55 protein-coding genes and 6 tRNA genes are annotated in these 57,586 nt (G+C 32.2%); 7 read left to right on the forward strand and 54 right to left on the reverse strand.

Annotated features, from left to right (window positions below):
* Nucleotides 1-71: 71 nt before the first annotated feature.
* From QJ521_RS03870 to QJ521_RS03880, 3 genes are all read right to left on the reverse strand, one after another.
* A complete protein-coding gene (locus QJ521_RS03870; RefSeq protein WP_347568077.1) occupies nt 72-524 on the reverse strand; it encodes a phosphatidylglycerophosphatase A family protein in 453 nt (150 codons plus the stop codon).
* A gap of 142 nt (nt 525-666) precedes the next feature.
* Nucleotides 667-1,767 carry a Ca2+-dependent phosphoinositide-specific phospholipase C gene (locus tag QJ521_RS03875; protein ID WP_282839116.1) on the reverse strand — a complete coding sequence of 367 codons (1,101 nt, stop codon included), beginning with the start codon at nt 1,765-1,767 and terminating at the stop codon, nt 667-669.
* A gap of 36 nt (nt 1,768-1,803) precedes the next feature.
* The gene (locus tag QJ521_RS03880) at nt 1,804-2,658 is read right to left on the reverse strand and encodes an SDR family NAD(P)-dependent oxidoreductase (protein ID WP_282839117.1); all 855 of its coding nucleotides are present in this window, start codon (nt 2,656-2,658) and stop codon (nt 1,804-1,806) included.
* A 125-nt stretch (nt 2,659-2,783) separates the two neighbouring features.
* Between QJ521_RS03880 and QJ521_RS03885 the strand changes: the two genes are divergently transcribed.
* Both QJ521_RS03885 and QJ521_RS03890 read left to right on the forward strand, forming a co-directional pair.
* On the forward strand, nt 2,784-3,671 hold the full coding sequence (locus QJ521_RS03885; RefSeq protein WP_282839118.1) for an ABC transporter ATP-binding protein: 888 nt from the start codon (nt 2,784-2,786) through the stop codon (nt 3,669-3,671).
* Entirely contained in the window at nt 3,664-4,464 is an 801-nt protein-coding gene (locus tag QJ521_RS03890; protein WP_282839119.1) for an ABC transporter permease subunit, read from the forward strand. The genes QJ521_RS03885 and QJ521_RS03890 overlap by 8 nt, the downstream gene beginning before the upstream one ends.
* Before the next feature lie 27 nt (nt 4,465-4,491).
* Here QJ521_RS03890 and QJ521_RS03895 read toward each other — a convergent pair whose 3' ends face one another.
* From QJ521_RS03895 to QJ521_RS04015, 26 genes are all read right to left on the reverse strand, one after another.
* Entirely contained in the window at nt 4,492-5,139 is a 648-nt protein-coding gene (locus QJ521_RS03895; protein ID WP_282839120.1) for a class I SAM-dependent methyltransferase, read from the reverse strand.
* On the reverse strand, nt 5,136-5,540 hold the full coding sequence (locus QJ521_RS03900; RefSeq protein ID WP_282839121.1) for a DUF1801 domain-containing protein: 405 nt from the start codon (nt 5,538-5,540) through the stop codon (nt 5,136-5,138). The genes QJ521_RS03895 and QJ521_RS03900 overlap by 4 nt, the downstream gene beginning before the upstream one ends.
* 8 nt (nt 5,541-5,548) lie before the next feature.
* Entirely contained in the window at nt 5,549-6,256 is a 708-nt protein-coding gene (locus tag QJ521_RS03905; RefSeq protein ID WP_282839122.1) for a DUF554 domain-containing protein, read from the reverse strand.
* A gap of 245 nt (nt 6,257-6,501) precedes the next feature.
* A complete protein-coding gene (locus QJ521_RS03910) occupies nt 6,502-7,434 on the reverse strand; it encodes an aldo/keto reductase (protein WP_282839123.1) in 933 nt (310 codons plus the stop codon).
* 81 nt (nt 7,435-7,515) lie between these two features.
* Nucleotides 7,516-8,256: an alpha/beta hydrolase gene (locus QJ521_RS03915; RefSeq protein ID WP_282839124.1), complete on the reverse strand. Its 741-nt coding sequence runs from the start codon at nt 8,254-8,256 to the stop codon at nt 7,516-7,518.
* 223 nt (nt 8,257-8,479) lie between these two features.
* Complete coding sequence (locus QJ521_RS03920) at nt 8,480-9,142, reverse strand: ABC transporter permease (RefSeq protein WP_282839125.1); 663 nt, start codon at nt 9,140-9,142, stop codon at nt 8,480-8,482.
* 62 nt (nt 9,143-9,204) lie between these two features.
* Nucleotides 9,205-10,113, reverse strand: a complete 909-nt coding sequence (locus QJ521_RS03925; RefSeq protein WP_282839126.1) for a substrate-binding domain-containing protein — start codon at nt 10,111-10,113, stop codon at nt 9,205-9,207.
* A gap of 17 nt (nt 10,114-10,130) precedes the next feature.
* A complete protein-coding gene (locus tag QJ521_RS03930; protein WP_282839127.1) occupies nt 10,131-11,891 on the reverse strand; it encodes a 2Fe-2S iron-sulfur cluster binding domain-containing protein in 1,761 nt (586 codons plus the stop codon).
* Complete coding sequence (locus QJ521_RS03935) at nt 11,888-13,699, reverse strand: NADH-quinone oxidoreductase subunit NuoF (protein WP_282839128.1); 1,812 nt, start codon at nt 13,697-13,699, stop codon at nt 11,888-11,890. Before QJ521_RS03935 ends, QJ521_RS03930 begins: the two co-directional genes overlap by 4 nt.
* Before the next feature lie 8 nt (nt 13,700-13,707).
* Nucleotides 13,708-14,076: a (2Fe-2S) ferredoxin domain-containing protein gene (locus tag QJ521_RS03940; protein ID WP_282839130.1), complete on the reverse strand. Its 369-nt coding sequence runs from the start codon at nt 14,074-14,076 to the stop codon at nt 13,708-13,710.
* Nucleotides 14,073-14,624 carry an ATP-binding protein gene (locus QJ521_RS03945; RefSeq protein ID WP_282839131.1) on the reverse strand — a complete coding sequence of 184 codons (552 nt, stop codon included), beginning with the start codon at nt 14,622-14,624 and terminating at the stop codon, nt 14,073-14,075. Before QJ521_RS03945 ends, QJ521_RS03940 begins: the two co-directional genes overlap by 4 nt.
* Nucleotides 14,602-15,303, reverse strand: coding sequence for a PHP domain-containing protein (locus tag QJ521_RS03950; protein ID WP_282839133.1), 702 nt, complete (start codon nt 15,301-15,303; stop codon nt 14,602-14,604). The genes QJ521_RS03945 and QJ521_RS03950 overlap by 23 nt, the downstream gene beginning before the upstream one ends.
* A complete protein-coding gene (locus QJ521_RS03955; RefSeq protein ID WP_282839134.1) occupies nt 15,300-15,626 on the reverse strand; it encodes a hypothetical protein in 327 nt (108 codons plus the stop codon). The genes QJ521_RS03950 and QJ521_RS03955 overlap by 4 nt, the downstream gene beginning before the upstream one ends.
* Entirely contained in the window at nt 15,613-16,047 is a 435-nt protein-coding gene (locus QJ521_RS03960; protein WP_282839135.1) for an ATP-binding protein, read from the reverse strand. Before QJ521_RS03960 ends, QJ521_RS03955 begins: the two co-directional genes overlap by 14 nt.
* Nucleotides 16,041-16,424 carry a hypothetical protein gene (locus QJ521_RS03965; protein WP_282839136.1) on the reverse strand — a complete coding sequence of 128 codons (384 nt, stop codon included), beginning with the start codon at nt 16,422-16,424 and terminating at the stop codon, nt 16,041-16,043. The genes QJ521_RS03960 and QJ521_RS03965 overlap by 7 nt, the downstream gene beginning before the upstream one ends.
* Nucleotides 16,411-16,911 carry an NADH-quinone oxidoreductase subunit NuoE family protein gene (locus tag QJ521_RS03970; protein WP_282839137.1) on the reverse strand — a complete coding sequence of 167 codons (501 nt, stop codon included), beginning with the start codon at nt 16,909-16,911 and terminating at the stop codon, nt 16,411-16,413. The genes QJ521_RS03965 and QJ521_RS03970 overlap by 14 nt, the downstream gene beginning before the upstream one ends.
* Nucleotides 16,912-17,090: 179 nt before the next feature.
* Nucleotides 17,091-17,906, reverse strand: coding sequence for a DUF3137 domain-containing protein (locus tag QJ521_RS03975; protein WP_282839138.1), 816 nt, complete (start codon nt 17,904-17,906; stop codon nt 17,091-17,093).
* 15 nt (nt 17,907-17,921) lie between these two features.
* Nucleotides 17,922-18,257, reverse strand: coding sequence for a hypothetical protein (locus QJ521_RS03980; protein WP_282839139.1), 336 nt, complete (start codon nt 18,255-18,257; stop codon nt 17,922-17,924).
* Complete coding sequence (locus QJ521_RS03985) at nt 18,254-19,174, reverse strand: NYN domain-containing protein (protein ID WP_282839141.1); 921 nt, start codon at nt 19,172-19,174, stop codon at nt 18,254-18,256. Before QJ521_RS03985 ends, QJ521_RS03980 begins: the two co-directional genes overlap by 4 nt.
* A gap of 286 nt (nt 19,175-19,460) precedes the next feature.
* Entirely contained in the window at nt 19,461-20,012 is a 552-nt protein-coding gene (locus tag QJ521_RS03990) for a hypothetical protein (RefSeq protein ID WP_282839142.1), read from the reverse strand.
* A gap of 56 nt (nt 20,013-20,068) precedes the next feature.
* Nucleotides 20,069-20,422, reverse strand: a complete 354-nt coding sequence (locus tag QJ521_RS09700; protein ID WP_430757348.1) for a LytTR family DNA-binding domain-containing protein — start codon at nt 20,420-20,422, stop codon at nt 20,069-20,071.
* A 719-nt stretch (nt 20,423-21,141) separates the two neighbouring features.
* A complete protein-coding gene (locus QJ521_RS03995) occupies nt 21,142-21,321 on the reverse strand; it encodes a hypothetical protein (protein ID WP_282839143.1) in 180 nt (59 codons plus the stop codon).
* Nucleotides 21,322-21,356: 35 nt separating this feature from the next.
* Complete coding sequence (locus tag QJ521_RS04000) at nt 21,357-22,529, reverse strand: ATP-binding protein (RefSeq protein WP_282839144.1); 1,173 nt, start codon at nt 22,527-22,529, stop codon at nt 21,357-21,359.
* 193 nt (nt 22,530-22,722) lie between these two features.
* Nucleotides 22,723-22,796, reverse strand: a tRNA-Cys gene (locus tag QJ521_RS04005).
* 41 nt (nt 22,797-22,837) lie between these two features.
* Nucleotides 22,838-23,320, reverse strand: coding sequence for a low molecular weight protein-tyrosine-phosphatase (locus QJ521_RS04010; RefSeq protein ID WP_282839145.1), 483 nt, complete (start codon nt 23,318-23,320; stop codon nt 22,838-22,840).
* Nucleotides 23,321-23,326: 6 nt separating this feature from the next.
* A complete protein-coding gene (locus QJ521_RS04015) occupies nt 23,327-24,391 on the reverse strand; it encodes a serine hydrolase domain-containing protein (protein WP_282839146.1) in 1,065 nt (354 codons plus the stop codon).
* Between the two features lie 157 nt (nt 24,392-24,548).
* On the opposite strand from QJ521_RS04015, the gene QJ521_RS04020 reads away from it, so the two are divergent.
* Complete coding sequence (locus tag QJ521_RS04020) at nt 24,549-26,684, forward strand: ATP-dependent Clp protease ATP-binding subunit (RefSeq protein WP_282839147.1); 2,136 nt, start codon at nt 24,549-24,551, stop codon at nt 26,682-26,684.
* 61 nt (nt 26,685-26,745) lie between these two features.
* Complete coding sequence (locus tag QJ521_RS04025) at nt 26,746-27,252, forward strand: hypothetical protein (protein ID WP_282839148.1); 507 nt, start codon at nt 26,746-26,748, stop codon at nt 27,250-27,252.
* Nucleotides 27,253-27,298: 46 nt separating this feature from the next.
* Here QJ521_RS04025 and QJ521_RS04030 read toward each other — a convergent pair whose 3' ends face one another.
* The 15 genes from QJ521_RS04030 to QJ521_RS04100 form a co-directional block, all read right to left on the reverse strand.
* Nucleotides 27,299-28,630, reverse strand: a complete 1,332-nt coding sequence (locus QJ521_RS04030) for an APC family permease (protein ID WP_282839149.1) — start codon at nt 28,628-28,630, stop codon at nt 27,299-27,301.
* A gap of 86 nt (nt 28,631-28,716) precedes the next feature.
* Nucleotides 28,717-29,403 (reverse strand): class I SAM-dependent methyltransferase, encoded by a 687-nt coding sequence (locus tag QJ521_RS04035; RefSeq protein WP_282839151.1) that lies wholly within the window; start codon nt 29,401-29,403, stop codon nt 28,717-28,719.
* Entirely contained in the window at nt 29,403-30,428 is a 1,026-nt protein-coding gene (locus tag QJ521_RS04040) for an AEC family transporter (protein WP_282839152.1), read from the reverse strand. The genes QJ521_RS04035 and QJ521_RS04040 overlap by 1 nt, the downstream gene beginning before the upstream one ends.
* A gap of 127 nt (nt 30,429-30,555) precedes the next feature.
* On the reverse strand, nt 30,556-30,939 hold the full coding sequence (locus tag QJ521_RS04045; protein WP_282839153.1) for a DUF2188 domain-containing protein: 384 nt from the start codon (nt 30,937-30,939) through the stop codon (nt 30,556-30,558).
* Between the two features lie 80 nt (nt 30,940-31,019).
* Entirely contained in the window at nt 31,020-31,544 is a 525-nt protein-coding gene (locus tag QJ521_RS04050; protein ID WP_282839154.1) for an immunoglobulin-like domain-containing protein, read from the reverse strand.
* Nucleotides 31,541-34,045, reverse strand: coding sequence for a S8 family serine peptidase (locus QJ521_RS04055; RefSeq protein ID WP_282839155.1), 2,505 nt, complete (start codon nt 34,043-34,045; stop codon nt 31,541-31,543). Before QJ521_RS04055 ends, QJ521_RS04050 begins: the two co-directional genes overlap by 4 nt.
* Nucleotides 34,046-34,190: 145 nt before the next feature.
* Nucleotides 34,191-36,173 carry an alpha/beta hydrolase family protein gene (locus tag QJ521_RS04060; RefSeq protein ID WP_282839156.1) on the reverse strand — a complete coding sequence of 661 codons (1,983 nt, stop codon included), beginning with the start codon at nt 36,171-36,173 and terminating at the stop codon, nt 34,191-34,193.
* 114 nt (nt 36,174-36,287) lie between these two features.
* Nucleotides 36,288-37,523: an aminopeptidase gene (locus QJ521_RS04065; RefSeq protein ID WP_282839157.1), complete on the reverse strand. Its 1,236-nt coding sequence runs from the start codon at nt 37,521-37,523 to the stop codon at nt 36,288-36,290.
* An 89-nt stretch (nt 37,524-37,612) separates the two neighbouring features.
* Nucleotides 37,613-38,734 carry a GGDEF domain-containing protein gene (locus QJ521_RS04070; RefSeq protein ID WP_282839158.1) on the reverse strand — a complete coding sequence of 374 codons (1,122 nt, stop codon included), beginning with the start codon at nt 38,732-38,734 and terminating at the stop codon, nt 37,613-37,615.
* Between the two features lie 19 nt (nt 38,735-38,753).
* Complete coding sequence (locus tag QJ521_RS04075; protein ID WP_282839159.1) at nt 38,754-40,394, reverse strand: putative bifunctional diguanylate cyclase/phosphodiesterase; 1,641 nt, start codon at nt 40,392-40,394, stop codon at nt 38,754-38,756.
* A 92-nt stretch (nt 40,395-40,486) separates the two neighbouring features.
* Nucleotides 40,487-41,857, reverse strand: coding sequence for an MATE family efflux transporter (locus tag QJ521_RS04080; RefSeq protein ID WP_282839161.1), 1,371 nt, complete (start codon nt 41,855-41,857; stop codon nt 40,487-40,489).
* Between the two features lie 76 nt (nt 41,858-41,933).
* Nucleotides 41,934-42,293: a hypothetical protein gene (locus QJ521_RS04085; RefSeq protein ID WP_282839162.1), complete on the reverse strand. Its 360-nt coding sequence runs from the start codon at nt 42,291-42,293 to the stop codon at nt 41,934-41,936.
* 59 nt (nt 42,294-42,352) lie between these two features.
* Complete coding sequence (gene pyk / locus QJ521_RS04090; RefSeq protein ID WP_282839164.1) at nt 42,353-43,771, reverse strand: pyruvate kinase; 1,419 nt, start codon at nt 43,769-43,771, stop codon at nt 42,353-42,355.
* A gap of 153 nt (nt 43,772-43,924) precedes the next feature.
* Nucleotides 43,925-45,937, reverse strand: coding sequence for an HD domain-containing phosphohydrolase (locus QJ521_RS04095; RefSeq protein WP_282839165.1), 2,013 nt, complete (start codon nt 45,935-45,937; stop codon nt 43,925-43,927).
* Nucleotides 45,938-46,189: 252 nt separating this feature from the next.
* Nucleotides 46,190-46,699: an SPFH domain-containing protein gene (locus QJ521_RS04100; protein ID WP_282839166.1), complete on the reverse strand. Its 510-nt coding sequence runs from the start codon at nt 46,697-46,699 to the stop codon at nt 46,190-46,192.
* A gap of 275 nt (nt 46,700-46,974) precedes the next feature.
* On the opposite strand from QJ521_RS04100, the gene QJ521_RS04105 reads away from it, so the two are divergent.
* Entirely contained in the window at nt 46,975-48,810 is a 1,836-nt protein-coding gene (locus QJ521_RS04105) for a glycerophosphodiester phosphodiesterase family protein (protein ID WP_282839167.1), read from the forward strand.
* 70 nt (nt 48,811-48,880) lie between these two features.
* On the opposite strand, the gene QJ521_RS04110 is transcribed toward QJ521_RS04105, so the two are convergent.
* The 9 genes from QJ521_RS04110 to QJ521_RS04150 all read right to left on the reverse strand — a co-directional run bounded on the left by QJ521_RS04110 (nt 48,881) and on the right by QJ521_RS04150 (nt 52,821).
* A tRNA-Gly gene (locus tag QJ521_RS04110) sits at nt 48,881-48,954 on the reverse strand.
* Between the two features lie 8 nt (nt 48,955-48,962).
* Nucleotides 48,963-49,039: transfer RNA gene (locus QJ521_RS04115), tRNA-Pro, on the reverse strand.
* Nucleotides 49,040-49,043: 4 nt separating this feature from the next.
* A tRNA-Arg gene (locus QJ521_RS04120) sits at nt 49,044-49,120 on the reverse strand.
* 59 nt (nt 49,121-49,179) lie between these two features.
* Nucleotides 49,180-49,255: transfer RNA gene (locus tag QJ521_RS04125), tRNA-Glu, on the reverse strand.
* 113 nt (nt 49,256-49,368) lie between these two features.
* Nucleotides 49,369-50,700, reverse strand: a complete 1,332-nt coding sequence (locus QJ521_RS04130) for an MATE family efflux transporter (RefSeq protein ID WP_282839168.1) — start codon at nt 50,698-50,700, stop codon at nt 49,369-49,371.
* A 30-nt stretch (nt 50,701-50,730) separates the two neighbouring features.
* Complete coding sequence (locus QJ521_RS04135) at nt 50,731-51,279, reverse strand: DJ-1/PfpI family protein (RefSeq protein WP_282839169.1); 549 nt, start codon at nt 51,277-51,279, stop codon at nt 50,731-50,733.
* Between the two features lies 1 nt (nt 51,280).
* On the reverse strand, nt 51,281-51,874 hold the full coding sequence (gene mtnN, locus QJ521_RS04140; protein ID WP_282839170.1) for a 5'-methylthioadenosine/S-adenosylhomocysteine nucleosidase: 594 nt from the start codon (nt 51,872-51,874) through the stop codon (nt 51,281-51,283).
* The gene (udk, locus tag QJ521_RS04145; RefSeq protein WP_282839171.1) at nt 51,871-52,497 is read right to left on the reverse strand and encodes a uridine kinase; all 627 of its coding nucleotides are present in this window, start codon (nt 52,495-52,497) and stop codon (nt 51,871-51,873) included. Before udk ends, mtnN begins: the two co-directional genes overlap by 4 nt.
* A 12-nt stretch (nt 52,498-52,509) precedes the next feature.
* Entirely contained in the window at nt 52,510-52,821 is a 312-nt protein-coding gene (locus QJ521_RS04150) for a GNAT family N-acetyltransferase (RefSeq protein ID WP_282839172.1), read from the reverse strand.
* A 305-nt stretch (nt 52,822-53,126) separates the two neighbouring features.
* Here QJ521_RS04150 and QJ521_RS04155 point away from each other — a divergent pair, with 305 nt between their 5' ends.
* Both QJ521_RS04155 and QJ521_RS04160 read left to right on the forward strand, forming a co-directional pair.
* Entirely contained in the window at nt 53,127-54,977 is a 1,851-nt protein-coding gene (locus tag QJ521_RS04155; protein ID WP_282839173.1) for a heavy metal translocating P-type ATPase, read from the forward strand.
* 176 nt (nt 54,978-55,153) lie between these two features.
* Complete coding sequence (locus QJ521_RS04160; protein WP_282839174.1) at nt 55,154-57,349, forward strand: sodium-translocating pyrophosphatase; 2,196 nt, start codon at nt 55,154-55,156, stop codon at nt 57,347-57,349.
* A gap of 118 nt (nt 57,350-57,467) precedes the next feature.
* Here the strand turns inward: QJ521_RS04160 and QJ521_RS04165 are convergent.
* Nucleotides 57,468-57,544: transfer RNA gene (locus QJ521_RS04165), tRNA-Asn, on the reverse strand.
* Nucleotides 57,545-57,586: the final 42 nt, after the last annotated feature.

Consider the following 57,586-nt stretch of genomic DNA (forward strand, 5'->3'; position numbering starts at 1 on the left):
TAATAGACACGGGTCTGTTTTACCCAAGAAGCCCCCACTTCTAATGGTTTTCATTAAGTGGTGGGAGTAGTTCACGTGGCAAATCTATGTGCGATTGAACTTGCTGCTGCAGCAGCAATAGCACCTACAATATCATCTAAAAATGTATTGCATTTACCTTCTTGTTTTCCTTCTTCATCTAATCTACCAATAATACCAGGTTTTGATTTATCAACGTATCCAAAATTGGTAAATCCAATAGATCCATAAACATTAACGATGGCAAGTGCTAAAACTTCATCAATACCATATAATCCATAATCAGTCATTAACATGGTTGAAAGAGGTTCTGATAGTAACCCTTTTTCTGCTAATATATCCAATTCTAAGCCAGTTAACACAGCATTTTGTACTTCTCTTTTCATCACGACTCTTTGAACATGCTCAAGACACAACTCAAATGATAAAGATGGCAAATATTTGATTTGTAAATCAAGTGTAATTTGCGCAATGTCCTCAAGAATTACACCTCGATCTTCTAACATTTTAACAACGATGTCATACTTTTTAGAATCATTAAGTCTGTTTTCTTCTTTATAAATAACGCCCATAATATCCTCCCATTGAAAAAAATAGTGTATTACTATTATACATGAATTCAAATGATTAGCAACTCGAATCTAATGATTAATCATCTATTCTTTTAATAATCAACTTTTCATTTGCCAAAAAAATCATTTCATCAACTTTTAAATCACTTCTTCCGATGGTGAAATCAGAGGTTAGGATTTGAGCTCCACTAGATATTGCGTCTAGATATCTTTGTTGATTAAAGACTAAACCAGAATCAATTCTTGTTCTAACAATTAGATTTGAGTCTACAAGTGAACGAATTGTTTGAACATCTGGTTGATTATGAACGATAAAAGATGCATAATTACGATCAATTTGATTTGAGTATAACCCGATAAACATTGGTTGTGTCTCTAGTGAAGTATCTAGTTCATAATACATGTCAGTAAAATCTCCAGGATGTAGAACAAAAATGACTTTGCCTAATAAACTAAAAACGGATGGCCACCCTGTTGTTTGTATCGTTTCATTTAGTTTTTTACCACTTTCAAGCATATCATTGGGTTGAAAAAGTCGATCACCTAGTTTATCAATAATTACTGTGTTTAATTTTAATAACTGCTCAGATTCAATATGTTGAAGTGCATGATCTAAAATCATCCAATCGTTTTTGATTTCCATTAGAATAATGATTGGTATATGGTTCGGATGATTTGTTGAAAATAAATAGATTTCTTCCAGTGCTAGTTCAAAACTTGGAGCAACACTACTATTGTCAACTAGTGGAACATGTGTTAAAACAAATTGTTCTTTACGCATTCTAACATCAAACTCCATGCTGCGAATGCCAGACTCAAATTGTGTTGTTAAGTTCTCGTAACCGTATTTCAGAGCACGTGCTTCTTCAAAACTATCGCCTAGACCAACAAAGAGCCTGCCTAAAGCAGCACCGGTTTTTTTATAGCTATTATGCGTAGCAAGTATTTGGATCTCGTTTAATTTGATGGATTCATCTAGTGGATCAAAATTAATAAATTCACTTTCATCTACGGGTTCAAATGAACTGCTCTCATAATAGTTGTTTAATCTTTTCATATGATTTGTTTGAATGATTGAATCATTGATTTTAATGGCGAATAAACGCATAACAATTAAGAAAAACAATGTAACAAAGGATAAAACTACAATAAAAAATATCTTTATTATTTTAATCATCAAATCACCTTCAGTTCAATTATAATATATTATAAATCATTTAAAATCTATAGATGTTAGTGCCTCCGAGTATGACCACAATTTATTTGCATGCTCATCGTTGTATGTTATTTTGTTAGATTTAATGGATTTTCCTTCTTTAATATAATGCCCTGAAAAAGTTTTATATTCTGGTTTTAAAGCTACATCAACCATAAACTTGGAAGGATAATATACATCAGTTCCTCCACTTTTTCTTAAGTTCCAAACAAATCTTGCTAAACCAGTCGTATTTTTCCCACCAATTTCTGTTTTAACCAAACCTGGGTCAATAGCAAAAATAGGGATATCCTTAAACCTTTTTGCGTATGCTTTAACAAAAAAAACATTATATAGTTTTGATCGTTTATATGCCTTTAAGATATTGTAAAACTTTTTGTTTTGGATGTTCTTCCAATTAATAGATGCACGATAATGTGATAATGAACTGACTACCAAAACTCGTGGATCATCAGATTTTTTTAATAAAGGTGTTAAGTGATATGTCAAAATAAACACAGATAAATGATTTGTCGCAAATGTTACTTCATTTCCGTCTTCATTCTCGTGATAACCTGAAGTAACTCGACCTGCTACATTCATTAATATGTCAAGTTTACCTTGATATTTTTTATTGACAAAACTAACTAAATCTTTCCCAGCTTGATGAGTTGATTTATTATCGGATAAATCACCTACAACAAAATCAAGATTTGCATGCTTTGTTAGTGGTTCAAGTTCTTTTTTTACTGTTTCTATTTTTTCTAGGTTTCTTGCTAAAGCAATAACATGTACTCGTTCTTTTAATAAAAGCTCAACATTCGTTTTACCGATGCCTGATGAGGCACCTGTTACAATAGCTATTTTTTGCATATTTCCCATCACTCCTTACCATTTATCATATCATTTTTTTTCGAATATGTTTTACATATTTGACAATATACGATGTTAGGTATAATATAAGTGGTAAGTTTACAAAATAGATCCGGAGGTAAAAAATGATACAAATCAATAATTTGACAAAGTCATATGGACCTAATAAAGGTGTTTTTGATTTGTCATTCCAAGTCAATGAAGGTGAAGTTTTTGGTTTCATTGGACCAAATGGTGCTGGCAAAACGACAACCATACGTCACCTATTAGGATTTATACATTCTGACTCAGGATCGTGTTCCATTATGGGAATGGACACACATGATTTTGCAGCAAAACTACAAGAAGATATTGGTTATTTGTCTGGTGAAATTGCTTTTTTTGATCAAATGACTGGTTTATCATTTCTTAGATTGTTATCAGAAATGCGAGGGTTGATCAACCACGATAGAATGAATGAACTGATTCATTTTTGGGATTTAGATGTCTCTGTAAAAATTAGAAAAATGTCAAAAGGTATGAAACAAAAGCTTGGTTTGGTTTCAGCATTTATGCATCATCCAAAAATATTAATATTAGATGAACCTACTAGTGGACTTGATCCACTTATGCAAACCAAGTTCGTAGATTTAATTCATCAAGAGAAATCAAAAGGAACAACCATTCTTATGTCATCGCATAGTTTCGAAGAAATTGAAAGAACTTGTGATCGTGCTGGTATTATTAAGAATGGAAAACTTGTTGCTCTAGAAGACATAAAGACATTAAAAAAAGAACAGAGAAAAGTATTTATGGTTTCTCTCGCTTCTAAAAGTGATATTGAAAAAATTAATAGTTCAACCCTAGAGATAGTTAAACAAAAAGGTCTTGATCTAGAAATCACCACTTATGGAGATATTAATCCGTTAATTATGGAATTATCCAAATGTAAAGTCGTTTCATTTGATTTAAAAAAGCAATCTCTTGAAAAGATTTTTATGAAATATTATGAAAGTGGTGATTCCAATGAATAAAGCACTATTAAAGGCCACATTAAAGTCGAATTATTTTATTTTTATCATCTTCTTTCTCGTCTTAATGATGTATTCTTCAATTATTATTGGTATGTATAATCCCGATGATTTGGGAGCATGGGACTCAATGTTTGAGCTTTTTTCACCAACCATGCTGAATGCTATGGGTTTTCAACTACTTGAACCTTCTTTGTTTGGTTTTGTTGGTGGTTATCTTTATGGTTTCATCATGTTGATGTTCCCGATGATTTATATCATCGTATTGGGTCCTAGAATGATTGCTAAATATGTAGATTCGGGATCGATGAGTTTCTTATTATCGACACCTAATACAAGACAAAAAATTTCAGTTACTCAAGCATTCTATATGTCGGTTAGTATTTTTATACTTATTTCAGTTGTAGCACTTATTAATTTAGGGTTTTCTGAATTAATGTTTCCTGGCCAGATGAAACTCTATAGCTATTTCTTGCTAAATTTTAATCTTATTGCGTTGTTATCTTTATTGGGAGGTATAAGCTTCTTATCATCCTGTCTTTTTAATGAGAGCAGATTTGCCTCGGGATTTGGAGCAGGTATTCCTATTGGCTTCTTTGTAATTAACATGTTGTCTAATGTTTCAACTGACCTAGATTTTCTTAAATATTTCACTGTGTTTTCCCTGTTTGATACAAATGATGCAGTTATACAAAGTAATCGTGTATATTTAAATGTTAGCATTTTGCTTCTATTAACTTTTGCTTTATATTTTTCAGGTATATATATTTTTAAAAAGAAGGATTTGCACATCTAGTTAAAAAAACGATTTAATGATGGCTCATTAAGTCGCTTTCTTTAAAACAATATATCGATATTCATTTGTATAAATAACTTTCAGATTAAATTGCTTAGCAATACAGTCAATCGTTTTGGGTGTGTAAAAAGAAATATGTGTTGTATCTCTAATATAAAACCAATCAAAAAACTTGTTTCGATCTCTTGGATGGAATAATGTCATAAGAGATATAACACCGTTTGGTTTTAGATGATTGACTAACATTTTTATTTCATTTGTTGGTTCACTTAAGTGTTCAATAACTTCTGTTGATGTTATGAGATTATACTCTTTATTTTCATAAACTTTTTTAGGTGAGTAGAATGGATCATAGATATCGACATTAAATAGATACTGTTCTCTCATTATTTTTGCTAATACAGGATTAGGTCCGCTACCAAAGTCTAATACATCACCTTTTTGAATGTATGGCATAATAGCAGCATCTATAAAGTTCGTTAAAAAATTGATATATCCAATATTGCTTTCATCATTTTGATGATTGTTATATACTTTTAACTCATCATCTAATGATAGATAATTTGATTGATCTTTAAAAATAAATTCACATTGTTTGCATTCATGAAATAACATATCAAATCTTGGATGTGGATAAGATATCGTTTTGTTTCCGCAAATCTTACATTTACTCATTTTCTTTTCATTGCCTCAATGATGGATTGCTGGCATAAATCTTTAAGTGCCTCTATATTAACTTCTTCAAGCGATTTAATATACAAACAACCAACTCCTTTATCATGTTTTCCTATATGGTCTAATATTTTATTTTGTAAATCTATCATCAAGTAAATGGTAATTGCCTTTTTCCTTAAGGCAAACCCAATGAGAAAATAATCGATTTGTCTACCCGATTCATAAGTATATCTTTTATTGCCAAAGCCTATAATTGATGACCCCCACATAACAGGATCTTCTCCAGTGAGCTCTTTAATCATATTGATTAATATAGTTGCGTCTTGTTGTTTTTGATGATCAAACTTAGACAAATATCCACTTACTGATAATTGATTTGCTTTTGTCTTTAATTCAGCCATAATACCTCCTAAAATAAAGAAATAACTAAATAGTATAAAATTGGAATAAAAATAGCTGGTAGCATATTCGCTACTTTTATTTTTTTAATCTCCATAAAATTAAAGCCTATAGCAATTAATAAGATATTACCAACCATAGAAACAGCTTTAATCATTTCAATAGATAATATATCTGTTGATGTCATTGCGAGCAATGTTAATGAACCTTGATATATTAAAACACTAAATGCTGAAAAGATGACTCCAATACCTAATACAGAAGCTAAAATCATCGCTGTAATAAAGTCTAATGCACTTTTGATGACTAATGTTGTGATATCCCCATATAATCCATCTTGAATGGAACCAACGATTGCCATTGCTCCAACACAAAATATAAGTGTACCTGCAATAAAACCTTTAGCAAGCGGAGGAAGATTGTACTTCTTTTCGACGTTTTCAGCCCATCTGTTTAATCTCATATCAATATCAATCCATTCACCAATCATCACACCTATAACAAGTGAAATAATAATTAATAAATCACTATGTGTAGAAATACCATCTTGATTAACGATTAAAAAATCTTTAAGAAACCATCCTAAAGAAAGTGCAATTAATCCTAAACCTAAAACGAGCATAATACTTTTTTGTATTTTTTCAGGCAATCCTCTTTTAAAAATGACACCTAAAATGCTTGCTATAATGATTGCTCCTACATTGATTAATGTTCCCATATAGTACCCCTTTAAGTTTGTATCAGTCTTATTATAATATGAAAACACTTATTTTGCAGATTTTTATATATTCCATCTTGTTTTTTTTAAATAATCTTATATAATGGAATAGAACTTTGATATTCAAACCTTTTAAAAGTATGATACTCTGTTCATATTTGAATATTCAAGATGATACGCTGAACTTAACAACAGTATCTTGAAAAAAGAAATGGTCAATCACTTTAGATTGACCGTTTTTTCTTTTACCAAAATAATGGATTATCTTTAATTTTCTTGTTGTATAACTCAATGAATTTTTCCTTAATATCCTGTGGTAATTCAAAGTCTGCATTTTGAATATGATCTTCTAATTGTTCTACATTTCTAATACCTGGTATAACAGCTGTGATTTCTGGAAAACTTAGAACAAATGAGATTGCATATTTCGTTAAACTCTCAGATTTTGTGATTTTCTTTAAATCCTTAACAAGTGACGCACGTTGTTCAATTGTTTCATCATCCCATCTTGAGCGAATACCTTCAAATTCTGATAGTTCATCATATTTACCAGTTAACCAACCTGAATCAAGTGGCACTTTAGCGATAATAGAAATCCCTTTTTCTTTTGCCTTTTTAAATAGAGGAATCGTTTCTTGAAAAAAGATATTAAATAAGATTTCTACAACATCAAGTTTTACATTGTCTAAAACAGCTTTAAACTCATCGTATGTGTCAATACTCACACCATATGCTTTTATTAAACCTTCTTCTTTTAGTCTTTCAAGTTCTTCAAAATGTTGTGTTTTACCCTCTAAGATTTCCATTCCAGGATTATGTAATAATACGCTATCAACATAGTTTGTTTGAAGTCTTTCTAAGCTATCATAAATTTGCTCTTTTAGTGAGAATACAGAAAAGTCAGTCTCACCATCAGCTGTGTGACCCAATTTTGTGTTAATCACAATATCATTTCGGTGATCTATAGTTGCTTGACCTAGGATTGACTCACTCAAACCAGCTGCATATCCTGGTGCTGTGTCGAAAAAATTAATGCCCTTTTCAATCGCAGTTTTAACTAAAGAAATGCCTTCATCTACCGACATATATCCCCAAAAATCTGTGTTGCCTAATTGCCATGCCCCAAAACCCAATCTATGGATTGATTTTGACGTTTTTGCGTAGTTCGTTTTTTTCATATGAACCTCCTACGTATCTATTTCCATTTTATCATATTTCTTTGATTGGCTAGCTCCAAATCAATTCTAACCTACTTTTTTTTATTTTTTATACAACCAGCTAAGTACTTTTTGAATATAAGCATCCCAAAATGCCCAATTATGCTCACCTTTAGATTCTTCATATGTAAACGGGATATGATGTTTAGTTAGAAAAGCTTTGAACTGAAGATTATTTTCATACAAAAAGTCTTCTGTTCCACAACAAATATATAAATCAGGTTTTGGATCCGCTTTCTTTGCAAGATAAAATAAATCATTTTTTGTATTCGTTATAGGATCATTTCCAAATATAGATTTGAAGAACTGTTCTCTGCTTTTATCTTCATTTTCTCTTAGGAGTGTATCAACATCTAAAGCACCGGAAAGGCTTGCTGCTTTTGAAAACTTGTTGGGATATGTTAATGCTATTTTGAATGCACCATATCCACCCATTGAGAGTCCACAAACGTAATTATCTTCTCTATGATTAGATATTGGAAACAATGATTCCATAATATTTGGTAGTTCCTCTGAGATAAAAGTAAAATATTTAAAACCATTAGCCATATTGGTGTAATAACTATTATATGCAGCTGGCATAATGATTGCTAAACGGTGATTTTGTGCATAACGTTCAATTGATGAATATCTCATCCAATCAGTATGGTTACCTATATACCCATGCAGCAAATATAAAACTTTAACCTTCTCATCTTTTTTAATGTCCTGTGGGATTAATACATTGACACTTACATTCATTTCTAAAACAAAAGATCTAATTTGACATTCAATAAAAGCCATGATTTATATCTCCTTTTTAACGTTTTTCACTGACTATATTATAGCATATGATTTATAAAAAAAAGCCCTAATGTCTGGGGGGGATGTAGACACTAGGACCAATTCATGCGTCTCCCCGCACAAAAGGTTGGGGAAACACTATTATTATACATGAAAGACTATATTTTAGTCAACCGATATTGAAAGACTTTTGAATTATTTTTATGTTGATTGAAAATTTGATTTAATTTTCTTCATATTGATACTTTTGAACTTTGTATTCTACAAGAAGCGTAATGATAATCAAGATGAAGGACCATGCAAAAACATGATCATACGCAAGATTAACTTTTGCTAGATAAAGAGCATTACCCATTGAGTTTCTTGTTTGTGATAGGTATTCAGCCATAACTAAGACTTTGAGTCCTAATCCAAATGATTGGAAAAATGCTAAATATAAATAAGGTTTTACCAAGGGTAAGTAGAGATATTTGATCCCTAAGTAAAGATTGTGTTTTTCTAAATGATAGACATCAATTAACTCTTGATCTATTGATTTCACACCTTGATTTGCTGCTTGATAAAAAAGTGGGAATAGCATCAAGAAGGTAATGATATAAGGTGCATATGTAAAACCAAATAAGATAAGTAAAATGACGATGATTGATAAAATTGGTATTGTTTTGAGAAATGTTACATGGGGTTTGACGACTAACTCTATCTGCTTATTCAATCCAGAAAAGATGCCTAATGAAATGCCCAGTAATGAAGATAGTATAATCGATAGAAATAATCTAAATAGTGAAACACCAATAACTGATAGTTCACTTGTATTCGTTAAAATAGCTCCGATAGCTTTGAGAACTTGAATCGGAGATGGTAAAAGCAATGGGTGATCAACAATCACATATGCAGATACCCATATTAAGAAAAACATGAAGATGGAAAAAGATAACCACGCTGTTTTTTTTATCCTAAATCACCTCGATAAAAAGATGCATCCGGTAACTGATTGCCTATAAGTGTTGGATGATTAATGAGTATCATTTCAAAATAAGATATAATATCCGATTTTGCCTGTTGAGCAGAAATGTAATCTATATAGCCTGAAGATATCGAATTTGATAAGACATCAATATCAATATTCATACCTAGTGAAACTGCTAATTGTGCAGCTTGTAAAGGGTTTTGCTGAATAAATTCTATTGATTCTTGTAAATCATTTTGTATCTTAATCAGTTGCTGTTCTGATAATGTGTTTTTAACAAACACGCTCGCTTGTGGTATTGCTTTATTGGAAGTTGCAAGTTTGTAATATGCTTGAATATCGATGGATTGCAATGATGGATAAATATTTTTTAAGTGTGCATATGAAGGTTCTGCAACCAATACGATTTGATTTGTATCTGCAATAAATAGTGATGATGCGGTTGCAACCGAATCAACATAAGTGATTTGACAAGAAATATCATAGAAATCTATTAAGTATTTAATCAGAATATCTGAAGTTTGATTTTGTCCAAAGACTATAATTTCTTCTTCATTTAAGTCTTGAAGATGAGTAATATCTGATCTTTGAGTAACGAGATAATAGTTTCCCCAAACAATGGTTGCAAGTAATTGATAAGTTTGTTTTGATTGATATAATTTAGCACCAAGATTAGTAGGAGCAAAGATTACATCATGAGAACCTGAACCAAAAGCAGCTACTAAAGGGTCTGCTCCTTGGACAATGTCTATTTTATAATCTTTGCTTTGTTGCATCTTTAGCTGTGATAATTGAGGACTTCCAAAAGGAACAATCATGGTAATTTCTTCTGTTTTTTTACATCCTGCTAGAATCATTAAAATTAAAAGAATGATGTATAGTTTTTTCATGTTGCTCCTTTCTTATATCATGATATATTTTGATAACTTTCCCGTTTCTTGTATGTTGTATGTAATAATTCATGTGAACGATGCGAGTTTGGTTTTTCTAAAAACTGTGTGTATAAGTCTTGAACGAATGTGTTTTGATGAGATTTACGAAATGTTTGATGTGAATCAATATCATATAAAACTGCTGCTCTTAATGAACGAATATCAGTTTTTTCATAAATGTGTGCTGGAACAATAGGTTGTCCACCACCATTGATACAACCACCTGTACAACCCATAATTTCTACGAAATGATATTTCTTATTGTTCTTTTCCATTTCTTCAAAGAATGTTTGGATAGCTTTACCACCATGAACGACTGCAACATGAATGGGTTTACCTAAGATCATATAAGTTGCTTCTTTAATGTCAGCGTTGCCTCTTAGTTCTTTAAACTCTATGGGAGTTGTCTTACCTTCTAAAACCTCGGTGACTGTCCTTAAAGCTGCTTCCATTACGCCACCTGTAGCTCCAAATATCGTTCCAGCTCCGGTATAAGAAGATAACTCTCCAAATGCTTGAATGGGTTCTAGTTCTCTAAAATTGATTTTATGTCTTTTAATCATTCTTGCTAATTCTCTTGTCGTCAAGACAATATCAACATCTTGATACCCATCTCTGCCCATGTCTGGTCTTTTAGCTTCTGCTTTTTTAGCGATACAAGGCATGATGGATACGGATACAATATTTTTTGGATCTAATTTTAGTTTATCAGCATAATAGGTTTTTATTAATGCACCAGCCATTTGTTGTGGTGATTTACATGATGATAAATTTGGAATATAGTTTGGTTGATATAACTCTAAATAGTTAACCCAACCTGGTGAACATGATGTAAACATTGGGAAGGGACCATTTTGATTTAATCTTTCAATAAATTCAGTTCCTTCTTCTAATATGGTTAAATCTGCAGTAAAATTTGTATCCATAATTTGGTCAACACCTAATGCTCTTAGAGCAGCTAACATTTTACCTTCAACATTGGTTCCAATAGGATAACCAAATTCTTCACCAAGTGTTGCTCTAATCGATGGAGCAACTTGAACGATAATCGTTTTATTTGGATTTCTTAATTCCAATTCTAGTTGTTTGATATCATCTTTTTCTCGTAGAGCTCCTGTTGGACATGCTTGAATACATTTCCCACAATAAATACAACCAGAGTCTTCAAGATTATGAAATAATGCAGGTCCAATGTATGTTTCTGAACCACGTTGATTATAGTTTAAAATATTTAGTCCTGTAAAGGATTCACATGCAGAAACACATCTACCACATAAAATACATTTACTACTATCAATGGTCATTACACCTGAAGAATCTGAAAAGTATCTTGGGGCGTCATGTTTTCCATATAAATGGGTTAGCTCATTTTCAATGTTATATGTTCTAAGCAAATCTAGAAATTCACAATTATCTTCTCTTGAACAATTAAAACATTCAAAGTGATGTTTATGTGATAAAAGTTCTAGATTCATGGATACTGATTCATATACATCTACATCGTCAGTGATGATATCCATATTTTCCGCAACTAATGTTTTACATGCTGGCTTTAAATTCTTTTGCCCGTTGATTTTAACAGAACAAACACGGCAATTTCCTTCTTCATGGACACCCTCAAAATAACAAAGTCTAGGTATAAAAACACCTTCTCTTTCGGCTGCTTTTAAAATGGTCTCATTTGATTTTGCAACGATATCTCTTCCATTTATTTTAATCTGAATATCTTTGATCATATGCGTGCCTCCTGATGAAGTGGTGAGCTCGTAATTGCATTTACAGGGCATGCTTTCTTACATTCTCCACAGCGTATACATAATTCTAAATCGATAACATGAAGTTGCTTAGGCCAACCGGAAATTGCGTTAACTGGGCAACTTTTAGCACATTTGGTGCAACCAATACAATGATCGTCAATCACAAAGTTTGTTAACTCTCTACAAACACCTGCTGTACATGTCTTATCGACGACATGTGCAAGATATTCATGTTTAAAATCTTTAAGTGTTGATAAGACTGGATTAGGTGCTGTTTGACCAAGACCACACAAAGATGTCTCTTGAATCATATGTCCTAGTTTTTCTAATTCTTCAAGATCTTTTAATGTTCCAAGACCTTCACAAATTTTATTGAGAATAACTAGCATTTGTTTGGTGCCTTCACGACATGGTGTACATTTTCCACACGATTCTTCGACAGTAAAGTCTAGATAAAATCTAGCAACATCAACCATACAGTTGTCTTCGTCCATCACGATCATTCCACCACTACCCATCATTGAACCTAAGGCAGTAAGATTTTCAAAATCTATTGGTGTATCCAAATCCTTTTCTGTGATACATCCACCTGATGGACCACCTGTTTGTATCGCTTTAAACTTTCTTTTATTTGGGATACCACCACCAATATCAAAAACGATCTCGCGAAGTGTTGTTCCCATTGGGACTTCAACTAAACCTGTATTATTGATTTTTCCTCCAAGTGCAAACACTTTGGTTCCACTTGACTTTTCTGTACCTATTGTCTTAAACCACTTTGCACCTTTAAGAAATATAACAGGAATGTTAGCTAATGTTTCTACGTTATTGACGTTTGTTGGTTTACCCCATAAACCGCGAACAGCTGGAAATGGAGGTTTTAATCGAGGCATACCTCGATAACCTTCAATCGATGCGATTAATGCAGTTTCCTCACCACAGACGAACGCACCAGCTCCTAAGCGAATTTCGATATTAAAACTAAATGATGTACCAAAGATATTTTTTCCAAGCAACTCAAACTGTTTTGCTTGATTGATTGCGATATTTAATCTTTCAACAGCAACTGGATATTCGGCACGGACATAAATATATCCTTGATTTGCTCCAATTGCATATCCACATATTGCCATCGCTTCTAATACTGAGTGTGGGTCACCTTCTAAAATGGCACGATCCATAAATGCTCCTGGATCACCCTCATCAGCATTACATATGACATATTTTTGTTCTGAAACAGAATCCTTTGCGAACTGCCATTTTTTGCCTGTTGAAAAGCCCCCGCCACCACGACCTCTTAATCCTGATTCAATCATAGTGTCAATTGTTTCTTGAGGTGTATGTTTCGTTAAAACATCAGCAAGTGCTTGATATCCATCTTTTGCAATGTATTCTTCGATATTTAAAGGATTGATATTCCCACAATTTCTTAAGGCAATTCTTTTTTGTTTAGAATAAAACTTCAACTGGCTTATGTTTTTAATCTTAGTTTTCTCAATTGGATCTTTCATCATCAATTTTTCAACTGGTCTACCCTTTAATAAATGTTCTTGGCAAATTGTTATAACATCTTCTATTTTGACATGTGTATAAAAAGTTTCTCCAGGATATACAATAACGACAGGTCCTTTTTCACACAAGCCAAAACATCCCGTCAAAATCAATCCAACTTCGTTTTTCATATCCATTAATTCTAATTGTTCTTCAAATTTTTCTTTGATTTGTTTTGCCTGTGAACTTAAACAACCCGTACCCCCACAAATAAGAACCTGTATTCTTTCTAACATAACATCACCTAACCCTTTCTAGTTGATAATAAATACTTATCAATGGGTTGATTGCTTTGTATATGTTTTTCAATGATTTGCTTTGCCATATCAGTTGTTACATTGCAGTAAACAAAAGCCTGTCCAGCCTCATCTATGATTTCAACCATCGGTTCATATGTACATTCACCCATACATCCTACTTGCGTTACCGTGACATTATTGAGATTATGATACTCAACAAGCTCTAAAAATGCCGCTAACACGGGTTTCGCACCTGAAGCTATACCACACGTTCCCATGCCAATTTGAACTCGATATCCGTTTTTAACATAACGCATATTCATTCTTTTTAAAGCTTCATCTCTTAATTTTTTTAAGTCTTCTAAAGATTTCATAAGCCACCTCGTCTAAGTTCTATTTCTTGATTAATATGATCTATTAATCCTTGCATAATTGAATAAGTTGTTAATGTTTGTCCAAAAATACGTTTGATTTCTGATAATTGATAAGTATATTTGTTTTGTCTTGATTCATAGGTAAAAATAAATTCACTGACATCTTGATGGATACTGATCGTATAAATCATTTCTCCAAGATTGCCTATCGGTGGCATGTCAAGATGATGATGGTGCATCATTAAATATAATGACGTACCCAAACCTTCAGTAGACTCTAATCTAAAGTCTCCATCTGTTTGTTCACAAAGCATCTTAATAAGCGGTAATCCTAACCCAACTCTCCTTGTCGTCCTTGTCGTATAAAAAGGAGATGTCACTTGTGCAAGAACAGTATCAGACATACCAATACCATTATCGATGACCTTAATTTTTAGTTCATCTTCTTCAACAACTGAAAGTTGAATCATCGATGCTTTTGCTTGAATTGAGTTTTGAACTATATCTAATAAATAAGTAGCTAAATCATCCATTATTAAAATACTCAAAGAAAGCCTCTATAGTTAAGCTTTCTAACTCCATTTCATTTTTATCGTTAATTTCTGAAATGTCTATGATTTGATGAGCATCTGAATTGAATAATATCTTATGATTTGTTAGCTGATGTTGATGAATAAAACCAGCTTGAACGTGCTTTGTTAATTCAATAGCGTCTAGCGGATACTGATTTAAATAAGATAACCCACTATTTTTCTCTCGATTAAGATGGGCATAAACTAGGATATGATCATAGTGTTTCAAAGAAAAAAGTAAATCTTCAAAGGAAAGAGTAAGAGAATTTGTTAAATGATAAGGAAAGTAGTCAATAATCTCATCATCAAGATTAGTTATTGCCTGTTTTCCGTATAATTCATGATCATATCTTTGTTTATGTATATGTGATTCTAAAAATGCATCGAAAGCTAAAGCTTCATCAACATGTTTAAAATAGCATAGCAAATGAAATCCTTCTTGAACTTCTAGTTCTACTCCTGGAATAAAAAGCATATCATAACTTTGTGACAGTTCATAGCAAATAGAAAGTTGTTTAAGTGAGTTGTGATCCGTTACTGATATAATATTCAATTTTTTCAAATTGGCCATGTTAAAAATATTGTTAGGTGTCATCAAGTCATCAGCACAAGGTGAAAGCACAGAGTGAATGTGTAGATCGTAATAATATTTCATATCAATCCTCTTTGAAATAAATTGATAATGACTTCATGTGTTTTCATTGGTGTTTGTATTAATGCAATTGACTCATCATTTGCTTTTTGAATCATTTCATTTGAAATTGGTCTATTTTCTGAAATGATAATAGCTTTTAGATCAATCATTATTGCTAGAGCAATCGTTGTTGAATGACTAATAATTGTTACTAAAAGATTGTTTGGGTTTGCACTTTTGATTGCTGCACTCAATAAATCTGTAGCATAACAACCTTCATATTCAATGTTTAAATTATTCGTCAATAAAGTAAAATCTTTAGATAAGATGCTAGAAATCTTCATGTTGATTACCTCGAAGAAAGAAAGTTGCTCTAAGGTGTGTGCCAAACTCATCGGACTCAATTTCTAGTTTATCTGCTGATCTTTTAATATTGGATAATCCCATACCTGCACCAAACCCATTGGAATTTGCAATCGAATTTGCTGTTGTATATCCTTCGAGCATTGCTAACTCAATATCGAAAATGCCAGGTCCATCGTCATAGAAATCTAATACAATCTCATCTTCATCTATATGAAATGTCGCATAACCTCCAACAGAATGAATAACCACATTGATTTCAGCTTCATAAGATGATGCACATACTTTTTTTATAATACCTGGATTAATATTGAGTTCTTTTAAAGTCCTTTTTATATCGCTAGAAGCTCGCCCAGCTAAATCAAAGTTGTTTGCGATAATTTGATATTCTTTGTCTACCATTGTTGATGATAACGAACCCCTTTGATACCATCTTGGTACATCATGCCACTTGTATTAAACATCGTAGATTCTGTAGCAATTAGCATAATATTAGATTCATTAGCCAAATCTATAACTTTAGTTGAGGGTATTTTTCCGCGAACTAAAAGGACCACTTCTACATCTAGCATTTCAGCAGTTCTAATAGATTGATTATTTGTTAAACCTGTAATTAAAACACTATGACTAAGAATCCCGTTATCTTTAACTGAGTTAAGTATCATTAATGCATCACTCATTAGATCAGAACAGAAAGCATAGTTAATTTCTATGTTTCTCATAATATCAGGTGTATAAACTTTACAATCATACTTAGAAACAATGTCAAATAATTTCATCTTTATTTTCCTTCATTTCTTTGAGTACTTGTCTTGTCTTAGTTACACTTGCATTTCCGTATATATGTTCTCCTATAGAAAACACAGGAGCAAGACCACAGGCACCAACACATCTAGTTGCACAAAGTGTAAATTCTCCATCTTTTGTAGTTTCTCCTGATTTCACTTTAAGTTCATCTTCAAGTGTATCCATAATAGTTTGTGATCCGCGAACATAACATGCTGTACCTAAACAGACACCAATGGTCTTTTTTCCTTTTGGAACAACTGAGAAATTACCATAAAAAGTAACTACTCCATTAATTTTCGCGATGCTTTCATTAAGCTCTTTGGAGATGATTTTCTGAATAGAAATCGGTATATAACCAAAAATATGCTGCGCATCATGAAGCGTAGGCATTAAAGGTCCAGGCAATTTCTTATTCTTTTCTATTTGCAAGTTAAAAAGAGCCAACTTCTCACTAGTAATGTGTGAATTTGTGTTCATAATAATACTCCTTAAATTGTATCGTTATTTTCAAGTTCATTATAACATTTATTATTGGAAAATAAAGCATATTTTCAATAAATAGTTTTATTTATTCAATGATAACGTTTTCGAATAGTTTTTATGTTTATTTAATGCATTTATTGAATAAAAAGACACTTTTTCTAGTGTCTTTAGTGTTATGATATAAGTTCAATTAAATCTTCAATAAGCTTTACTTCTTTTTTAATCTCATCAAAAAACTGTGTGTCGATATCTTTAAACATTTTTAAATCAAATGAATCAACTCGAGTGTCAAGAGCAATCATAACCTTCTTAGCTCTAAAACCAAACATTGTGCGTTTAGCTATATTTGAGAATTCAAGAAGTTTTTCCATAAATCTTGGTTTCAATAAATAAAATGCGGAGTGTTGATCTTTAGAAAAAACATCGAAAGTTTGATTAAAAACAATGTATTCTAATTCAACACGTTTCATGCCTTCAAATAGACCGAACAAAAGCGTTCTATTAGGCATAATATAGACATCATTTTCAAATTTTTTATTAAACTCAATTTCAAAAAATCTTCCTTGAAATACTGTAACAACAGTTGTCGATTTCCCACTTCTTCTAACATCTCTTAGATGAACATCAGCTGAGATAAAATGTTTTCCTGATATATAGCCTTCCAAGTAGTCTTCGCTATGATATCGATCTTCTCTTTTTAATATCTTTGAATCGTAAACATATGAGGATTCTAATCCTCTTTCTGGTTCATATTTACAACCTGGAATTAACTTATCAAGCACTTCTCTTACATAAACGTTTTTGAAGTGATTGCTCAGTTTCTTAAGCATACCAGTCATCGCTGAAGCACCTAATCCACCTATGATAAAACCAATCATTAAAAGAGGGTTTGTCATAAATAGTATAAATGATAGGGCTGTTATAATAATAAAAATAATAAACCAAGTTTCATAAATTGCTTTTTTTCTTTTAATCTGCTCTAAATTCATTATTATTTCCTCGTGCTATTTTAAGATAATATAAGTAATGCCATCGTTTCCTTTTTTATAATCCGAATCTGATTTAATTAGATTCGAATAAGTTTGAATCGCTTCATCAAATCCGAGCATTTCTCTAAATGCTTCTCCTGGAATGTATGCCTTGATTTCACTACGTCTAACTCTGTTTCTTAAAGATGAGTGAACCGCTTGTTTAATTGAACCACCAACACCTGAAGAACCATAGCCATGAATGATTTTAATGACCTGATCTTTACCAGTACAATTTTTGATAATGACTGCTAGTTTTCTACCTGCTTCTAGTGTTGTAGGCATTTGACTTTTTATATCAAAGGTTTTCATTTTACTTTAAGTTTCGCAGCGTTATTTTTAACGGTTATCGAATCAATACTTCCAACGAGTTTACTAAAACGTGTGAAACCTAATTCTTGATAATTAAATTCAGGGTATATTTTCTCTAACTCTTGTTTAATTTTAGTTAAGATCATTTCTTTACTCTTATTCATTGAAATGATGTCAATAATAGCTTTAGTGACATCTTTCATATTCATTTTTGTATAAAACGTAACAAACGTTGTTGTCTTTTCTTGACTAATTGCTAATCCACTGATGGTATTGACTAAACTTGATAATGTTTTAGCACCATATTTTCTTGAATCAAAATCTGAGAATCTATTGACTAAAATATCACCTAAACGACTTAATTGTATTTTGTTATCAATTCCATTTTCAATAATGATACTTTTAATGATATTTCCTATTTCTTGAGTATTTCTTGATGATGCTTCAACAGATTCTGGAATCTCATCATCTTCATCTTCATCATCTAGGTATTCGAAATATTTAAACTCGTTGCATGCTGATCTAAAAGCTTCAGTAACTTTCTTTTCGTTACCTACACCAATAACATGCATACCACCTTCTCTAAGTTTTACTGCAAGTGGTGTGAAGTCACTATCACTTGTTACTAAAAAGAATGCATTAACTCTACCTTGATACATAACTTCTTGTGCATCTAGTGCCATTGCCATATCTGCAGCATTCTTTCCTACAGCAACATTGTACTGATGCACTGGTTTAATCGCGTTATCTTGTGCTGTACGATGCCAATCTCTTGATAAATTATTAATATCTCCATAAAATCTTGCGATTACTATTTTCCCGTATTTTGAAATTTCATTCATAACTGATTTGATGTACTTAAATGATACATTCTCTGAATCTATCATTAAAGCTATTTTATATTCTGTTTTTTCCATTTTTAGTTCCTTTCTATAAATATATCCTCTTCTATTATACTTGTTATTGGTAGTTATTCAAAATCGAATTGATGATTTGGTTAACAAAAAAACGCATAGATGGTATCTATACGTCTTTTAAATCATATGTTTGGAGTCTTTGTTAACCTTAAAGAGACGTTTTCTTTAGCTATTTCGCCCAGTTCATCAAGGATTTTTCATGCGTATATCAAAAGCAAAAAACTTGTGTTTTGTTATCAAACTTATCTTTCTGTTAATTGAGAAAAATGATTATGTGTGATGTCCTCTAATAAGCTGTAAATTCTTCTCCAATGCTAACGCTTACAATACCTAAATCAATATATGTTTTTATTCTTGAGAGATCAATGCTATCATCAATCACTGTGATTTCAACTTTATTAGATTTAAAATTAAGAGAAATACTTATAAAATTGTACTCTTTTATATTCAGTGAAATTATTTTGAATACTTCTTTTAGTTGTGCATAACTATAGGTTACCTTGATAAATTGAATACTTTCATTTGTTAGAATATCAGTTAATTCCGTTGGTGCATTTTCAGTTAGACATACAACATAATTATTGTTTTCATCTAAGTAATACCCGGAAAAAAAGATATTGTATTTTTCGTAAACCAATTTAATGTAAACATTTGGGAAATTACCATCATCAAATCTTTCATAATTAAGTTCGTTCCTCAAAATATCATTCTCACTTTCTAGAGCATAAACTTTGATCAATGTGAAAGAACCAAAGAATAAGAGTAGTCCGATAACTAAAATTACATTAAACTTGATAGGTGCTACCTTCAAACTTACGACTTTCTTACCTTTAATCAAAGAATTAAGATCGTAATAATACTTAATCCAATAATATGATAATTCATAATACCCTCCTACATTCCGATTTTTTCTCGAAAACTCATTAAATACATACGAGATACATATACAGTGTTCTTATTCGCTAGAAGTATCTTTAATTTTGAATTATATTGGGGAATAATCTTCATTATTTTTCCTTTAGGTATAATTTGGGATTTGTTTATACGAATAATATCTCTGTTCTCAAATATCCCTTCAACTTCATATAATCTTTCTTTAATTTTTAATCCACCAAATGATGTATGAACAATGATATCATGTGTGAAACTTTCAACTAGATAAATGTCATCATAATTGATTATCTTTTTTTCTCCTCTTGAGTTGAATCCAATAAGATAATCTTGTTGATAATCAATTTCTTTAAAAATAAATTAGCATCATCTGAGATACTAAATCCAGCTTTCTCTAACATTTCTTGATATTTAAGATAATTTTCATCCTTACATATAATTTTTTATTTCATACTGTTCCCCTCAAAATAATTATATATGGTTTGCATAAATGTATCACAAATTTAACATATGTTACACCTATTATCTCATATGTTACAAAAACAAGGGATCCCAATACAGTAAATTTAGAATCCCTTGCTTTCATTTTTTATACGATTTTAATAGTTTGTTAAGTTCAAATCAGAAAAAATGTGATCAACAGTTTTATATCCGATTCATTACAAAATTTGTTGTTTTTGTGCCAGTTCGAATCCGATTGGCACGACCAAAACAAAATTAAGTTGGAGTCTCTGTTAACCTTAAAGGGTTGTGTTTTTGGGGGCTCTTTAACCTTAACTGGTAAGAAAATGACCTAAAGTGGAAAATAGTGGGAAAATCGAGAAAGTAATGGTACTATTTTTTCACATTATGTGAACTTTAACTAAAACCTCCACTACAGCTTTAGCTTTTCATTATCAAACCTACTTTTAGATTCTAAAACATAAGATTTGATTTTTTTTATATCCAATTCCTATCATTGTGATCTTCATATAAGAATTCATGGTAATCATCTGGTTCATCTATAGAACATGATATGTTTATTTCCTTTGGATAAAATTTAATGTCAATATACGATTCATCAATTGCTTGAATACCTACACACTCAAATCCTGGGTACCATCTACATGAATTTCGATTCTAGATAATCCGATATCACGTAGTTTTTTCTTTAATTGCTTGTTTATAAAGTCATCAAGGACATAGTAAAACTGAGAATACAACTCCTGAGTTTTTTCTGTTAAATATCTCTTAATTTTTCTTTTTTTTCCAAACATATTACCCTCCGAATTTGATCGTTATTTTTCGCAATCTAACCAGATAAAAATGAAGTTAAATGAACTATCTTTATCCCATCGACTACGCCAACATCTTTGTAATCATATGTAACGATTATTCTTTCATAATTATCTTTAACGACGAGTAGATTGTCTGTTTCTCTAGTACTATTTACAGGCATACTTAAGGTCACTTGAACATACTTAGTATAATTATCTTTGAAACAAATAAAATCTATTTCTAAATCATCATATTTCCCAACAAAAACATGCCATCCTTCTTGTATAAGTTTTAGATAAACAATATTTTCTATCATAGATCCAAGATTGCTATTCATACGACCTAGCATGATATTTTTTAGTCCAAGGTCAACAACATAATACTTACCTAATGTTTTTAAATGTTCTTTGCCACGAATATCATATCTCGTTGCTTTATAAAAAATAAAAGCATTCTCTAAAAGGTGAAGGTACTTATTAATTGTCTCTGGTTTTACTACTTGATTCATGGATTTAAAGTAATTCGAAATTTTAGAACTTGAAACCGACTTACCTATATTATCTAACAAATACAGTGAAAGTTTCATGAGCACATCAATTTGAGTAATATTGCCTCTAATCGAAACATCTTTTAATAGAATACTATTATAAATACCTTTCAATATGTCACTTTTCATTTGTTCATCTTTCGTGAGTACAACCGATGGAAAACCACCATATTTTATATACTCTTGTAAATATCGATCAATGCTATCTTCTTTAGTGAAATCTTTTAGTTCCACCAATGATAAAGGATATAACTTTATTTCTACATATCGACCGGATAGATAAGTTGCAAGTTCGCCGGAAAGCATATTTGCATTTGACCCTGTTAAATATATATCGCAATTAAACGCAATCCTTAATCCATTAATCAACTTTTGCCAATGATGAACTTCAGCTATTTCATCAAATAGAAAATATATTCTTTCATCCGTTTCTACTTGAGTTTTGATGAATTCATACAGTTTGTCAGCCGTTTGAATACCAAAAGTATCTGGATGCTCAAAATTGAGATATATCGTTTTTCTATTTAGTTCTTGAAGGTGTTTCTCAAGCATTTTCAATAGAAATGACTTACCTGATCTTCTTACACCAGTAATTAATTTCACGAATTCTGTATCTATGTATTTGATTAGTTTATCTAAGTAATAACGTCTGATTTTCATTATAAACACCTCTTTTACTTACATTGTATTATTTTTTTTGCCTTTTGTAAAGTAAAAATTGTATTTATATACTTTTTTGCCTTTGTATGGTTTATTTAATACTTATGATGGGGTCTTTAAAAACAAAAAATACCCTAAATGGGCATAAATTTGTTTAATTAGCTCGTATTATCGAACCAACTCAAGATTATTTTGGAGGCCTCAAACGGATTTGAACCGATGATCAGGCAGTTGCAGTGCCTTGCCTTACCACTTGGCTATGAGGCCCTCACATGCTATATCATTATAACTTTTAAATGGTTAAAAAGTCAATACAAATTCTCTTTAAATTGAAGTTCGTTTTTTAATCTTTCTAACCAACCTGTTAATGACTCTTCTAACAATTGATAGGTTTGTTCATATTGTCCGGTTAAATAAGGATCAGGGACACTTTGTCCTTTTGTCTCATCCATAATATTTCTTAAAAGAAATATCTTATGCTTATGCTTTCCTGCTTGTTTTAATAGATGTTGAACATTGGACTTATCCATACCTATAATATAATCAAATTTAACAAAATCACTTGCTTGAATAGTCATAGATTTCATATGATGATGTTTTGCCCCAATTCTATCTAATATCTTTCTTGTCTCTGGATGTGGGGGTTTACCATGTTCCCATGTTGAGGTAGCTCTTGATTCAATGTGAATTTTTTCTTGTAAGTTCTCCTTAATAACCATTTGGGTAAACATACCTTCAGCCATCGGTGATCTACAGATATTTCCTAAACAAACAAATAAAATTTTTATCATATATCTTTACCTTTTTGCCTTCTCTTTTTTAATGATTGATACTACCTTTATTAATAACTGAAAACTACTACTCATTTTCTTAACATCTCCCATATTGATAACATAAGTGTCCAATGTCTCATCATCACACCATGCATGTGCACCTGAAACACCTAGTCCTCCTTGCAGACGTGGATATCCTTTTAGTAAGAAAAACAATTTATCAAATCTGATTTCAATAAGACCCAGGCCATAATACATTCCTGCATGAAAAACATGCTCAAAAGATCTCATTTTCTCCAATGAACTCTCGCTAATAATCTCGTGTTTAAAGAAAGCTTTTAAAAACTTAGTTAAATCATGAGTTGTTGTCGAAAGACCTCCTCCAGAAAAATCACAACTTAATGCTTTAAATAATCGAACATCTTGTCCCTTAAAAATAAGTGGTGCAAGTTCTTTTGCATCAAATGATTTACTATACCACGAAAGTGATGTATCATTCATTTTTAATGGTTTGAAAATATATGTTTCTAGGACTTGATCATATGGCATTTTGTAAAGCTTTTCGATGATAAGTCCAATAAGAAGATAGCCCGTATCTGAATATAAATACTTCTTTCCAGGACTCCCAATTGCACTTTGATTGTTTCTCGTCATATCTATAAGCTCTTGTGGAGTAAAAAAACGATCTTTATTCTCGAAAAATCTGTCTAAAAATTTGCTGCCATCATTAAACTTTCCATCAAAGTAATCATTGACTCCTGATGTATGACTTAGTAAATGTCTAATCGTAACATTTTTTTGATAATCAAAACCTTCATATACAAAAAGTCCATCCAACAACTTATCATCTAAAATGGTATGAATTTTAGTAGTTAAATCTACATCCATATCTTCAATTGCTTTTAGTACAAGCGTAGCTGCAAAAACTTTACCAACGCTTGCTGAATGATATTTTTGATCTGTCTTTGTACTAGAATATGTATAATTTATATCTAGTGATGGAATATCAAATTCGACTTGAAGTGTTCTCGTTTTTTTGGCATATTTCTTCACTAGATTATCTATTTTTACCAATACATCTTTTTTCACTTTCATCACCTCGATTTTTGTCTATCAATATTTTAACATAATTCACTTAATTTTATAATATAAAACGATAATTAGCACTTAACAGTTGACAGTGCCAATTTGTTGATTTATAATAGAGTTGGATTTAAATTAATTGATGTTGCAAAGGAGGATGTTTATGAACTTTACACAAATGGATGACTATAGCAAAGATCCAAAAGTATTAGAAAAATTCGGTAGAAATATTGTTGAAGATGTAAAACAAGGAAAAATCGATCCCGTCATCGGTCGTGAGGATGAAATCCGAAGAGTTATTAAGATTTTATCCCGTAAAACAAAAAACAATCCAGTATTAATTGGTGAACCCGGTGTCGGAAAAACAGCAATCGTTGAAGGTTTAGCAAGACGCATCGTCGATAAAGACGTTCCTTTAGGCTTGCAAAATAAAATCATATACGAACTTGATTTAGCTGCACTCGTTGCTGGTGCTAAATTTAGAGGAGAATTCGAAGAAAGATTGAAAGCTGTTCTAAACAAAATTAAAGAATCTAACGGGGAAATCATTTTATTTATTGACGAATTGCACAATATTGTTGGTGCAGGACGTGCTGATGGTTCTATGGATACATCAAACATGCTTAAACCAATGCTTGCTCGTGGTGAACTTCACTGCGTTGGAGCGACCACACTCAATGAATACCGCAAATACATAGAAAAAGATAGTGCATTAGAAAGAAGATTCCAAAAAGTTGTTATTAACGAACCAACAGTAAGTGATACCATTAGTATTCTAAGAGGTTTAAAATCAAGATTTGAAGCACATCATGGTGTTACGATCTCCGATTTAGCGATTATTGCTTCTGCTACTTTATCGAATAGATACATCACTGACCGTTTCTTACCTGATAAAGCTATTGATTTAATTGATGAAGCTTGTGCTTCAATACGTATGGAAATTGACTCCATGCCCGTTGAACTAGATACGGTTAACCGCAAGTTAATGCAACTAGAAATAGAAAAAACCGCATTAGATAAAGAAACCGATCCTATTTCTAAAGAACGTTTATCTAAAATAAAAACTGATATAGAGCAATTTAAAAAAGAAGAAAAGCTTTTAAGGAAACGCTGGGAAGAGGAAAAGGAAACGTTAAATCTTATTAAATCAAAGAAAAACGATCTTGAAAAAATTAGATTAGACTTGCAAAATGCTCTAAATGATAACGATTATCAAAAGGCTGCAGAACTTCAATATAGCAAAATACCAAAACTAGAAAAAGATATTCAAGAGATGACTTTATCAAATCAAGAAGGCGATAAATTATTAACAGAAACCGTTACAGAAGAAATTATCGCTGAAATCGTTTCTAAGTGGACTCAAATTCCAGTATCAAAGCTAATGTCAGGTGATAAAGAAAAACTGCTACACCTTGAAGAAACCCTTAAAAATAGAGTTATCGGACAAGATCATGCCATCAGATTAATCAGTGATGCCATTATTCGCCAACGTGCGGGTATTAAAGATGAAAATAGACCCATTGGTTCATTTTTATTCCTAGGACCAACAGGTGTCGGAAAGACTGAAGTTGCAAGGTCACTCGCTGAGGCTTTATTTGATAGCGAAAATCAAATCGTTCGAATGGACATGAGTGAATATATGGAAGCTCATAGTGTATCTCGATTGATTGGTTCTCCTCCTGGATATGTCGGTTATGATGAAGGTGGACAATTAACTGAAGCTGTTAGAAGAAAACCTTATTCAATTATTTTATTTGATGAAATAGAAAAAGCACATCCAGAAGTTTTCAATATTTTATTACAAATCCTTGAAGATGGTAGATTAACCGATAACCAAGGACGTGTAGTTGATTTTAAAAATACGATTATTATATTAACATCTAATATCGGCAGTGAATATTTATTAAGCTATGAAAAAGATGCTCAAAATAAGGTCATGGATTTAGTTAAAGCTAAGTTTAAACCTGAGTTTATCAATCGTATTGACGAAATTATTGTGTTCAATGCATTAAGTCTACAAGTTCAAATGAAGATTGCCATGAAGATGTTAAATGATTTTAAAAAACGATTGGAAGAAAAGAATTTATTGATTGAACTTGGTGAAGAAATTCAAAAATTTGTCATTAAACATGGATTTAACGATGAGTATGGGGCAAGACCACTTAAGCGTTTTATTCAAAGACATATCGAAACCTTAGTAGCAACCAAGATTATCGAAGGTTCAATTGAACCTCATAAAAAATACCAAATGCAAGTCGTTGAAGACCAACTTGTCATCGTAGAAAACAGACAAGATTAATATATTAGATTGACTTTATACCCCAATCATATGTAGAATATTCATAAAGGGGGTATTTCCTATGGAAAATCCAGCTAAAATCGAAGACCTTATTCAACAGAAAAAACAAGAACTTGAGTCGTTAAAACAAAAAAAGAAAGATGAAGACTTAATTCACCTAGGTTTATTTGAAAAAAAATATTCAGACAGCAAGTCAGACGAGTATATTGATAGTGAATATTATAGAGAAACAGCCATGTATAAATATTACAAGAAAGTTCCTCTTAATAACGTAACAGATCAGCAAATTGATGAACTTTTATCCATAACAAATGAAATCGAACATCTCAAAAAAGAAATCAAAGAAGTCAAAGGAACTTTGGAACCAAACTCAGTTGCTTTTACACTTAAATTAATCGGAATTTTGATTTACGTGGTTGGTGTGATTTCTGCGATGGTTTTCTTAGGTAATGGCGGTGGAGAGATTGGCGTTATTATAATCTTCTCTTCATTTGTTTCAGGTACATTGTTTATTGGATTTTCAGAAATAATCAAATTACTACATTCAATGAATGAGAAACAAAAATAAAGATAAGTAGAGCACACATTGCATTTGCAACGTGTGCTCATTTTTTTTATAGTTCAGTTGACTCTTTTCTAATCATAAATAAATGATAAAGAATATAACCGAGAACTAAGACACCAAATCCAATAAGAGATGGTACTAGACTTTCAATAAGTGTTGCGACTAATAATCCCATTAAACCGACAATCGCGATTATTGGAACATATGGATATCCCCATACCTTATAAGGTCTTTCTAAATCAGGATTTCTCTTTCTAAACAAGAATACTGAAAAGAATATTAGGGAGTTAAAAATTAACCCACCAAATACAACAAATGTTAATAATTGTTCAACATTGAAGATTAATAAAATCAATGCCATCACACCTGATCCGATGATTGCTACAAATGGGGTTTGGTATTTTGGATCTAGTTTAGCAAATTGAGGGAAAAATGTATCATCTTTTGCCATTGCATAATAGACTCTAGGAAATACCATCACACTACCATTTAACGCACCGAATACTGAAACGGTTACTGCAATTAAGACGAAGCTCATTCCAGGCTCACCAAACAGTGTCATCATCGCTGCAATCGGTAATATCGTCCCTGATTCTGCCATAGGCACTAAGTTATCATAAGAAATAATGCGATATAATGAAAATATAAACAATACATATAATCCTGTTACTAATAATGTAGAAATCGATAAAGCTCTTGGTAAATCTCTTTTTACATTTTTCATTTCTCCAGCAACAGTATTTAAGTTCGTCCAACCTTCATAAGCCCATAAAGTTCCAACAACACCAAATGCAACCATCGTTAATAGCCTAAAAAATGAGACATCTCCTGTTTGCTGTAACGAGAAACTTACTGTTTCTGTACCCATGAATAAGCCAATAAAAATAATAGCTATAATTGGAACGACTTTTGCAACCAAGAAAACTTTTTGAATGGTTGCTCCAACCTTAATACCAAAATAATTAACAACTGATAATAAAATAATGATTAATGCTGCAATCCATTTTACATATGATGCAATCGGTAGCATATATGACAACACATCTGCGAAAATTAATGCTAATAATGCAATACTACCACTACTTGATAAAACAAAATTCATCATCCCACTTAAGAATGCTATTTTTTTACCATAAGCTCTTCTTAAGTAAACATAGTATCCACCTGTTTCAGGAAACATCGTTCCTAATTCTGCATAAGTTAAACCTGAAAACAAGGTAATGATACCACCAATAAGCCAAGCTAATAAAGATAAACCTAACGCATATCCAACACGTACAAGAATCAAACTACCAAATACAAAGATTCCTGATCCTATCATAATGCCTGCTAATATTGAGATACCACCAAATAATCCGATTTCTTTTTTTAAATTTGTCATATCGTCCCATCCTTTCATCCAAATACAAGGTATCATATTTTAGTTTGTTATTCAAAATAAATGCAAAAATAACACCTCAAAAGGTGTTATTTTTTTGAAATGATTAAATATAAATAATAATCTTGTTCATCAAATGGTTTGAAATTAAAATCTCCATATGCTTGCACTTTAAGATTCGCTAGTTCTATTTCTGTTATGAGTTGTTCCTTTTGATAAGGATATAATGTTGTTGTTCCTACAGTTTCATTATCTTTAAATTTAAGAACAGTCTTAAATAAAATTTGATTTTCTAAATATGAATATTCTCTTAAAAACTTGATGTCGTCATTTTCAATAACTTTAAGATGTTTGGGCTTTTCATTCAATATTTTTGTATAATTTAACAGTTGAACAATAAGAACACCATCTTCTGTTAAACTTTGATGTACTGATTCTAAAAATAGTCTCAAATCTTTCAATGTTAAGTGTGGTAGTGTATTCCCAAAACAAGTCATTAAACTAAATGTTTTTGATGTTTTTAAGCTACTGATCATATCGTCATGGAAAAAAGATAAGTGTGGGTAGTTTGCTTGAGCAACCTTAATCATATCCTGATCTAAATCGATACCAACAACATGCATACCGAGTTGATCGAGCAGATTTGTTAATCTTCCTGTTCCACATCCTAAATCGATTGCTTGACCAGACGGTACAATATAGGGTTTAATCAACTCTTCTATTTGACGATTCCAAGGAAATAATTGGTCATAATACTGACTTAAATGATGATACATTATAATGCTCCTAACGATCTAAACACAACAACTATTGCGAATATTGTAAAGACAGAAAAAACTGTTGTCCACACGACTAACTGTGCTGCTAGTTTTTCATCTCCACCCATTTCATGAACCATAATTGCACTCGATACAGCAACTGGGGCTCCAAATAGTGATATCAACGCTGCATAAGAATGACTCATACCAACAATTTTATCTTCAAGCATATATGCAATGGATAACATGATACTAGGAACTATAACGATTCTCCACATTACACCTAATGTAATTTGTTTGATTAAAGGTTTAATAACCGAAATTTCAAATTGACCACCTAAAGCAATAAGTGCCATCGGTGATGCTGTTTGACTTAATAATCGCATTGCATCATATGAAAACGTTAAATTATTTTTAATACTAAAAACAAGTTCACCATCGACAACAGGTATCCAACTGCGTATTAATAATGCAAACAACCCTAACATAACACCAATGATGAGCGGATTCGAGATAATGTTAATCATCATTTTCTTTACACTAATACGTTCACCAAATTCATTAACATGATACATATTGAGAGCAATCACAGATAATAAGTTTGCTAAGGGAATGGTGAATAATGATAAGATGGCTACGACTGCTACTGCTTCAACACCACCGAGTGACATTGCTAATGGTATACCAATTAAAGCAAAGTTAGAACGAATAATACATTGCAAAATAACACCTTTTTGTTCTCGGTCTTTCGTTGTGATGAATAAACTTAATATTCCGATGAAAAATGAAAGCATAATCCCAATGACTGCAAATGCTACGACGCCCCAATTGATTTCGCTTAAATGATTGATATTATAGACATTATAGAAAAGTAAGACTGGTAATCCTACTCTAAAAACAAACTTATTAAGTATATTAACGAAATGCGTATCAATAAAATTAGACTTTTTTAAAAAATAACCTAATATAATAAGAATAAAAATAGGTAAAACAGCATTTAATGCAAATAGAAAAGTGCTTGCCATGTTGGTTCCTTCTTTCATGGAATTGTCTCATTTATTTTAACATGAATATCTTTCAAATGTCTATTAATTAAAGGATATCTTAAAAAAACAAATAATCGTCTATTATGCTAGACAAAAAGAAAAAGAAGTTAGTTGCTAACTTCTATCATTTCTTTTCATAATCTTGTTTTCTAATGGAACCATCTAATTTGTGAATAACAACGGATGATCCAGCTTCTTCTGCAAGTTTTTCTGCATACTCAATTGCTTCTTTTTGAGTGTTGAAATATTTAATCGTTTTATTTGATCCTTCTTTACGAACACGCCACTCTTTATAATGGTCATTCTTTGGATCCTTGTTTTGCGATACATGATACTTCGCTGCTTTACCTTCCGTTTTCACAGGTTCGTCTTTAACAATTGATTTCTTTGGTGCTGGTTTAGGTTTCGCTTCCTGCTCTTCCTTTGCAACTTCAACTGGTTTTGTTGAAGCAACTCTCTCAGCCTCTAGGGCTTTTTTACGTTCACGACGCTTTCTAAAAAAACACATGACTAAAACTCCCTTTCTTTTTATAGTTCTATTATAGTCTATAAATTAGAAAAAGTACAATTTTTGTCTTTTTATGGAGTCTAATTAGAAATAACACTCACATATCTTTTTATTTGTGCGGTATTTCCACTTTCATCTGTTGCATAATAAGTAATGATATATTCACCTTCAATGTTTAAAACTTCACCTTCAGTTATAATAGTTATTTCTCCACCACTTGCATCTGATGTTTCAACACCTGCATCAATCCATGTTTCATCAATGAATATTGTATCAATACCTGGATTCAGTGAAATCACAGGTGGATTTTCATCAATGACGGTTACGTATCGTGTGATTGTTTTGGTTAAACCCGAATATGTCGTTTGATAAATAATTTCATAAACACCTAATTGGTTTACATTGATATCATTTTCAATGACTTCAACAGTTAGTAATCTAAGACCATAACTTGCTTTTGCTCCTGTATCTATATGAGATTGACCAATCTCTATAGTATCAATACCAGGATTTAATGTAAGATTTAGATGATTAATTGAAGGTTCTGTACAAGCAGACAAAAGTAGTAAGAAACCTATGGTTAAAAAGAACAACATCTTTTTCATAAAAACCATACCTCCTGCTCTTTTTTAATATATGATGTGTGATTATATAATGGTATATTCTGATCAATAACATAAACATATTTTGATTTAGTTGCGGTTTGGTTTCCATAAATAACTTCGTAAGTTATCACATACACTCCAACTTGATTTGTATTGACTTCTCCTGATGAAGTGAGTTCACCAAGATTAGTAGTTGCTCCTTGGTCTACATATTGATTACCACGCTCTATGGTAGTAACATCTGGATTTAAGGTGATTGTAACCTTAGGTTCTTGTTCTACAACTCTAACCATTCTAACTTTTGTATCTAATAGATTTTCACCTTCATAAATGTCATAAAAGATGGCATATCTTCCAGGAAGATTAATATTGACTTCTCCGCGGATTTCATAACTTAATAAATCATCAATGATATGAATGGTTCCATCGTTCCAATCTTCACTTTCATAAATAGTATCAATGCCAGGTAAGATGTAAATTGATTCTGGTCTATATATTTTTGAGAATACAGGATATATAAATGTATCATCTTCGATATAATTATAATCTTCAGTCCATGACTCGAAGTTATAATCAAATGATGGGCTTGATGCTTTAGTCGGTGGACTTGGTGCATCCACTTCTGAACCAAAGTAAACATTAGTTTGTTGAATAATCGTTACCAAATCACTATCATAAAAGACAACTGTATATAACCCATCATCAAACCTTGCATATAAATTTAAATGATTTAAAACTGGTTCGACTTCATATGTTTGAGTGAAACTTGAATCAAGATACCAACCTAGAAATGCAAAATCACCTTCAGGAATCAATGGATCAAATGTATCTCCATAAGAAACCTCAATTGATGAATCAATTTCGTTATTGATATAATATGTTACGGTGTATATTGATTTTGTAAATTTCGCGTATAGTGATGTATGGTCAAAAATGGGTTCATTTAAGTAAGGGTTTTGATAATCAATATCATAATACCACCCTTCAAACTCATGACCATCAAGTTCGGTTGATGGAACATTAAATGTCTCACCATATAAGACTTGGATAGTTTCTGCACTTGTCCCATCGGTGAAGAATGAAACATAATATAGATTAGGTTGATACTTCGCATACAATGTTAAGTTTACATTTGTAGTATCTACACCTATTTCAAAGACAAACTCAAATGATTCATCATAATACCATCCTAGAAATGAATGACCAGTTTTGACTGGATCATCAACTATAAATGTTTGGTTTACTAAAACAGTTATTGGTTCAATTGCCGTACCTTCATATGTTTCAAATGTAATGGTTACTTCTTCGACTTGCAGTGCTTGATATGCGTGTACAACGCCATATCCGTAATAAATATCATAACCTGGATCACCTTGATCTATGGCTGTACTCAGTAATTGATTTATAATTTGATTATCTGTGAATTCTGTAAAGTATGCAAGCATTAAACCGATAACGCCAGTAACTTGAGGTGCAGCTAATGATGTTCCAGTTGATGTTACATAAGTATTATTTAAACCAGTCGTGACGATAGATACTCCTGGTGCAGTTAGATCAACTTTATCATTATAATTAGAACCTGCATCTTCGGTATCCCAAATGGTAGATGTACTGTCGACAGCACCTACTGAAATAACACCATCGAATGAAGCTGGATATAGTTTTTGATCTGTTCCATCATTACCGCTAGCTGCAACAACGATAACACCTTCACTTCGTGCTTTATCTATTGCGGATTTAGTTAAAGGATTCGCATTTGCTCCACCAAGACTTAAATTAATAATATCTGCTCCTTGATCTACTGCATAGTGAATACCTTCAATAATTGCAGAATCAGAAAACTGTTTAGATTCATCAACTTCAGTATTAGGATCATCTAAGTTATTAGCTTTGATAACTAATAACTCAGAGTTTTGAACAATACCCGCGATACCTTTAGAATTGTCTTTATTTGCACCGATCACGCCAGTGATTGCAGTTCCATGTCCGTTATCATCTTCAACATGTGATAAACCAACTTGTTTTGTTCTTGAATTATATGATATTGCTGACAATCTTCCGACAAACTCCTCATGAGTTGTATCAATACCAGTGTCAATAATTGCTATGGTAACATCTGCACTTCCTTCTGTAAATGTCCATGCCATATCAACTCCCATTAGTTCAATAGCATATTGATCCTTTAAAAAAGGATCTCCAGTTTGTTGCCATGGTGGTGCTACAATTTGAGAGGTGCTGTTAAGTATAAACCCTTTCTCTATTAATGGTTCAACTTGTTTGCTTTGATTTGTTTGGTAAGTTGCAAATCCATAACTAGAAAAAGATAATAGTTCGATATCATTTTCTATAGCTATTTGCTGTGCAGAGTCTTCATCATCTACTTGATACAAAAGTTCAACTTGTTCTTTTGCTAAATCTTCATCTGCATATGAGAAAAAAGAGGAAGTTACTCCAAATAATAGTAAGACACTAATTATAAATAAAGTTAAGACTTTTCTCATGATCGTTTTCCTCATAACCTTTGATACATTTATATCTCTTATACTAGTATACAGTCAGGATATCACTTTTATTGGTTAATTAACAAATAATTAACATTTGAATTTTAACTTAAGAAAAAATGCCATATAATTATGGCATTTTAAGTTATTTTCTATATTTTTCAAACCAATCGGTTATTTCATTTAATCGTTTAAGTCTAGCTTGTGGTTTACCACTTCTTGATAATTCATGTGTCTCTTCCTTAAACCAAACAAACTTTGTGTCCAATCCTCTTTGTTTTAGAATGGTGAACAACTGCATTGCTTGTTCAATCGGACAGCGATAATCCTTATCGGAATGAATAAACAGCAAAGGTGTCTGAATGTTTTGTGCATATTTCATTGGTGATTGTTCCCATAATAGATCAGTATCTAAATTAGGATGTCCAGCTGTTTGGTCTTTTGAAAAGTAGAATCCAATATCTGAAGTTCCATGGAAACTCAACCAATTTGCAATGCTACGTTGAGTAACTGCTGCTTTAAAAATATGCGTATGCCCAACCATCCAGTTGGTCATAAATCCACCATATGAACCACCAGTTACAAATACTTGATTTTGATCAATTGATGGTGTCTTTTTTAGCACTAAATCAGTGAAGTCCATTAAATCTTGATAGTCCATCGTTCCGTATTTTCCTCTAATATCTGCAAAGACATCACCTTTACCGTCACTACCTCTTGGATTTGCAAAGCATACAAAGTATCCTTTGTTTGCCCAAAATTGCATTTCATGATAATAAACCTGACCATAAACAGTCTTAGGTCCACCATGGATATCTAAAATTGCAGGATATTTTAATGCAGGATCATAATCTTTAGGATATAATACCCAACCTTTAACGATATGTGTATCGTGTTTGACATAAACAGGTCTTGGTTTAGCTACATAAAGATTTTTAAGTGCACGTTGATTAATTCTCGTTCTTTGTTCTTGTTTCTTTTGCTCTGTATCAACCATATAGATTTCTTGTAGCTTTTGACGATAAAGCCCAACAACATAAATTTGATGATTCAATATACAAAAACCATCAATACTTCCATTAAATGGATACTCACACTTGATTTCACCATTTAAATCTAGAGAATTTAATTCAACATGATCATCAACAGTTGAAGTAAAATATAGTTTGTCATTAAAAATTAGATTGCTTTGATTTCCACCTAATCTAACATCAGAACCAACTGAGTTACCGATACTTCCTCCATATAGATTCAGTAGTTCGAGTTTATTATGGTTCAATACATAAAAATCGCTATTTTGGTTTAACCCAAAATCCTTCATGTCACTACCTGAAACAATGACTTTGTTTTTAAGTAAATATAATCCTCTAAATGCAAAATCATTTTCAGCATATAATGTATCAATTGTTTTGGAATCTAGATGATAGACATAAGCTTGTGATGTTAAGGTTTTAACTGGAGTTGCGATTGTGCCTGTGAAAAACACATGTTTTTTATCATCAGACACTTTAATGATGTTAAAACTAAAATTTGGGTCCAATATCGGTGCAACCACTTTCGTTTCAATATCAAAAATAAATAGTTGTTTTCTTACATTTGCTGTAAAACCATTTCCATTGAAATAAAATGGTATTTCATTAATATCTTCATAAAGACTGCTTTTCTTTTGCTCATCTAGAAATTTCTTTCTATCTGCTTTATTGTCTTGATATAAGCGGTGTTGCTCTGCAGTTAATGCTGCAGATAATAACAGTTTATTGCCATCCAATTGGTCTTCAACAGTTACTGGAAAGTCGAACTCAAATGCTTTTTCTAACTTTCGATCGATTAAATGATAGCGATAATAAATTGATCTTTTATCTTCCTTTATTTTTTTCTCTTCGCTCTTATTTTTTGCTAAAGGGAACAAGAGAGTCTGATCATTTTCCCAGATGAAGTGACTTCCTTTTTTAAGAGTTGTTATTCTTGTGTGTCGTTTTCCATCGCTGACAAATAAATCATAGTTGTATTCATTCTTCTTTAAATTCGCTTTTCCTACTGCAAATGCCATTTGCGTTTGACTTGGATTCGATGTTAAATTTGATATATATTTAAAATCTAAAAAACTATCTATCTTGATTTGTTCCATAAATGCACCATCCTTTGCTCTTTCCTTAATTATAAATTTTTATTGATGAAAAGTCCACTAAATCATAAGTTTCTAGTCTAGTAAAAAAAATGCCAAAAGGCATTTTAGTATTTCTTAGATTACAAAGTTTCCTTTTTCAAAGACTTTGACTTCTTTTCCATCTTGAGTAACACCAACAATTTCCATGTCTTCACTACCAAACATGAAATCAGAGTGAACCATTGAATTGTTGTATCCAATTTTTTCTAACTCAGAGATTGGCGTATTCACACCATTTTTAACATTCATCGGATAAGCTCTACCTAAAGCCATATGACATGAAGCATTTTCATCGAACAATGTATTTAAGAATAAAATGTTCGTATTTGAAATTGGTGAATCATGAGAGATTAATGCTATTTCACCAATATATCTACTACCTTCATCAGTATCTAATATATTCGTTAAAGCATCTTTTTCCTTTTTAGCATCATAATCAACGACTTGTCCATCTTTAAATTCTAACCAAAATCCATCGATGAGTTTACCCTGATAGTTTAATGGTTTTGTAGCTACAACTTTTCCGCGTGTTCCCCATTTATATGGCATTGTAAATGTTTCTTCTGTTGGGATGTTTGGATTAAAGTATGCACCATTTGTCGCGTGTTCTCCGCCACCAGCCCATACGTGATTTTCTACAAGTTCAACGATTAAATCTGTTCCTAAACTATTTTTAAAATGTAAGTGTTTAAAGTTATAATCATTAAGAATCTTGTTGTGTTTTAATAGAACAGCATTATGATTTTCCCATTCTTGAATTGGGTCGTTATCTTCGGTAACTCTTGATGCGTTTAATATAGCATCCCATAATGCTTCAACAGCATCTTCTTCATTAAGTTTTGGGAAGACTTGTTTTGCCCATATAGGATTTGGTGCAGCAACAATTGTCCATTGTGCTTTATTTCCCATAAGGTGTTCTCTAAAGAAACTGACAGCTTTTTGAACTGCAATACCCGCTTTTTGAGCTTTGTTAGGATCGACATCTTCATTAAGTCCTGGAATAGGTGATGTTACCGAAATAAAACATGCGCCAACATCAACAGCTTCTTGATGTTGATCGATAAACCATTGTGAAACTTTTTCTAACTCTTCAACCGATGCGTGCTTCAATGAACTTTTTGATACAAAATCATCAGACCATTGTACGAAAACACGTTTAGCACCAGCTAAATATGCTTCTTCTGTAATTTCTCTTATTAATTCTTTTGATTCAGTTGTTCCTCTAATAATGACAACCTGATCTTTTTGAACGTTTGCTCCAACTTGTACAGCAAGTTTAGCAAGTTTATTAATTCGTTTGTTTGATGGCATTATTTCACTCTCCTTACCGAATATAAGTATAACATATCTATAATAGATATTCTATATACGTTGATAAAAAAGATGAAGCACGCTTCATCTTAGTTTTTATGGGTCTTATTTTTTTCTTTATACATGAGATGATCTGTTTTCATTAAGATATCATCAACAGTCATTTTATAATCATTTTGGATTCTTCCTGAACTAAAGGATAAGAATGGGAATTGTGCCAGTAGTTCATTGGTTTTTAATTGATTTTTAACTTGATTGATATACGTATCGGTTTCCTCGGTAGTACAAGATTCAAGAACAATTAAAAACTCATCGCCACCTAATCTAGACACAAAAGGAGTTTTTGTACATTCTACTTCTTGCAAGATACTAGCGAACTCAACTAAGACATTATCACCAACTTGATGGCCATATAAATCATTAACATCTTTAAAGCGATCCATATCAATCATAATAACTTGGAAGTCTGCTTGATTTTCTATAAGTGATTTTAAGTATTCCTCAAGTATTTTTCGCGAATAAACTTTTGTCAAATAATCTTTATTCCCAGAAGTTGTTTCTAAAAATATGTAAACGACTAAAACACTTAATGCTAATGATGACCATGTAAACAATAACTGAGTATTGACTAATTGAACTAAAGAACCAACTGCTGGAAGGATTAGAAACATTAATATACTGACAATAACACGATAATTTTCTTTACTTCTATTGGCTAAGACGAGATAGATGAGTCTAATAAATACCATATAAGTTAGAACATATCGTAAAAAAAACAAGTTTCCATAATAATAAATATTCGTACTTTGCTCAATATAGAAAAATACTGGGTTAACGAAATTGACTAATAATAGGATAAAAACAATAAAGGTTGGTATTTGGTAATAAACATATTTTTGGACTCTCTTCTTTTCACCAAAAAGCTTATAGTCTAGGTATGATGCCCATAGACCAATAAGAATAGGTGCTGATATAATCAATATAAAATTACTGAAATAACCTATATGATAATAAATATTACCACTTACTCCATCAACCAACCATGTTATAGGTTCAATTGCTAACCCAACTATATTTACTAAAATAATCCATGCAAAAAGCCTTGAAGAAAAACTAAAAATTTCCTTTTTTATTTTACTGATAAAGTAAAGAATAATCAATAAAACAATGCTGATTAAATTGATATCGAATTTAATAATTGCGTCTATCATTCTCAGTTCACCCTATCGTTTAGTTTTTTGGGTTTTGTTTAAAATATTCTAATACTCTCATTTGAGGCATAGGCTTACAATAATAATAGCCTTGTGCAAAATCAACATTATATTTTTTGACCATATTGGCTTGTTCTAACGTCTCTATGCCTTCAGCAACCACGGTTAAATTTAAGTGATGCGCCAAATCAATCATATACTTGAGTACGTAAAATTCTTCTGTATCTTCTTTAATATTACTAATAAAACTTCTATCAATTTTAATGGTATCGATTGGTAGTTTTTGTAGATAGGTTAGTGAAGAATATCCAGTGCCAAAGTCATCCAGCGCGATGGTGAACCCCAATCGTTTTAACTGGTTTAGCACATGAATACTTTTTTGTATATCATCTATAATCGCTGTTTCAGTAATTTCAATATTGAATTTTCTACAATCCATTTGATGTTCTTCTATCCACTTTATCAAATTTGTGATGAACTTGTCGTTCATCAACATCATGGCTGAAAGGTTAATCGAAATTTTAAAATTGGTCTTTTTAATGTTCCAATTTTCATATTGTGCCATTGCTTCTTTGAAAACCCACTCAGTAATTTCTTTTATGAATCCATTTTTTTCTGATAGTGATATAAATTCTAGCGGTGGAATATACCCTTTTTCAGGATGCATCCAACGTATTAATGCTTCAACACCAATGACTTGATCATCTTTAAGACTAAGTATTGGTTGATAATGTAAACTAAACTCTTCATTTGAAATAGCTTGTCTTAACTGATTTAGTAATTCGGTTTGCTGTTTAATTAAAATAACCATTTCATCATCGAATATAACAGTTTGATCTCTACCTTTAGATTTTGCAATAGACATTGCAGCATCTGCATGTCTAAGTAATGTTATATAGTCGCTGCCATGATCTGGATATAAAGCAACCCCAGCACTATACGTGATAAAGAAATCATCTTCACCTAACATAAAGGTTTTTCTAATATGTCCAAAATATAGCTCAATGGTAGGCATGAATTTTTCGAGTTCTTTGAAGTCAAAAAGTGCTAAGACAAACTCATCTCCACCCATTCTAGCTAGCATATGAGGCTTTTCAATAACTTCGTTGAGTGTGCTTGAAATTTTCTTAATCAACTCATCTCCAACTGAATGTCCTTTTACTTCGTTAATATTTCTGAACTCGTCGATATCAAAATAAACAAAGCCAATGATACCATCTTCTTTGTGTTCCTTAATATACATATTAACAGATTCTTCAAGCATCGCTTTATTTGGTAATCCGGTTAAAGAATCGTAAAATGCTAAGTCATATAATTTTTCTTCTAAAGTTAAAGATTTTTTATGTCCTTGATCAAGTGCTGAATATGCTTGTTTCAAATCTTGAATTGTTATAGCATACATATCGATTTTTCGATGAATAATATAGTAAAAAATAACTGCAGTGAATCCAACATAAAAGATACCTTTAGCTGTTTGTGCAAATCTTAATGCCTCTTGTGTTGTGAATATAAGTTCAATTACATAATCAGAAAACAAGATCCATGAGAATCCTATAAGTACGTAAAAGAAAATAATTTTTGTTGACTCCGCAGTTGAATTTAGTTTTTGATTTTCAGTAAATCTTGGGTCGTTTTGATGTTTATCTGGTTTATATTCCACTAGACACCTCATTATCATTGTTTTTTTATATACATTAATTATACATGATTTCATGTATAGATGTTAAACACTTGTCTTTTTAAATTTGATGATTATGCGATTTCATCATAACTTCCTATCGCTAGATTTTTAATCCAATAACCTTTTTGATATCTTGATAAACCAAACAACATTTTTGGAATTTCCATAGATTGAACGATTAAAAACATTAAAGTTACTGGTAATTGGGTAAAATATGCTAAAACCATAGCGATTGGCACAGGAACTACCCACATGTAACCAGAATCGATAAGCATCGTAGATTTTGTATCACCACCAGCTCTTAATGTGAAGTATAACGCGACATTAAATGAATAGAATGGGATAAAAAGAGCATTAACACGAATATTAAACGCAGCTATTTGTTTTGTCGTATCAACAACATCATAAATACCTAGGATAAAGAAACTTAGAATAAATAAAATCATACCTGCAATAATAGCTACCCCAACAGAAAATGCAATTAGTTTCTTGGCATTATCTTTTGCTTGTTCTAACTCATTTTTACCCAAGGTGTTACCCACCATAACAGCTACTGCAGTAGCAATACCTCCAAACATAACAAAAACGAGTTGTGAAATGGCTCCTGTAATGTTCATAGCAGCAAGTGCGCTATCTCCTCTTGTTGAGTAAGCATGTAAGTAAGCAGTTTGTCCCGATGACCATAAAAGCTCATTGATGGTTAATGGGATTGCCATAATGACTATTGATGACAATAACTTCTTATTAATAACGAACATTTTGAGTAGTTTTGTGTTAAAGATTGAGCCTTTTGTATTGAGTAATATCAAAGTTAATACAAATTCTAATACTCTTGCAATAAGGGTTGCGATTGCTGCACCAATAATCCCTAATGCAGGGAAACCAAATAAACCAAAAATTAAGATGAAATTTAACGCTGTATTTGCCAAAATGGTAAATATCGATATTTTTAAAAGTGGTTTCGTTATACCTATTTCTCTAAATGTATTTGAAATTGCTACTGATAAAATCCAAGGAAATGCACTCCATTTGATAATATTTAAGTAATTGAGTCCACCTTGTATCGTTACAGGATTATCTGTAAATAACGACATAAAGGTGCGTCCAAACAAGGTAAATAAGATAAATGATAGGGTTGCGATTAAAAATCCTACGATCACTTTAAATCTAAAAGTCTCTTTCAGTCGATCATAATCCTTAGACCCATAATATTGAGCAGTAAATATGCCTGCACCACCTAATGCACCAAATGTGACCAAGATAACAATAAAATACAGTTGATTGACAACTGCTACAGATCCAATTGCTTGTTCCCCGAGTCTACCAACCATAACATTATCTACAAGTTGCACAGATGTTGTTATAAGTTGTTGTAATACTAAAGGTGCTGCAACGCTGATTAATGTTTTATAAAAGGCTCTATCGCCTACTAAATGTTTCATTTAATTCTACCTCAGCGCCAAAACATTATAACATTTTTATAGAGCCTTAATCAATATTTTTGTCAATTTTTAAACCCTATGCTTCGTTAACTATTTCATCTTGGTTTTTAATAGGTTTTTCTATAGAAAAGATGTTAATAATGACGAGTGGAACGATAACGATTAATGAGACGAAAAAGAGCACACCGCCAATCAACATTGCTACTGTTGAAATCACTAACCATATTTTAAGTTTAGATAAATATCCCAACCATTGTGTTGCAACAGCAAAAAATATCAAAACGCCGTGGATAAAAACAAGTGCGAAATAAAGTGCCGCTAAAACAGCAAAGTTTTCAAGTTTCACAATTTCAATTAAGTAGTAGGGAATAGACACCATAAAATACAAAGTTAACATCAATGTATTAATGAATAACCATTTTCTTTTTTTCGTCATTTGATGACCTCCTATGAATAAAATAATCTCGCTAAAACAGCGAGATTATTAATTGTACTTTAAGGAATATCAATAATTCTTAATGTATTGGTTGAACCATGTTTTTGTGCCCATCCAGAAGTAATAATGATTGTTGATCCAGAACTAAATCCAAAATCTTTTGCTACTTCAACAGCAACCTTATCATAGACTGCATAATCTGTAACATTTTGACGTAGTGCGGAAAAAACTCCCCAATAATAGGTCAATTTTTGACATGTCTCAATACTATCAGTAACCGCAATAATCGGTACAGATGGTCTAAATTTACACATACGTCTAGCTGTACCACCTGTTTCAGTAAATGCAATGATGACATCCACTTTATTAAGTGATAAAGCTGTTTGGCTAACTGCGATACCTATTGCATCATTAATGGTTTGATGACTTGATGCTATTGCGTTAGCTAGCTTATCTTTATAATTAATACTATCTTCTATCGCTTTAGCAATCGTATCCATAACAAGAACTGCTTCTATTGGATATTCACCTGCAGCTGATTCACCTGATAACATAATTGCATCAGACCCATCTAAAATAGCGTTTGCAACATCTGAAGCTTCTGCACGCGTTGGTCTTGGTGAATACATCATCGATTCAAGCATATGAGTTGCTGTAATAACTGGTTTACCCATTTCGTTAGCTTTTGCGATGATTCTTTTTTGGTAAATCGGGACTAATGATGTAGATACTTCAACACCTAAATCACCACGAGCTACCATAACACCATCAGATACACTCAATATTGATTCTAAATTATCAACACCTTCTTGGTTTTCAATTTTAGCTATCAACTCAATATTTTCTTTACCAACCTTTTTAAGGATTTCTCTAATTTCTAAGACATCTTCTTTTCTTCTAACAAAGGAAAGTGCGATCATATCAACATTTTTATTTGCTGAGAATACAATATCCTCATAATCTTTTTCAGAAACAAAGGGCATAGACAATATGACATTGGGTACATTAACACCTTTTTTGGTTTTAATACTACCTGAGTTATTGACTTCACATAGTAAAACATCTTTAGTAGCTTCAAGAACAGTAAGTTTCATTTTACCATCATCAATTAATAAATAATCACCAATTTTGATATCATTGTATAGTTCTATGCAATCGACATGGAATCTTTCTCTATTACCGAGAATAGGCTTTTTATGGACTTCAACTCGATCACCTTTTTTAAATGTTGCGATATCATTTTCAAATTTACCGGTTCTTATTTCTGGTCCTTTAGTGTCTGCCAAAACACCAATAAAGCGATTTTTCTTTTTAGCTATTCTACGAATCATGTCCATTCTATTTGAATGCTCAGTTTGATCTGCATGAGAAAAATTAAGTCGTGCAACATTCATACCAGCATCAATCATTTTTTCAATCATTTCTTCGTTGTCTATTGCAGGACCTATCGTACAAATGATTTTCGTTTTTCTTTTCATATATGCCTCCTTATTCCTACTATATCTATTATACATGAATCATAAGGACATTTCTATAAAGAATCATTGTTAGAAAACGATTTCATTAAAAATCACATATTTAAAAAAGGCATAGTGTCTATCATAATAGACTCCTAGCCTTTACATGAATTTTTAAATGCTCTTCGACTCACCGAAAATTTCGATAAACATTCCACCAATTTTAGGATCAAATTGTTTGCCTAGATTAATCCTTATTTCTTCAATAGCTTCTTGATGTGTTAATGGCTTACGATATGGTCTTTCTGAAATCATTGCATCGTATGAATCAGCTATTGAAATTATTCTAGCTCTAATCGGTATATCTTCTCCCATAAGACCTCTTGGGTAACCTTTACCATCAAATCTTTCATGGTGAGAGAGTATATCTTGGGCAATTTCTGCATACTCTGGTGTAGCAGCCAATATTCTATAACCAATTTCTGGATGTTTCTTAATTGCATCCCATTCTCGCTCATCTAGTTTTCCAGGTTTATTTAAAATGGCTTCATCAATTGCTATTTTACCAATATCGTGTAAATTACTAATCGCTTTTAGCATATTGATTTCATCGCTGTTCATGCCTAATTGTTTACCTATTTTAATACATATTTTGGAAACTCTTTCAGAGTGTTTTTCTTCTCTTGGGTTTTTCTCATGTAATGTTTTAAGAATAGTCTTAATCGTCTCGTTTCGATGAGATGCAACTTCAAATAATTTATGTGTATACATATCATCTTCAGCTAATTTGATAATGTCACCAACAATTTCTTCATTTTCTTTTGTTGCTAAACCAAATGATACAGAAATTGACATATCATGAATGCGACTACTTTCTATACTAGTTTTGGCTTCTTGAATGAGACTAAGTGCTTTTTCTCTAGACGTGTTAGGTAATAAGATAACAAACTCATCTCCACCAACACGTGCAACTTTATTCTCATTTTTAAATACTTTAACTAAATCATCAGACACTTTACATAACAACAAATCGCCTGCATCATGCCCAAATGCATCATTCATTATTTTTAAGCCATTAATATCAGCTATTGCGATAGATAGTGGATAAAATTCATCTCGATCTAGTCGAGCTACTTCTTCACTGTAATATCTTCTATTATAAAGATTAGTTAATGGATCTCGATAACTTAAGTACAAGATGGATTGTTCATATCTTTTTCTCTCAGAAATATCTTGAGAGAATACTGTTACGCCTATTATAACTCCAAGATCATCAATAATTGGTGCATAGTGTTCTTCTAAAAATTTTCCTTTTACGGATTCAACTTCAGCAATTATCGTTCTAGCATTGCCTAATAGTGCTCGATCTATGGATGCTTGAATACGATTTCTCATATGTGGGTGTGTAATATAATCTAAGTAATATGTGCCTTCTTTGATGTTTTTACCATAGTATTCTTTCATAGATACAGCATGATACTCATTAAATGATAGATATTTATAGTCTTTATCTAGAGCGAAAACTTCCATAGCCTTTGTAGCATCAATGCTTGCTTGAAGCAATAATTGTTGTTTTTTAACTTTTTGTTGAGAAGAAATTCTTTCTTTCTGGTTAGTTACGATTTTGGCTAGCAATACGGTAACTAATGGGAAGAATACAAGAAATGGAATGGAAGTGTTTTTGATAACTTCAAGTGAGGTTGGCCAAGGTATCGCAAAAAAACATATTAATACAACAACATGTACAATGAGTCCAAATATATAATATTCTAAAGATTGTCTTAATCTAGGGAATAGTAACTTGATTTTATGCCAATACAAACCTATCAGTGATGTCGTTATAATGGTAAGGACACCAGCATATACACCAGAACCCCCAAGTGACAATCTAAATATAATGCCTATCAGTGCAGCAATTCCGGTTGTGATGCCACCAAAAAATAGTCCTGTTACACTAAAAAGAACACTTCTGGTATCAAATATCAATCCAACAGAGTGTGTCCACGGGTTCAACATAATTAAAATTGATATACCACCAATGGCTACACCAAGAAAAAGTTTTTTTATTAATTTGTTTGTACTTTGATCAATATTTGTTGCTGCATACACAAATCCTAACCCAAACAAAAGAATAGCATTGTTGAGTAAGTCAGTAAAAATTAGCAAAAATTCTTGAAGAAAACCCATAATTAATCTCCTGACTTGATTATTTTTCTTACATCACTAAGTCGTGTTAAGGATGAATGAATATTTTTCAAATTTATTTCATAATTCCATTATAAATGAAATACACCTTATTTTAAACAATAAATTTAATTTAACTTAATTTTTTTGGTTTAAGAAAAAACACCATTCGGTGTTTCTTCCTAAAACAATGGGAATTTATGATTTAACCATAGTTAAGAGGTCTAATGGTTTTCATCTACATGCATGATTTGACTACATCATGGTTGGTATTTCTGTTGCCATTAATAAATCCAAATCAACAAATTCAATTCCCCACTCCAATTCTCTCTCTCGAATTGCCCCCTTGATTCTTGTGACTAACGCAACTTTTTGTTGTGATATATTTGCTGTTCCAAAGTTGCTTATGAATCCTTTAGTCACTTCAATAATTAGTTTCTGCATGAATTGGTCCACATTTTGCTCGTGAAAGTCTTTTTCATCAATGATTTTATATTGTACTTGGAGACTGAGAGATAGTCTCGGATCATGGTCAATATTAATAATTTCACGATTCATGTTTAAATATCGATTGACATCATAGACAACCATTCTATCTACGAATGGTATTAAAAAGTGAAACCCTGGGGTAATTGGTTTGTAATAAACACCGAATCTTTCTACTAACCCAGTTTTGGTAGTTGGTATCACTTTTATTCTAGTCAAAAGAAAGACCAGTAAAAATGTAAATGAAAGCAAACTAATTACATAAATGTATTCAAACATTAGTAGTCCTCCTTTATATTTTAGGATTTTAGAGCCAATATACACTACCTGTGATACACTTTTACCACCGTTTTTGCAATAAAAACAGGGCGTATATGTCCTATTCGTACAAATAATTCGGTTTTTTCCCAATTTTTACTACAGTTTGTGATGGAAAGTGTAGAATGGTGAAAATAATAGTTGTTACAATCAAAATGAATGCCTTTCAGTCAGGTTTTTAGATTTATACTGACAAATGAATATGTTATAATATATTCATAAGATAAGGAGTTACTATGAAACAAACGATTTATCATACATACCATAGTTTGACCTACAATCTAAGAACTTTGATCTATTTTGAAGCTTTATATCGTGTTCTAGGATTACTGATTATCTTCCCTGTGGCGAGATTTCTTTTTTACTATTCTGTTAGATTAACAGGGCATGCATATATTACGAATCAACTCTTTTTCACTTATATATTTAACCCATCAACCATTATGATATTGCTATTTTTAGTGGTTCTCTTATCTATATATCTTGTGATTGAAATGATATTTCTATCATTGATCTATGATTTTGGTTACCACGATAAATCAATTAGTTTTAGAGATTTAATCATCCTTGGGTTTAAAAAAAGCTATTTTACATTAAAAAAATATCACATCTTTATTATCATGCCTGCATTCTTACTCTTTTTTACAGTTCAACTTATTCATTTTGTAGGTATCTATTCAACGATCTCTTTACCAAATCAAATTGTTTATCAATTAAATCAAATGGCTTTACTAAAATGGTCAATATTTTTTGTTGGTGCGATGCTTGTTGTTTTGTTTTTCGAAACAAGTTTAAGTTTGAACTTATATACATTAGACCAGTTATCCTTTAAAAATGCGTATAAACAAAGTAGGTCCTTGCTGAAAAAACAAAGACTTAAGATGATTTTTGAGTTCATTCTTGTTAACGTATTACTTAATATTTTCTTTTATAGTGTGTATTTACTCATTATCTTGCTAATAGGTTTGTTTGTCTGGATTACTAGAGACCAATCCTATGTTTTAGGTGTACTATTAACACTTATGTATTCGATTTATGCTGTCATAGGATTAATTGCAGGTTCCTTCTTGATTCCAATTAATTATGCTTTATTATCAACATGGTATTATCAACATAAAGAACGCTTAGGATTAGCCACAAAAAGTATCCGTTTAACGAACAAAGAAAGAAAAGCGTTTAGTTTTAAAACATTAAAACGTGTATCATTTGGTTTACTTGTTGTATTATTTGCACTCAATATAACCAGTGTTGTTTCAATCATTAGACAGGATCGTGTACAAATTGAGCTATTTAATTATGCTCAAATTGTTGCTCATCGTGGTGCATCATGGGATGCTCCTGAAAACACATTAGCTGCCTTAGAGTTGGCTATCGAACAAGGAAGCGATGCAGTAGAATTTGATGTACGTGAAACGAATGATCGTTTTCCAGTCTTAATACATGATGCAACAACCGGTAGAACAACAGATGATTTATTAAACCGTAATGTGAGTTCATTAACGCTTTCTCAAATCAAAGATTTAGATGCTGGACGATGGTTTTCTGAAGACTTTAGAGGTGAAAAAATCCCTACTTTGGAAGAAGCTTTCGAACTGATTGCTGGTAGAACAAGAGCGTTTGTTGAGTTAAAAGTCGTCAGTTTAACTCTTGAGAGTCAAACAGTTAGAATAATCGAATCCTATAACATGGTTGAAAACTCTGTGATTCTATCATTTAACCGAGATCAATTACGAAGAATCAAAGAATTGAATCCAAACTTACAAACATTATTGTTGGTTCCTGTATTTTATGGAGATATCAACGTGATGTTAAATTATCAAGATATCGATTATTATGGGTTTTCAAGAGATATTATTTCACAAAATCCTCATTTTGTAGAACTCGCACATCAAAAAGGAAAATCCGTCTATGTTTGGACAGTCAATAGTGAACAAAATTTACAAGAAGCTGTGTTAAACGATGTTGATGGTATTATTACTGACCGACCTGTATTAGCAAGAGAAATAGCATATGCTAAAAATACTTCTACTGTTTTGCAAGATTTTTTAAAGCAATTTTTAAATCGAGGTTAGATAAAGACTCAAATCGAGTCTTTATTTTTTTGCATAAAAAAAATCCTAGAAACTAGGATAATCAACCAAATGGAGCGGGTGATGAGAATCGAACTCACGTCAACAGCTTGGAAGGCTGTGGTTCTACCATTAAACTACACCCGCGATATAAATGGTCGGGAAGACAGGATTTGAACCTGCGACCTCCTGGTCCCAAACCAGGCGCTCTACCAAGCTAAGCTACTTCCCGAACATGGCGTACCCAAGAGGACTTGAACCCCCAACCTTTTGATCCGTAGTCAAACGCTCTATCCAGTTGAGCTATGGGTACTACTCTTGAGTTACATTTAAACTCGTATGATATAACTTGCGCTTTAGTAAAAAAATGTGTGGTGACCCGTACGGGATTCGAACCCGTGAGTGCATGCGTGAAAGGCATGTGAGTTAACCGTTTCTCCAACGGGCCAAAGTGCAAGCGCATATATAATTATACCAATTAATCACAAATTGTCAAGACAAAAAAACAGGTTTTTCACTTCTTTTTTTTAATCGGTATAAATACTTTATACTTTGATGCACTTAGACCGTATTTTCTAAATAACCACTCTTGGCTTCCCATTTTCTTGATTGCCATCTTAGATACATAAATGATGCTCTGGTTAGTTCATCTATTGTGTAAGCTAAATAGATACCAAATAAACCTAATCCTAGGTGAATTCCGAAGAGATATGCAAACGTAACCGCGATACCAAACATACTGATAATGGCCATAATAAGCGGAAACGAGGTGTCTCCGGCTGAGCGTAGCGCTTGGATTAATATCAGGTTAATACTACGAGCAAATTCTAGCAAAATAGCTAACCATAAGATTCTTCTAACTGTTGTTATGATGATGGTGTTTTGGGTGAAAAGCTGGATAATAAAGCCAGAAGAAAGGTTAACAACTAGCGTCATTGCTGTTACAATCAAGAAACTTCTAACTAATGTTTTTAATGTTTCTTTATGTGCTTTTTCGTAATTTTTTTCACCAATATAATAACCTGTCATGACTGCATTAGCAGATGCAAACGCCAAACTAAAAACATAGATGTAGGTTAATATCGTATTCACATAGGTTCTGGCTGTTGTAAAATCAGGACCTAAGCTATTGATCATACTTAAAATAATACCTTGCATAATTGTATATGTCCAGCTTTCAGCTGCACTTGGTAAACCTATTTTAAGGATTTGTTTAATACTAATAAGATTTAATCGGATATCTGGAATTCTAAACTTAAGAACTTTAAATAATAAAGTCACATAAACTAGCATCATTAAACTTCTTACACCAAGTGTTGAGATTGCTGCACCATATACGCCTAATCTTGGGAAACCTAGATAACCATTAATCAATACAAAGTTACCTATAATATTTAATACATTCCCTACAATAACAACTATAGTTATATATTTTGCAAATCCATAACTTCTTAAAGAGGCAGTTATAACGTTTGATACCGATACGAAGAACAATGACATTGCTATAACTGTTAAATAAGTCTTAGAGTTTTCAAACAATTCTACTTTCGTGTTAACTAGATTTAACAAAAAATCAGCAGATAATATAAGTGATGTTGCTAAAAAGAATCCTATAATAAAGTTTATAATTAAACCACTACCGATAACGCGTCTAGCGACATCGTTTTTATTTGCACCAAGATATTGTGAAACTAAAACAGCAACCCCATTAGCTACAACGAGTAATAGGACTGCAAACATATTAATCAGTGTTGCGGAATTACCTACCGCACCTACTGCATAATCGCTAAAGTTACTTAGCATGATGGTATCTACAGTACCCATCAACATAAAAAACAGTAGCTCTATAAATGTTGGCCAAAATAGCGCTTTAAAACTTCTTTTTGATTTCATCTTACCTCATGTATGAATATCTTCTTGTTTTTAAAATAATATACTGTTTAACAAAGTTTTTGCTTGTTCATCTCCAAGACAATAACTTACGATTTCAAAAGCAAACTCATAAACAGCTCCTGCACCACGTGCAGTTACTATATTACGGTCTCTAACAGCTTTTAAGCTTGGTAGATAAATACCTTTTGGCATATCAACTTCACTACCTGTATATGCTGTAAACGATCTTCCATTTAATAATCCTGCTTGACCTAAAAAGCGAGGTCCAGCACAAATAGCCGCAACCAATTTTTGATTTTGATCGAAATACTTCACTAATTCTTTGATATGAACATCGTGATCGACAACTTGTGCGACATATTTACCACCAGGAATAACAACAAAATCATATTCATTAAAATGAACATCTCTGGCAAAAGCATCCGCTTTTACTTGTAATCCAAATGCTGTAACAATATCCAATGTGTTTTCAAATGTGATTGTTACAACTTCTAGACCAGCTCTTTTTAATAAAGCTCTCGTTGTTAGTGCTTCTCCATCTTCAACATTATGGCTTAATACTAATAATCCTTTTTTCATGTTATTTACCTCTAAATAATTTCTGATAGATTTCTGAAAGTGTTTTTGCTCCTTCAGAAGCTTCAAACTTCTTATATGAATCAAAATGATTGTCCATACCTAAAACGTCAGATACAACTTTAATACTCACAATTGGTACTTCTTTTTTATATGCTACATGATATAAAGCTGTTCCTTCCATATCAACAATAAATGATTCCATCTTCTTCTCTGTCATGAAGACATCGCCTGTATATAGCACTCCAGACTTGATTAAAGGCATCTTTTCTAATACTTTGGTAACAAGGTTGTGATTTGATTGAAAACGCTCAGGAAGCCCAGGAATTTGTCCTTTTTTGTACCCAAAGAGTGTTAAATCGAAATCATGATATAACGCTTCTTTAACTAAGACAACATCTCCTACTTGATATGGTGTGGTCGCACCTGCAAAACCTAAGTTATAAATGGCTTCCACCTCATGAGTTGCTAAAAAACTTGCCAAAGTATATGCAGCATTCACTTTACCAATTCCAGTTAAAATCACTTTTACACCTGGAATCTCATGTTCAATTAATTCTTTGACTTCTTCAGCCATTGCTGCAACAACTAAAATCATGAGCGTTCTCCTAATATTTGTTTAATCTTTGTAACAATGAGGTCGACTGCAATATCATGTCTTCTATCATTTGGAATAATCACATCAGCAAACCTTTTGGTTGGCTTAATATATTTATGATACATTGGTTTTACAGTTCTTTCATATTGACTGATAATACTTTCAAGTGTTCTACCTCTTTCATTCATATCTCTTAACATTCTACGAATGAATCTTGTATCATCATCAAGTTCAACGAATAAATTCATGTCTGATAAATCACGAACTTGTTCGTTTTCAAGAATTAAAATACCTTCAACGATGATGATTGGTTTGGATACAACATGTTCAATTGCTTTACTTCTTGTATGCATAACAAAATCATATACTGGCTTTTCTATAGCTTTACCTTGCATTAATGAAATTAAATGTTTGTGCAATAATTCATTATCAAGAGAACTAGGATGATCATAATTGGTCATATATCTTACCTCAAGTGGTAAATCACTTTGATCCAAGTAATAATCATCATGCTTTAATATAAGAACATCTTCTAGTCCTGCTTTATCTAGAATTTCTGTTACAACAGTACTTTTGCCTGATGCCGATCCTCCAGCAACTAAAATCAATAAAGGTTTTTTCATGAGATAGTATCCTTAAACTTGGCATTCAGGTGCAAGTTTTGCTTGAACCTCATCATCAATAATATCGGTTAAATCCGGATGTTTTTTAAACCATACAACTGCATATGGGCAAGTAGCAACAACTTTATAATTCAATGATTTCGCGTGTTTATGAACTTCGTGCATTAATTGGCTAGCAATACCTTGTCCTCTTAACGAGGGATCAACATAAGTATGATCAACATTGACGACACCATGCGTAATAAAAGGAAATGTTGCATTAACAATTACTTTTCCTTCTTCATTTTTAACGTATATTCTATGACTTTCATATATATAATCCATTGTTATCATCTCCTCTTATATAGTATATCAAAATTGAGTCAATTCGCATAAAGTTTATATATGAATAAAATCAAATTTGACAATTGTTTTTTTAATTATAGAATTCTGTATTGAGTATTTCAAAGCACTATGCATAATTTTTTAAAATATTGATAAAACTTTTAAATTTTTAAATGAAACCCAGTTAAAAATTATTTTTTTTATAATTAAGGGGCTTATTTATAATAATTTGAGCATTTATTTATAATATAACTTGTTTTTAATGATATAATTTATTTGTAAAGTTGAACATTATGGAGGTCGCTATGACAAAAAAACAGTTAATGATTGAAACAACCTCAGTCATTGTATCAGTTGCTTTTATTGCAGCTGCATTTATTCTTACACAATTATTAGGTCAAGAAACATGGTACGTTATACTTTTATTTGGTTTATCCTTTCTGTTTGGAGGATATGCAAAAGCTAAAGAAGGTGTTTTAGCAACCATTGAAAATAAGTCCTTGAATGTAGAAATACTGATGATTCTTGCTGCGTTAGGTGCTTTTATTGTGGGCAATTACTCTGAAGGCGCTATTTTGATTATTATCTTTTCAATTAGTGGTGTTTTAGAATCCTATGCAACATCAAAGAGTGAAAAGGCATTGACGAGTTTATTGAAACTGGCTCCTAAAACTGCACTTTTATATAAAGATGGTGTTGAATCGGAAGTTGAAATTTCAAATATCAAAGTTGGAGATCAAGTTATTGTAAAAGTTGGACAACAAGTACCTGTTGATGGGAAGATTATTAAAGGTTCCACTGCTTTGAATCAAGCTGCCATTACAGGTGAATTTGTTCCTGTTTACAAAGAAGCTGAAGATAGTGTTTATGCTGGGTCAATCAATATTGAGTCAACAATCATTGTTGAGACAGTGAAGGATCCAAAAGAATCAGTTGTTCAAAAGATAATCGATTTTGTTGAGAATGCTCAAGAAAATCAAACAAAATCACAATCATTAATCAATAAAGTTGAAAAGTATTATGTCTATATAGTTATTTTAATTGCAATTACTTTTATGATTCTACCTCCTTTAGTTGGATGGTTATCATGGGATGATGCATTTTATCGCGGTATTATTGTATTAGTTGTTGGTTCTCCTTGTGCTTTAGTAGCATCTATAACACCAGCAATGTTATCTGCATTATCAAATGCTGCCCATCATCGTATTTTAATTAAGGGTGGAAGTCACCTAGAGGATATGATTGGATTAAAGACAGTTGTTTTTGATAAGACTGGAACAATTACTACAGGTGTTCCAAAAGTGATTCGAATTGAAACATTGGAATCTGTTGACCGTGAACAGGTTTTAAAGATATTATATACACTTGAAAAACAATCGGATCATCCATTAGCAAAAGCGGTCGTCGACCATTTAGGATCAGATTATCTCTTAGATCATATCAAGACTAACGAAATTTCTGGACGAGGTATGGAGGCTATTATTAATAATAGTACATGGCAAATAGGAAGATTTGAGTCCACAGTTCATGATGAAATGAAAGAGAAAATAGATAAGTGCTCATTATTAGGACATAGCATCGTATCCATCATTAAAGATCAAAAAGTTGTTGGATTCGTTGCTTTGATGGATACACTTAGGGAAAACACACTATCCGTGATGAACACATTAAGAAGTCAAGGCATTCGAACAATTTTGCTAACTGGAGATAATGAAAATACTGCTTCTGCAATAGCAAAGGAAGCTGGAGTCGATTCTTATGAAGCAAATTGCTTCCCTGATGATAAAGTCTCTCGTGTTAAGAAGCTACAAAAAGAATATGGGAAAGTTATGATGATCGGTGATGGTATTAATGATGCCCCTGCCCTTGCAATTGCTGATATTAGTGCAGCCATGGGTACAGGAACTGATGTTTCTTTAGAGACCGCTGACATTGTTTTTATGAATGATCGATTAGAAAATTTACCTAAAATTATAAAGCTCTCAAAACGTATGAGAATCATTACCTTACAAAATGTTGTTTTCTCAACTGGAGTCATTTTTGTTTTAATGATTAGTAATGTATTTGGATTGATTCAATTGCCTGCAGGGGTTGTTGCTCATGAAACTTCAACAATATTAGTTATTTTAAACAGCCTAAGACTGCTATTTAAGTAGGATATATCGCACATTCGTACACAAATACGGACGTGCGTTTTTTTTGTTTTTATCTTGAAAAATTTTATAACTATAACATGAATTTTGTAGTAAAATAAGGATAAAGGTTATTTTATACACGATTCGTGTTTTTTAATTGTATAAATGGATCTACTAACAAAAAGGGAGAGATACACATGTCATTCGATTATTTTCCAACAACAACTATTTTTATTGGTGTCGCCGCTTTTTCTGCACTTATAGCGTGTTTATATGCATTTGTGCTTTATAAAAAAGTGACCAAGATTAAGGTCAATCACCAACGTATTGAGGAGATATCTTCATACATCCATGAAGGCGCAATGGCCTTTATGAAAAGACAATATACAATCATTATTTATTTTGCATTAGGTGTTGGTTCATTACTAGCGTTAACAGAACTCATTCCTTCACTTCAAGGTGCTGAAGGTGTTGGTTGGAAAGCAGCAATCGCATTTATCTTTGGTGCATTGTTTTCTGGACTTGCAGGTTGGATTGGTATGCATGCAGCAACCAAAGCAAACTCAAGAACGACTTCTGCTGCAAATACAGGTGGAATGCCAAGCGCTTTAAGAGTTGCATTTAGTGGTGGTTCGGTCTTAGGGCTAACGGTTGTTGGTTTAGGGTTATTTGGATTAACCGCTTTATTCTTTATCTTTTATTGGGTCTATGGCGGAAACACTGGAGTCCCAAGAGAACAATATTTAGCATTAACTCATGCGATTAATACTGTAACTGGTTATGGTCTTGGTGCATCGCTGATCGCTTTGTTTGGCCGTGTTGGTGGTGGTATATTTACTAAAGCTGCCGATGTCGGTGCTGACTTAGTTGGTAAAGTTGAAGCAGGCATTCCTGAAGATGATCCAAGAAATCCAGCTGTTATTGCTGATAATGTTGGAGACAACGTAGGTGATGTTGCAGGTATGGGTAGTGATTTGACTGAATCTTATATTGGTTCAATCATTTCAGCTTTAACTTTAGGTTTGTATGCATTCGTTACCTTTACACCTCAACAAGTTATGGATGGTATCGTTACGATTGATAGCTCAGTTCTATCTGGCATATTTGCATCTGTCTTATATCCATTATTAATTGCTGGTTTTGGAGCAATCTCAGCAGTTGTTGCAGTTTGGATGATTCGAAGAAAAGATTGGCATCGTCCACAATTTGCACTGAGCATGTCAACTTATCTTGCTGCACTGGTTATGTTAGTAACAAGTTTAGTATTAAGTCATGTCTTATTTGATGGTGTTAGGGCTTGGGGAGTATTTGGTGCAGTAACTACCGGTTTATTTGTTGGTATCGGTATAGGATTTATTGCTGAATATTATACATCTAGCGATTATAAACACGTTAAGGAAATTGCTAATCAGTCATTAACTGGACATGCAACCAATGTTATCGCAGGTTATAGTGTTGGTATGTTATCAACATTTCTTACCGTTGTTGTTTTAGTTGCTGGTATTGTGATTTCTTATTTATTCACTGGTGATATGTATGGAATAGCTTTAGCTGCAGTTGGTATGTTATCAACAGCAGGGATAACGATATCTGTTGATGCTTATGGTCCAATTGCAGATAATGCAGGTGGTATCGCTCAAATGAGTAAACTAGATGAAGGTGTTAGAAAGATAACTGATAAACTGGATTCAGTAGGTAACACGACAGCTGCAATCGGTAAAGGCTTTTGTATTGGTTCTGCAGCGTTGACGAGTATTGGTTTATTCTTTGCTTTTGAAAAGTCTGCTGGATTATCTGATGGACGTGGGATAGATATCTTACAACCTGGTGTTATGGTTGGCGTCTTCATTGGTGCAATGTTACCATTCTTGTTTACATCATTAGTTATTAAATCTGTCGGTAGAGCAGCAAACAAAATGATTGATGAAGTAAGACGTCAGTTCAAAGAAGATCCAGGTATTATGGAAGGTACTTCACTTCCTGATTATGCAAGATGTGTTGACATCTCTACAAAAGCTGCGCTTAAAGAAATGATTTTACCAGCGATGATTGCGGTTTTCTCACCAATTATTGCAGGTGTATTCTTAGGAGCTGAAGGCTTAGGTGGGCTACTTGTTGGTGGTTTAGTTTCAGCAATCATGCTTGCAGTCTTTATGGCGAACTCTGGTGGTGCTTGGGATAATGCTAAAAAGTTTATTGAAGAAGGAAATCTTGGTGGGAAAGGTTCGGATGCACATAAAGCTGCAGTCACTGGAGATACCGTTGGAGATCCATTCAAAGATACAGCAGGTCCATCAATGGATATTTTAATTAAGTTGATGAGTATCGTTTCATTAATTATCGTTCCTATCTTAGCACAAATAGAACCTATATTAAGTTTCTTGTTTAACTAAAAAAATAATACATTAATCTAAGTAAATAAAAAATACAAGTCATGAAATCATGATTTGTATTTTTTGTTTGATAGACGATAAAAATAAAAAAACGGCAATTGCCGTTCGTGATTTTAAGTGGCGCCCACACCAGGACTCGAACCTGGGACCCCCTGATTAACAGTCAGGTGCTCTAACCAACTGAGCTATGTAGGCCAATAAGGCGACGCTTAATAAAGTTATTAAAATAAGTGAGGT

This window comes from Peloplasma aerotolerans (assembly GCF_030012175.1).
GTDB classification, from domain to species: Bacteria; Bacillota_I; Bacilli_A; order Acholeplasmatales; family Acholeplasmataceae; genus Peloplasma; species Peloplasma aerotolerans.

What these genes read in the sequence shown, in the direction of transcription:
- QJ521_RS03870 (WP_347568077.1), bottom strand. Translation starts at nt 524, where the DNA reads ATGTTAGAAGATCGAGGTGTAATTCTTGAGGACATTGCGCAAATTACA.
- QJ521_RS03875 (WP_282839116.1), bottom strand. Translation starts at nt 1,767, where the DNA reads ATGATTAAAATAATAAAGATATTTTTTATTGTAGTTTTATCCTTTGTT.
- QJ521_RS03880 (WP_282839117.1), bottom strand. Translation starts at nt 2,658, where the DNA reads ATGCAAAAAATAGCTATTGTAACAGGTGCCTCATCAGGCATCGGTAAA.
- QJ521_RS03885 (WP_282839118.1), top strand. Translation starts at nt 2,784, where the DNA reads ATGATACAAATCAATAATTTGACAAAGTCATATGGACCTAATAAAGGT.
- QJ521_RS03890 (WP_282839119.1), top strand. Translation starts at nt 3,664, where the DNA reads ATGAATAAAGCACTATTAAAGGCCACATTAAAGTCGAATTATTTTATT.
- QJ521_RS03895 (WP_282839120.1), bottom strand. Translation starts at nt 5,139, where the DNA reads ATGAGTAAATGTAAGATTTGCGGAAACAAAACGATATCTTATCCACAT.
- QJ521_RS03900 (WP_282839121.1), bottom strand. Translation starts at nt 5,540, where the DNA reads ATGGCTGAATTAAAGACAAAAGCAAATCAATTATCAGTAAGTGGATAT.
- QJ521_RS03905 (WP_282839122.1), bottom strand. Translation starts at nt 6,256, where the DNA reads ATGGGAACATTAATCAATGTAGGAGCAATCATTATAGCAAGCATTTTA.
- QJ521_RS03910 (WP_282839123.1), bottom strand. Translation starts at nt 7,434, where the DNA reads ATGAAAAAAACGAACTACGCAAAAACGTCAAAATCAATCCATAGATTG.
- QJ521_RS03915 (WP_282839124.1), bottom strand. Translation starts at nt 8,256, where the DNA reads ATGGCTTTTATTGAATGTCAAATTAGATCTTTTGTTTTAGAAATGAAT.
- QJ521_RS03925 (WP_282839126.1), bottom strand. Translation starts at nt 10,113, where the DNA reads ATGAAAAAACTATACATCATTCTTTTAATTTTAATGATTCTAGCAGGA.
- QJ521_RS03930 (WP_282839127.1), bottom strand. Translation starts at nt 11,891, where the DNA reads ATGATCAAAGATATTCAGATTAAAATAAATGGAAGAGATATCGTTGCA.
- QJ521_RS03935 (WP_282839128.1), bottom strand. Translation starts at nt 13,699, where the DNA reads ATGTTAGAAAGAATACAGGTTCTTATTTGTGGGGGTACGGGTTGTTTA.
- QJ521_RS03940 (WP_282839130.1), bottom strand. Translation starts at nt 14,076, where the DNA reads ATGAAATCTTTAGAAGACTTAAAAAAATTAAGAGATGAAGCTTTAAAA.
- QJ521_RS03950 (WP_282839133.1), bottom strand. Translation starts at nt 15,303, where the DNA reads ATGAAATATTATTACGATCTACACATTCACTCTGTGCTTTCACCTTGT.
- QJ521_RS03955 (WP_282839134.1), bottom strand. Translation starts at nt 15,626, where the DNA reads ATGAAGATTTCTAGCATCTTATCTAAAGATTTTACTTTATTGACGAAT.
- QJ521_RS03960 (WP_282839135.1), bottom strand. Translation starts at nt 16,047, where the DNA reads ATGGTAGACAAAGAATATCAAATTATCGCAAACAACTTTGATTTAGCT.
- QJ521_RS03965 (WP_282839136.1), bottom strand. Translation starts at nt 16,424, where the DNA reads ATGAAATTATTTGACATTGTTTCTAAGTATGATTGTAAAGTTTATACA.
- QJ521_RS03970 (WP_282839137.1), bottom strand. Translation starts at nt 16,911, where the DNA reads ATGAACACAAATTCACACATTACTAGTGAGAAGTTGGCTCTTTTTAAC.
- QJ521_RS03975 (WP_282839138.1), bottom strand. Translation starts at nt 17,906, where the DNA reads ATGAATTTAGAGCAGATTAAAAGAAAAAAAGCAATTTATGAAACTTGG.
- QJ521_RS03980 (WP_282839139.1), bottom strand. Translation starts at nt 18,257, where the DNA reads ATGAAAACCTTTGATATAAAAAGTCAAATGCCTACAACACTAGAAGCA.
- QJ521_RS03985 (WP_282839141.1), bottom strand. Translation starts at nt 19,174, where the DNA reads ATGGAAAAAACAGAATATAAAATAGCTTTAATGATAGATTCAGAGAAT.
- QJ521_RS03995 (WP_282839143.1), bottom strand. Translation starts at nt 21,321, where the DNA reads ATGTTTGGAAAAAAAAGAAAAATTAAGAGATATTTAACAGAAAAAACT.
- QJ521_RS04000 (WP_282839144.1), bottom strand. Translation starts at nt 22,529, where the DNA reads ATGAAAATCAGACGTTATTACTTAGATAAACTAATCAAATACATAGAT.
- QJ521_RS04010 (WP_282839145.1), bottom strand. Translation starts at nt 23,320, where the DNA reads ATGATAAAAATTTTATTTGTTTGTTTAGGAAATATCTGTAGATCACCG.
- QJ521_RS04020 (WP_282839147.1), top strand. Translation starts at nt 24,549, where the DNA reads ATGAACTTTACACAAATGGATGACTATAGCAAAGATCCAAAAGTATTA.
- QJ521_RS04025 (WP_282839148.1), top strand. Translation starts at nt 26,746, where the DNA reads ATGGAAAATCCAGCTAAAATCGAAGACCTTATTCAACAGAAAAAACAA.
- QJ521_RS04030 (WP_282839149.1), bottom strand. Translation starts at nt 28,630, where the DNA reads ATGACAAATTTAAAAAAAGAAATCGGATTATTTGGTGGTATCTCAATA.
- QJ521_RS04035 (WP_282839151.1), bottom strand. Translation starts at nt 29,403, where the DNA reads ATGTATCATCATTTAAGTCAGTATTATGACCAATTATTTCCTTGGAAT.
- QJ521_RS04040 (WP_282839152.1), bottom strand. Translation starts at nt 30,428, where the DNA reads ATGAAAGAAGGAACCAACATGGCAAGCACTTTTCTATTTGCATTAAAT.
- QJ521_RS04045 (WP_282839153.1), bottom strand. Translation starts at nt 30,939, where the DNA reads ATGTGTTTTTTTAGAAAGCGTCGTGAACGTAAAAAAGCCCTAGAGGCT.
- QJ521_RS04050 (WP_282839154.1), bottom strand. Translation starts at nt 31,544, where the DNA reads ATGAAAAAGATGTTGTTCTTTTTAACCATAGGTTTCTTACTACTTTTG.
- QJ521_RS04055 (WP_282839155.1), bottom strand. Translation starts at nt 34,045, where the DNA reads ATGAGAAAAGTCTTAACTTTATTTATAATTAGTGTCTTACTATTATTT.
- QJ521_RS04060 (WP_282839156.1), bottom strand. Translation starts at nt 36,173, where the DNA reads ATGGAACAAATCAAGATAGATAGTTTTTTAGATTTTAAATATATATCA.
- QJ521_RS04065 (WP_282839157.1), bottom strand. Translation starts at nt 37,523, where the DNA reads ATGCCATCAAACAAACGAATTAATAAACTTGCTAAACTTGCTGTACAA.
- QJ521_RS04070 (WP_282839158.1), bottom strand. Translation starts at nt 38,734, where the DNA reads ATGATAGACGCAATTATTAAATTCGATATCAATTTAATCAGCATTGTT.
- QJ521_RS04080 (WP_282839161.1), bottom strand. Translation starts at nt 41,857, where the DNA reads ATGAAACATTTAGTAGGCGATAGAGCCTTTTATAAAACATTAATCAGC.
- QJ521_RS04085 (WP_282839162.1), bottom strand. Translation starts at nt 42,293, where the DNA reads ATGACGAAAAAAAGAAAATGGTTATTCATTAATACATTGATGTTAACT.
- pyk (WP_282839164.1), bottom strand. Translation starts at nt 43,771, where the DNA reads ATGAAAAGAAAAACGAAAATCATTTGTACGATAGGTCCTGCAATAGAC.
- QJ521_RS04095 (WP_282839165.1), bottom strand. Translation starts at nt 45,937, where the DNA reads ATGGGTTTTCTTCAAGAATTTTTGCTAATTTTTACTGACTTACTCAAC.
- QJ521_RS04100 (WP_282839166.1), bottom strand. Translation starts at nt 46,699, where the DNA reads ATGTTTGAATACATTTATGTAATTAGTTTGCTTTCATTTACATTTTTA.
- QJ521_RS04105 (WP_282839167.1), top strand. Translation starts at nt 46,975, where the DNA reads ATGAAACAAACGATTTATCATACATACCATAGTTTGACCTACAATCTA.
- QJ521_RS04130 (WP_282839168.1), bottom strand. Translation starts at nt 50,700, where the DNA reads ATGAAATCAAAAAGAAGTTTTAAAGCGCTATTTTGGCCAACATTTATA.
- QJ521_RS04135 (WP_282839169.1), bottom strand. Translation starts at nt 51,279, where the DNA reads ATGAAAAAAGGATTATTAGTATTAAGCCATAATGTTGAAGATGGAGAA.
- mtnN (WP_282839170.1), bottom strand. Translation starts at nt 51,874, where the DNA reads ATGATTTTAGTTGTTGCAGCAATGGCTGAAGAAGTCAAAGAATTAATT.
- udk (WP_282839171.1), bottom strand. Translation starts at nt 52,497, where the DNA reads ATGAAAAAACCTTTATTGATTTTAGTTGCTGGAGGATCGGCATCAGGC.
- QJ521_RS04150 (WP_282839172.1), bottom strand. Translation starts at nt 52,821, where the DNA reads ATGGATTATATATATGAAAGTCATAGAATATACGTTAAAAATGAAGAA.
- QJ521_RS04155 (WP_282839173.1), top strand. Translation starts at nt 53,127, where the DNA reads ATGACAAAAAAACAGTTAATGATTGAAACAACCTCAGTCATTGTATCA.
- QJ521_RS04160 (WP_282839174.1), top strand. Translation starts at nt 55,154, where the DNA reads ATGTCATTCGATTATTTTCCAACAACAACTATTTTTATTGGTGTCGCC.